The sequence below is a fragment of the Pseudomonas sp. 3HC3 genome (assembly GCF_044904505.1).
In the GTDB taxonomy this organism is placed as follows: Bacteria; Pseudomonadota; Gammaproteobacteria; order Pseudomonadales; family Pseudomonadaceae; genus Aquipseudomonas; species Aquipseudomonas putida_Y.
Genome location: NZ_JADDRH010000003.1, coordinates 167,957 through 224,785, shown reverse-complemented (window position 1 = coordinate 224,785; position 56,829 = coordinate 167,957). Strand labels below are relative to the sequence as shown.

53 protein-coding genes (2 of these 53 only partly in view) are annotated in these 56,829 nt (G+C 61.9%); 30 read left to right on the top strand and 23 right to left on the bottom strand.

Features of this window, described 5'->3' with window-relative positions:
- The 7 genes from INQ47_RS08175 to pdxJ all read left to right on the top strand — a co-directional run.
- Positions 1-224: the final stretch of a DegQ family serine endoprotease gene (locus tag INQ47_RS08175; protein WP_374755686.1), read on the top strand. The gene continues 1,180 nt to the left of window position 1, outside the view; the window shows 224 of its 1,404 coding nt (coding positions 1,181-1,404); its start codon lies beyond the left edge, outside the window; its stop codon occupies positions 222-224.
- Positions 225-404: 180 nt separating this feature from the next.
- A complete protein-coding gene (gene lepA / locus INQ47_RS08170; RefSeq protein ID WP_031322928.1) occupies positions 405-2,204 on the top strand; it encodes a translation elongation factor 4 in 1,800 nt (599 codons plus the stop codon).
- A gap of 5 nt (positions 2,205-2,209) precedes the next feature.
- Positions 2,210-3,064 (top strand): signal peptidase I, encoded by an 855-nt coding sequence (gene lepB / locus INQ47_RS08165; protein ID WP_252459711.1) that lies wholly within the window; start codon positions 2,210-2,212, stop codon positions 3,062-3,064.
- 163 nt (positions 3,065-3,227) lie between these two features.
- Positions 3,228-3,917 (top strand): ribonuclease III, encoded by a 690-nt coding sequence (rnc, locus tag INQ47_RS08160; protein WP_003252059.1) that lies wholly within the window; start codon positions 3,228-3,230, stop codon positions 3,915-3,917.
- Positions 3,910-4,812, top strand: a complete 903-nt coding sequence (gene era / locus INQ47_RS08155; RefSeq protein ID WP_003252061.1) for a GTPase Era — start codon at positions 3,910-3,912, stop codon at positions 4,810-4,812. The genes rnc and era overlap by 8 nt, the downstream gene beginning before the upstream one ends.
- A gap of 121 nt (positions 4,813-4,933) precedes the next feature.
- Positions 4,934-5,617, top strand: coding sequence for a DNA repair protein RecO (gene recO, locus INQ47_RS08150; protein ID WP_404701475.1), 684 nt, complete (start codon positions 4,934-4,936; stop codon positions 5,615-5,617).
- 61 nt (positions 5,618-5,678) lie between these two features.
- Positions 5,679-6,401 carry a pyridoxine 5'-phosphate synthase gene (gene pdxJ / locus INQ47_RS08145; RefSeq protein WP_265413591.1) on the top strand — a complete coding sequence of 241 codons (723 nt, stop codon included), beginning with the start codon at positions 5,679-5,681 and terminating at the stop codon, positions 6,399-6,401.
- Positions 6,402-6,527: 126 nt separating this feature from the next.
- Here pdxJ and INQ47_RS08140 read toward each other — a convergent pair whose 3' ends face one another.
- Both INQ47_RS08140 and INQ47_RS08135 read right to left on the bottom strand, forming a co-directional pair.
- A complete protein-coding gene (locus INQ47_RS08140; RefSeq protein ID WP_176682687.1) occupies positions 6,528-7,910 on the bottom strand; it encodes a heavy metal sensor histidine kinase in 1,383 nt (460 codons plus the stop codon).
- Positions 7,907-8,581, bottom strand: a complete 675-nt coding sequence (locus INQ47_RS08135; RefSeq protein ID WP_404701474.1) for a heavy metal response regulator transcription factor — start codon at positions 8,579-8,581, stop codon at positions 7,907-7,909. Before INQ47_RS08135 ends, INQ47_RS08140 begins: the two co-directional genes overlap by 4 nt.
- Positions 8,582-8,891: 310 nt before the next feature.
- On the opposite strand from INQ47_RS08135, the gene INQ47_RS08130 reads away from it, so the two are divergent.
- A complete protein-coding gene (locus INQ47_RS08130; protein WP_021785732.1) occupies positions 8,892-9,095 on the top strand; it encodes a hypothetical protein in 204 nt (67 codons plus the stop codon).
- 69 nt (positions 9,096-9,164) lie between these two features.
- Here INQ47_RS08130 and cmoB read toward each other — a convergent pair whose 3' ends face one another.
- The 7 genes from cmoB to INQ47_RS08095 all read right to left on the bottom strand — a co-directional run bounded on the left by cmoB (position 9,165) and on the right by INQ47_RS08095 (position 20,230).
- Positions 9,165-10,121 (bottom strand): tRNA 5-methoxyuridine(34)/uridine 5-oxyacetic acid(34) synthase CmoB, encoded by a 957-nt coding sequence (gene cmoB, locus INQ47_RS08125; protein WP_021785731.1) that lies wholly within the window; start codon positions 10,119-10,121, stop codon positions 9,165-9,167.
- Entirely contained in the window at positions 10,118-10,861 is a 744-nt protein-coding gene (gene cmoA, locus INQ47_RS08120) for a carboxy-S-adenosyl-L-methionine synthase CmoA (protein ID WP_021785730.1), read from the bottom strand. The genes cmoB and cmoA overlap by 4 nt, the downstream gene beginning before the upstream one ends.
- A gap of 89 nt (positions 10,862-10,950) precedes the next feature.
- Positions 10,951-11,343 carry a protease inhibitor I42 family protein gene (locus INQ47_RS08115; RefSeq protein ID WP_404701473.1) on the bottom strand — a complete coding sequence of 131 codons (393 nt, stop codon included), beginning with the start codon at positions 11,341-11,343 and terminating at the stop codon, positions 10,951-10,953.
- 151 nt (positions 11,344-11,494) lie between these two features.
- Positions 11,495-13,912 carry an endopeptidase La gene (lon, locus tag INQ47_RS08110; RefSeq protein ID WP_404701472.1) on the bottom strand — a complete coding sequence of 806 codons (2,418 nt, stop codon included), beginning with the start codon at positions 13,910-13,912 and terminating at the stop codon, positions 11,495-11,497.
- A 203-nt stretch (positions 13,913-14,115) separates the two neighbouring features.
- A complete protein-coding gene (locus INQ47_RS08105) occupies positions 14,116-16,527 on the bottom strand; it encodes a glucose/quinate/shikimate family membrane-bound PQQ-dependent dehydrogenase (protein ID WP_404701471.1) in 2,412 nt (803 codons plus the stop codon).
- Positions 16,528-16,557: 30 nt separating this feature from the next.
- A complete protein-coding gene (locus tag INQ47_RS08100; RefSeq protein ID WP_404701470.1) occupies positions 16,558-17,892 on the bottom strand; it encodes a carbohydrate porin in 1,335 nt (444 codons plus the stop codon).
- A 295-nt stretch (positions 17,893-18,187) separates the two neighbouring features.
- On the bottom strand, positions 18,188-20,230 hold the full coding sequence (locus INQ47_RS08095) for a TonB-dependent receptor (protein WP_404701469.1): 2,043 nt from the start codon (positions 20,228-20,230) through the stop codon (positions 18,188-18,190).
- A 163-nt stretch (positions 20,231-20,393) separates the two neighbouring features.
- On the opposite strand from INQ47_RS08095, the gene INQ47_RS08090 reads away from it, so the two are divergent.
- Together INQ47_RS08090 and INQ47_RS08085 are read left to right on the top strand one after the other, a co-directional pair.
- Positions 20,394-20,615: a VF530 family DNA-binding protein gene (locus tag INQ47_RS08090; protein WP_021785724.1), complete on the top strand. Its 222-nt coding sequence runs from the start codon at positions 20,394-20,396 to the stop codon at positions 20,613-20,615.
- A 1-nt stretch (position 20,616) separates the two neighbouring features.
- Positions 20,617-21,252, top strand: coding sequence for a Pr6Pr family membrane protein (locus INQ47_RS08085; RefSeq protein WP_021785723.1), 636 nt, complete (start codon positions 20,617-20,619; stop codon positions 21,250-21,252).
- A gap of 160 nt (positions 21,253-21,412) precedes the next feature.
- Here INQ47_RS08085 and INQ47_RS08080 read toward each other — a convergent pair whose 3' ends face one another.
- The 4 genes from INQ47_RS08080 to INQ47_RS08065 all read right to left on the bottom strand — a co-directional run bounded on the left by INQ47_RS08080 (position 21,413) and on the right by INQ47_RS08065 (position 28,938).
- Positions 21,413-25,939, bottom strand: a complete 4,527-nt coding sequence (locus tag INQ47_RS08080) for a hemagglutinin repeat-containing protein (protein WP_404701468.1) — start codon at positions 25,937-25,939, stop codon at positions 21,413-21,415.
- A gap of 27 nt (positions 25,940-25,966) precedes the next feature.
- Positions 25,967-27,649, bottom strand: coding sequence for a ShlB/FhaC/HecB family hemolysin secretion/activation protein (locus INQ47_RS08075; RefSeq protein WP_404701467.1), 1,683 nt, complete (start codon positions 27,647-27,649; stop codon positions 25,967-25,969).
- A gap of 160 nt (positions 27,650-27,809) precedes the next feature.
- Positions 27,810-28,364, bottom strand: coding sequence for a murein L,D-transpeptidase family protein (locus INQ47_RS08070; RefSeq protein WP_252459457.1), 555 nt, complete (start codon positions 28,362-28,364; stop codon positions 27,810-27,812).
- Between the two features lie 22 nt (positions 28,365-28,386).
- Entirely contained in the window at positions 28,387-28,938 is a 552-nt protein-coding gene (locus tag INQ47_RS08065; protein WP_021785719.1) for an NUDIX hydrolase, read from the bottom strand.
- Positions 28,939-29,061: 123 nt separating this feature from the next.
- On the opposite strand from INQ47_RS08065, the gene INQ47_RS08060 reads away from it, so the two are divergent.
- The 5 genes from INQ47_RS08060 (at position 29,062) to purT (ending at position 32,344) form a co-directional block, all read left to right on the top strand.
- Positions 29,062-29,661: a CoA pyrophosphatase gene (locus INQ47_RS08060; protein ID WP_021785718.1), complete on the top strand. Its 600-nt coding sequence runs from the start codon at positions 29,062-29,064 to the stop codon at positions 29,659-29,661.
- A 44-nt stretch (positions 29,662-29,705) separates the two neighbouring features.
- Positions 29,706-30,230 (top strand): gamma carbonic anhydrase family protein, encoded by a 525-nt coding sequence (locus INQ47_RS08055; RefSeq protein ID WP_404701466.1) that lies wholly within the window; start codon positions 29,706-29,708, stop codon positions 30,228-30,230.
- Entirely contained in the window at positions 30,220-30,423 is a 204-nt protein-coding gene (locus tag INQ47_RS08050; protein WP_404701465.1) for a DUF1289 domain-containing protein, read from the top strand. The genes INQ47_RS08055 and INQ47_RS08050 overlap by 11 nt, the downstream gene beginning before the upstream one ends.
- A 195-nt stretch (positions 30,424-30,618) precedes the next feature.
- Entirely contained in the window at positions 30,619-31,086 is a 468-nt protein-coding gene (locus INQ47_RS08045; protein WP_021785715.1) for a VUT family protein, read from the top strand.
- Positions 31,087-31,162: 76 nt separating this feature from the next.
- The gene (purT, locus tag INQ47_RS08040; RefSeq protein ID WP_176682701.1) at positions 31,163-32,344 is read left to right on the top strand and encodes a formate-dependent phosphoribosylglycinamide formyltransferase; all 1,182 of its coding nucleotides are present in this window, start codon (positions 31,163-31,165) and stop codon (positions 32,342-32,344) included.
- 37 nt (positions 32,345-32,381) lie between these two features.
- Here the strand turns inward: purT and INQ47_RS08035 are convergent, their stop codons facing one another.
- From INQ47_RS08035 to INQ47_RS08025, 3 genes are all read right to left on the bottom strand, one after another.
- Positions 32,382-33,680: an MFS transporter gene (locus INQ47_RS08035; RefSeq protein ID WP_021785713.1), complete on the bottom strand. Its 1,299-nt coding sequence runs from the start codon at positions 33,678-33,680 to the stop codon at positions 32,382-32,384.
- A 268-nt stretch (positions 33,681-33,948) separates the two neighbouring features.
- On the bottom strand, positions 33,949-35,154 hold the full coding sequence (locus INQ47_RS08030; protein ID WP_404701464.1) for a transporter associated domain-containing protein: 1,206 nt from the start codon (positions 35,152-35,154) through the stop codon (positions 33,949-33,951).
- Positions 35,155-35,163: 9 nt separating this feature from the next.
- Positions 35,164-35,973, bottom strand: coding sequence for an inner membrane protein YpjD (locus INQ47_RS08025; RefSeq protein ID WP_021785711.1), 810 nt, complete (start codon positions 35,971-35,973; stop codon positions 35,164-35,166).
- 311 nt (positions 35,974-36,284) lie between these two features.
- Here INQ47_RS08025 and ffh point away from each other — a divergent pair, with 311 nt between their 5' ends.
- The 6 genes from ffh to INQ47_RS07995 all read left to right on the top strand — a co-directional run bounded on the left by ffh (position 36,285) and on the right by INQ47_RS07995 (position 40,365).
- On the top strand, positions 36,285-37,661 hold the full coding sequence (ffh, locus tag INQ47_RS08020; RefSeq protein WP_003252139.1) for a signal recognition particle protein: 1,377 nt from the start codon (positions 36,285-36,287) through the stop codon (positions 37,659-37,661).
- Between the two features lie 259 nt (positions 37,662-37,920).
- Positions 37,921-38,172, top strand: coding sequence for a 30S ribosomal protein S16 (rpsP, locus tag INQ47_RS08015; protein ID WP_003252142.1), 252 nt, complete (start codon positions 37,921-37,923; stop codon positions 38,170-38,172).
- Positions 38,173-38,177: 5 nt separating this feature from the next.
- Positions 38,178-38,714: a ribosome maturation factor RimM gene (gene rimM / locus INQ47_RS08010; RefSeq protein WP_084850792.1), complete on the top strand. Its 537-nt coding sequence runs from the start codon at positions 38,178-38,180 to the stop codon at positions 38,712-38,714.
- 3 nt (positions 38,715-38,717) lie between these two features.
- Entirely contained in the window at positions 38,718-39,470 is a 753-nt protein-coding gene (gene trmD / locus INQ47_RS08005) for a tRNA (guanosine(37)-N1)-methyltransferase TrmD (protein ID WP_003252146.1), read from the top strand.
- Positions 39,471-39,512: 42 nt separating this feature from the next.
- A complete protein-coding gene (rplS, locus tag INQ47_RS08000) occupies positions 39,513-39,863 on the top strand; it encodes a 50S ribosomal protein L19 (RefSeq protein WP_003252148.1) in 351 nt (116 codons plus the stop codon).
- Between the two features lie 94 nt (positions 39,864-39,957).
- On the top strand, positions 39,958-40,365 hold the full coding sequence (locus INQ47_RS07995; protein WP_014592194.1) for an acyl-CoA thioesterase: 408 nt from the start codon (positions 39,958-39,960) through the stop codon (positions 40,363-40,365).
- 3 nt (positions 40,366-40,368) lie between these two features.
- Here INQ47_RS07995 and INQ47_RS07990 read toward each other — a convergent pair whose 3' ends face one another.
- Positions 40,369-42,174, bottom strand: coding sequence for a sodium:proton antiporter (locus tag INQ47_RS07990; protein WP_121162132.1), 1,806 nt, complete (start codon positions 42,172-42,174; stop codon positions 40,369-40,371).
- Between the two features lie 68 nt (positions 42,175-42,242).
- Here INQ47_RS07990 and xerD point away from each other — a divergent pair, with 68 nt between their 5' ends.
- From xerD to INQ47_RS07960, 6 genes are all read left to right on the top strand, one after another.
- On the top strand, positions 42,243-43,139 hold the full coding sequence (gene xerD, locus INQ47_RS07985; protein ID WP_003252154.1) for a site-specific tyrosine recombinase XerD: 897 nt from the start codon (positions 42,243-42,245) through the stop codon (positions 43,137-43,139).
- Between the two features lie 153 nt (positions 43,140-43,292).
- Complete coding sequence (locus tag INQ47_RS07980) at positions 43,293-44,036, top strand: thioredoxin fold domain-containing protein (RefSeq protein ID WP_104962463.1); 744 nt, start codon at positions 43,293-43,295, stop codon at positions 44,034-44,036.
- An 83-nt stretch (positions 44,037-44,119) separates the two neighbouring features.
- Positions 44,120-45,424, top strand: a complete 1,305-nt coding sequence (locus tag INQ47_RS07975; RefSeq protein ID WP_003252157.1) for a homoserine dehydrogenase — start codon at positions 44,120-44,122, stop codon at positions 45,422-45,424.
- Positions 45,425-45,484: 60 nt separating this feature from the next.
- Positions 45,485-46,894, top strand: coding sequence for a threonine synthase (gene thrC, locus INQ47_RS07970; protein WP_010952565.1), 1,410 nt, complete (start codon positions 45,485-45,487; stop codon positions 46,892-46,894).
- A 130-nt stretch (positions 46,895-47,024) separates the two neighbouring features.
- A complete protein-coding gene (locus INQ47_RS07965) occupies positions 47,025-47,444 on the top strand; it encodes a histidine kinase (RefSeq protein WP_209963843.1) in 420 nt (139 codons plus the stop codon).
- A gap of 79 nt (positions 47,445-47,523) precedes the next feature.
- A complete protein-coding gene (locus tag INQ47_RS07960) occupies positions 47,524-47,805 on the top strand; it encodes a DUF3509 domain-containing protein (protein WP_176682709.1) in 282 nt (93 codons plus the stop codon).
- 192 nt (positions 47,806-47,997) lie between these two features.
- Here the strand turns inward: INQ47_RS07960 and INQ47_RS07955 are convergent, their stop codons facing one another.
- Entirely contained in the window at positions 47,998-48,873 is an 876-nt protein-coding gene (locus tag INQ47_RS07955; protein ID WP_404701463.1) for a TIGR02285 family protein, read from the bottom strand.
- A gap of 19 nt (positions 48,874-48,892) precedes the next feature.
- A complete protein-coding gene (locus INQ47_RS07950; protein WP_209963849.1) occupies positions 48,893-50,092 on the bottom strand; it encodes a CaiB/BaiF CoA-transferase family protein in 1,200 nt (399 codons plus the stop codon).
- A 130-nt stretch (positions 50,093-50,222) separates the two neighbouring features.
- Here INQ47_RS07950 and INQ47_RS07945 point away from each other — a divergent pair, with 130 nt between their 5' ends.
- Both INQ47_RS07945 and recJ read left to right on the top strand, forming a co-directional pair.
- Positions 50,223-50,765 (top strand): YaeQ family protein, encoded by a 543-nt coding sequence (locus INQ47_RS07945; RefSeq protein WP_003252169.1) that lies wholly within the window; start codon positions 50,223-50,225, stop codon positions 50,763-50,765.
- Positions 50,766-50,773: 8 nt separating this feature from the next.
- On the top strand, positions 50,774-52,483 hold the full coding sequence (gene recJ, locus INQ47_RS07940) for a single-stranded-DNA-specific exonuclease RecJ (RefSeq protein WP_209963851.1): 1,710 nt from the start codon (positions 50,774-50,776) through the stop codon (positions 52,481-52,483).
- 92 nt (positions 52,484-52,575) lie between these two features.
- On the opposite strand, the gene INQ47_RS07935 is transcribed toward recJ, so the two are convergent.
- From INQ47_RS07935 to INQ47_RS07920, 4 genes are all read right to left on the bottom strand, one after another.
- Positions 52,576-53,118, bottom strand: a complete 543-nt coding sequence (locus tag INQ47_RS07935) for a hypothetical protein (protein WP_103469423.1) — start codon at positions 53,116-53,118, stop codon at positions 52,576-52,578.
- Between the two features lie 956 nt (positions 53,119-54,074).
- Positions 54,075-54,668, bottom strand: a complete 594-nt coding sequence (locus INQ47_RS07930; protein WP_404701462.1) for a 2OG-Fe(II) oxygenase — start codon at positions 54,666-54,668, stop codon at positions 54,075-54,077.
- A 296-nt stretch (positions 54,669-54,964) separates the two neighbouring features.
- Positions 54,965-55,243 carry a DUF3077 domain-containing protein gene (locus INQ47_RS07925; protein WP_404701461.1) on the bottom strand — a complete coding sequence of 93 codons (279 nt, stop codon included), beginning with the start codon at positions 55,241-55,243 and terminating at the stop codon, positions 54,965-54,967.
- A gap of 173 nt (positions 55,244-55,416) precedes the next feature.
- On the bottom strand, positions 55,417-55,695 hold the full coding sequence (locus INQ47_RS07920) for a hypothetical protein (RefSeq protein ID WP_209963856.1): 279 nt from the start codon (positions 55,693-55,695) through the stop codon (positions 55,417-55,419).
- 786 nt (positions 55,696-56,481) lie between these two features.
- Between INQ47_RS07920 and INQ47_RS07915 the strand changes: the two genes are divergently transcribed.
- Positions 56,482-56,829, top strand: the start of a protein-coding gene (locus INQ47_RS07915) for an NADH:flavin oxidoreductase/NADH oxidase (protein WP_392518916.1). Its footprint extends 759 nt past the window's final position; 348 of the gene's 1,107 nt are visible here — the first part of the coding sequence; its start codon is at positions 56,482-56,484; its stop codon lies beyond the right edge, outside the window.

Genomic DNA, 56,829 nt, shown 5'->3' with positions numbered 1-56,829 from the left:
TGGAGCTCAAAGGTGGCGTGGTCATCAAGGAAGTGCAGGATGGTCCGGCAGCCATGATCGGCTTGCGCCCGGGTGATGTCATCAGCCATCTGAACAACCAGGCCATCGGTTCGGCCAAGGAATTCACCGAAATCGCCAAGGAACTGCCGAAGAACCGTTCTGTGTCGATGCGCGTGCTGCGTCAGGGGCGTGCCAGCTTCATCACCTTCAAGCTTGCTGAATAAGCGGTTTCGCAAGGCGAAAGGGCAGCTTCGGCTGCCCTTTTTCATGAATCTTCACAATTGCGGGAATGATTGCTGTGTACAGTCGGACAGAGGAATCTCCCATAACCCAGCAGCTTAAGGTACAATTCCCGGCTATTTTTCGGCGGGCGTCCGGCTCGCAGCCTTTTCGAGTGTTGACCCGTGAGTGATTTGAGTCATATCCGCAATTTCTCCATCATCGCCCACATCGACCATGGCAAGTCGACGCTGGCTGACCGTTTCATCCAGATGTGCGGCGGCCTGACGGCGCGCGAGATGGAAGCCCAGGTGCTCGATTCCATGGACCTGGAGCGTGAGCGCGGTATCACCATCAAGGCCCACAGCGTCACGCTTCACTACAAGGCGCAGGACGGCAAGATCTACCAGCTGAACTTCATCGATACCCCCGGCCACGTCGACTTCACCTACGAAGTTTCGCGCTCGCTGGCGGCCTGTGAAGGTGCACTGCTGGTTGTCGACGCCGGCCAGGGCGTGGAAGCCCAGTCCGTGGCCAACTGCTACACCGCTATCGAGCAAGGTCTGGAGGTCATGCCGGTCCTGAACAAGATGGACCTGCCACAGGCCGACCCGGACCGCGTCAAGGACGAGATCGAGAAGATCATCGGTATCGACGCCACCGACGCCGTAGCCTGCAGCGCCAAGAGCGGCATGGGCGTGGACGAGGTGCTCGAGCGCCTGGTGCACACCATCCCCGCGCCAGAAGGTGAGATCGATGCACCGCTGCAAGCGCTGATCATCGACTCCTGGTTCGACAATTACCTGGGTGTAGTCTCGCTGGTGCGCGTGCGCCAGGGCCGCGTCAAGAAAGGCGACAAGATCCTGGTCAAGTCCACCGGCAAGGTGCACCTGGTCGACAGCGTCGGTGTCTTCACCCCGAAACACACCCAGACTGCTGATCTGAAAGCCGGCGAAGTAGGCTTCATCATCGCCAGCATCAAGGACATTCACGGCGCCCCGGTTGGCGACACCCTGACCCTGTCCTCGACCCCTGAGGTCGAAGTGCTGCCCGGCTTCAAGAAGATTCAGCCGCAGGTCTACGCCGGCCTGTTCCCGGTCAGCTCCGACGACTTCGAGGACTTCCGCGACGCTCTGCAGAAGCTGACCCTGAACGACTCCTCGCTGCAGTACATGCCGGAAAGCTCCGACGCGCTGGGCTTTGGCTTCCGTTGCGGTTTCCTGGGCATGTTGCACATGGAAATCATCCAGGAGCGCCTGGAGCGCGAGTACGACCTGGACCTGATCACCACCGCACCCAGCGTAATCTACGAGCTGGAGTTGAAAACCGGCGAAACCATCGTTGTCGACAACCCGTCCAAGCTGCCGGACGTCTCGGCTGTAGCGGACTTCCGCGAGCCGATCGTCACCGCGACCATCCTGGTTCCGCAGGAGCACCTGGGTAACGTCATCACCCTGTGCATCGAGAAGCGTGGCGTACAGCGCGACATGCAGTTCCTCGGTAGCCAGGTGCAGGTGCGTTACGACATGCCGATGAACGAAGTGGTGCTCGACTTCTTCGATCGCCTCAAATCCACCAGCCGCGGCTATGCTTCGCTGGACTATCATTTCGATCGCTACCAGTCGGCCAACCTGGTCAAGCTGGACGTACTGATCAACGGCGACAAGGTTGATGCCCTGGCATTGATCGTGCACCGCGACAACGCGGCCTACAAAGGCCGTGCGTTGACCGAGAAGATGAAGGAACTGATCCCTCGGCAGATGTTTGACGTAGCGATTCAGGCAGCCATTGGCGGCCAGATCATTGCGCGGACAACCGTCAAGGCGCTCAGAAAGAACGTACTGGCCAAGTGCTACGGCGGTGACGTCAGCCGTAAGAAGAAGCTGCTGGAGAAGCAGAAGGCCGGTAAGAAACGCATGAAACAGGTGGGCAACGTGGAAATTCCACAAGAAGCCTTCCTCGCCGTGCTCAGGTTGGATAGCTAGGTCCTATGTCGCTAAATTTCCCGCTGTTGCTAGTCATCGCCGTCTTCATCTGCGGTCTGCTGGGCTTGATCGACCTGCTGTTCCTGGCCCCGCGCCGGCGTGCGGCAATTGCCAACTATCAGGGCAGCGTCAGCCAGCCCGAGATGGCGGTGGTCGAACGGCTGAACAAGGAGCCGTTGCTGGTCGAGTATGGCAAGTCGTTCTTCCCGGTACTGTTCATCGTGCTGGTGCTGCGTTCGTTCCTGGTCGAGCCGTTCCAGATCCCCTCGGGATCGATGAAGCCGACCCTGGAAGTGGGCGACTTCATCCTGGTGAACAAGTTCTCGTACGGCATTCGTCTGCCGGTGATCGACAAGAAGGTCATCGCGATCGGTGACCCGCAACGCGGGGATGTGATGGTGTTCCGCTACCCGAGCGACCCGAATGTCAACTACATCAAACGTGTGGTTGGCCTCCCGGGCGACGTAGTTCGCTATACCAACGACAAACGGCTGTTCGTCAACGGCCAGCCCGTTGCCGAACAACTGGTGGGCAGCGAGCCGGGTACCCTGGGCAGCGCTCAGCTGTACAAGGAAAAACTCGGCGAGACCGAGCACCTGATCCGCAAGGAAATGAGCCGTTATCGCATGCCGCCGGACCAGCAGTGGACCGTGCCTGCGGGCCATTACTTCATGATGGGAGACAACCGCGACAACTCCAACGATAGCCGTTTCTGGGATGACCCGAACATTCCCAAGGAACTGCACGGCATGGTTCCGGACCGGAACATTGTCGGCAAGGCTTTCGCGGTGTGGATGAGCTGGCCAGAGCCCAAACTCAGCCACTTGCCCAACCTGTCGCGGGTTGGTCTGATCCATTGATACCCATCGGCGCTGTCCAGTAGACAGCGCCGAATGCATTTCTGACATAGGCTGTGTTCTCAGGGATCGGGAGATTCGCCGCAAATCGATCGGCGGACCACAGCCAAACAGTCTTTCAGGATGTTGATTTGAACAACGCGTTGAACAACGATCGGGTGGCCGCATGAGTGCTTCCCTTGCCGGTCTGGAGCGAAAGCTCGGTTACACCTTCAAGAACCAGGACCAGATGCTCCTGGCACTGACCCATCGCAGTTACGCCGGGCGCAACAATGAGCGCCTGGAGTTCCTCGGTGACGCCATTCTCAACTTCGTTGCCGGTGAAGCGCTGTTCGAGCGTTTTCCGCAGGCCCGCGAAGGCCAGTTGTCGCGGCTGCGTGCACGGTTGGTCAAGGGTGAGACCCTGGCCCGTCTGGCCCGTGGTTTTGACCTGGGCGATTACCTGCGCCTGGGCTCCGGAGAACTCAAGAGCGGCGGCTTTCGCCGCGAGTCGATCCTGGCTGACGCCCTGGAGGCACTGATTGGTGCCATCTACCTGGACGCTGACATGGACACCGCCCGGGAGCGCATCCTGGCCTGGCTGGCCGATGAGTTTGAAGGCCTGACACTGGTCGACACCAATAAAGATCCGAAAACCCGCCTGCAAGAGTTCCTGCAGTCGCGCAGCTGTGAGCTGCCGCGTTACGAAGTCGTGGATATCCAGGGTGAACCACACTGCCGAACCTTCTTCGTCGAATGCGAAGTGGTACTGCTGAACAACAAGAGCCGTGGTCAGGGCGTTAGCCGGCGTATTGCCGAGCAAGTCGCCGCCGCGTCTGCACTGATCGCCCTGGGCGTGGAGAATGGCAATGACTGATAGCAACCCGACCCGCTGCGGCTACGTAGCCATTGTCGGCCGCCCCAACGTCGGCAAGTCGACCCTGCTCAACCACATCCTCGGTCAGAAGCTGGCGATTACCTCGCGCAAGCCGCAGACCACCCGCCACAACATGCTCGGCATCAAGACCGAAGGTGATGTGCAGGCGATCTATGTCGATACCCCGGGGATGCACAAAGCCAACGACAAGGCACTGAACCGCTACATGAACCGCAACGCCTCGGCAGCCCTCAAGGACGTCGACGTGGTTATCTTCGTGGTCGACCGTACCAAGTGGACCGACGAGGACCAACTGGTTCTGGAGCGCGTGCAGTATGTGACCGGCCCGCTGATCATCGCGGTCAACAAGACCGACCGCATGGAAGAGAAAGCCGAGCTGATCCCGCACCTGCAGTGGCTCCAAGAGCAACTGCCGAACGCCGAGGTGATGCCGATTTCCGCGCAGCAGGGGCACAACCTTGAAGCGCTGGAAGCACAGATCGCCAAGCACCTGCCCGAGAACGATCATTTCTTCCCCGAAGACCAGATCACCGACCGTAGCAGCCGCTTCCTCGCCGCTGAACTGGTACGCGAGAAGATCATGCGCCAGTTGGGTGCGGAGCTGCCGTACCAGATCACCGTCGAAATCGAGGAATTCAAGCAGCAGGGCCATGTGCTGCACATTCACGCGCTGATCCTGGTCGAGCGCGACGGCCAGAAGAAAATCATCATTGGTGACAAGGGCGAGCGCATCAAGCGCATCGGTTCCGAGGCGCGCAAGGACATGGAAGTGCTGTTCGATTCCAAGGTCATGCTCAACCTGTGGGTCAAGGTCAAAGGCGGCTGGTCCGATGACGAGCGCGCCCTGCGTTCGCTGGGCTACGGTGACCTGTAATTACCTGACCGGTCGGTTATTCCTGTGGGAGCGGGCTGGCCCGCGAATGCGATAGTGGGTTCACTGACGCTTTCGCGGGCACGTCCGCTCCCACACGTACATCAGGCCCCAGAGATAGTGCATGGACCAACCCACCCCCCAGCCAGCCTACGTACTGCATAGCCGTGCCTATAAGGAAACCAGCGCGCTGGTAGACTTCTTCACCCCGCAGGGCTGCATGCGAGCCGTGTTGCGCCGCGCGCGGGGCAAGGGCGGCAGCCTGGTGCGACCATTCGTGTCGCTGGAGGTGGAGCTGCGTGGGCGCGGCGAGCTGAAGAATGTCGGCCGCATGGACGGCACCGGCATCGCCGCCTGGCTACACGGCGATGCCCTGTTCAGCGGGTTGTACCTCAATGAACTGCTGATGCGCCTGCTGCCTGCCGAAGCGCCGTTCCCGGCGCTGTTCGAGCACTACACCTTGACCTTGCAGGCACTGAGTGCCGGGCGCCCGCTGGAACCCCTGCTGCGCTCGTTCGAATGGCGGCTGCTGGACGAACTCGGTTATGCGTTTTCCTTGCACCATGACGTCAACGAGCAGCCCATTGCCGCCGATGGCCTGTACCGCTTGCGCGTTGACGCCGGCCTGGAGCGGGTAGAGCTGGCGCAGCCCGGCCTGTTCCGTGGCACCGAACTGCTGGCTATGGCCCAAACCGATTGGGACGCACCCGGCGCCTTGCTTGCCGCGAAGCGGCTGATGCGCCAGGCACTGGCAGTTCATCTGGGTGCAAAACCGCTGGTCAGCCGGGAACTGTTTCGCAAGCGCTGATCTGGACGTATGCTGTTGGGCTCAATCTTCAGGAGAGCCTTTCGTGACTCACAGCAACCGCATGCTTCTTGGCGTAAACATCGACCACGTGGCGACCCTGCGCCAGGCCCGTGGCACGCGCTACCCTGACCCGGTCAAGGCAGCCCTGGACGCCGAGGAAGCAGGCGCCGATGGCATCACCGTGCACCTGCGTGAAGACCGCCGGCACATCCAGGAGCGTGATGTCATGCTGCTCAAGGATGTGCTGCAAACCCGCATGAACTTCGAGATGGGCGTCACCGAAGAGATGATGGCCTTTGCCGAGAAGATTCGCCCGGCGCACATCTGCCTGGTTCCCGAAACCCGTCAGGAGCTGACCACCGAAGGTGGCCTGGATGTGGCAGGGCAGGAAGCGCGGATCAAGGCTGCAGTGGAACGGCTGGCGCGTACTGGTGCCGAGGTGTCGCTGTTCATCGACGCCGACGAGCGGCAGATCGAGGCCTCGCGTCGGGTTGGCGCACCGGCCATCGAGCTTCACACCGGCCGTTATGCCGATGCAGAAACCCCCACCGAAGTGGCTGAAGAGCTCAAGCGCATCGTCGACGGTGTGGCGTTTGGCGTGGGGCAGGGGCTGATCGTCAATGCGGGTCACGGGCTGCACTACCACAACGTCGAGGCGGTGGCGGCGATCAAAGGTATCAATGAGCTGAACATTGGCCATGCACTGGTGGCGCATGCCCTGTTTGTCGGCTTCAAGGCTGCTGTTGCCGAAATGAAGGCGCTGATCGTGGCGGCTTCGCGCTGATTGTTGGTCGCCTGTACCGGCCTTTTCGCGGGCTTGCCCGCTCCCACAGGTAGCCCACAGGCCTTGAGGCTGTGCAGCCCCTGCGGGAGCGGGCAAGCCCGCGAAGAGGCCGGTACAGGCGGCCGATCACTCGGCAGGAAACACCAAGGTAAACCGGGTAGGCCCCAGGGGGCAGCTGCTGACCTCGACCCGCCCGCCATGCAACTGCATGATCGACTTTACGATTGCCAACCCCAGCCCGGTCCCGCCCTCCAGCCGCGAGCGCCCCGAACCTACCCGGTAAAACCGCTCGAACAAGCGCGACTGTTGCTCTGCCGCAACACCGGGCCCCTGGTTCTCCACGGATAGCCGTACTTCGCTGCCCGAGCGTTCGATGCGCAGAGCTATGGGTTTACCCTCTGGACTGTGCCGTATGGCGTTGCTCAACAGGTTCGACAGTGCCCGCTGAAACATGAGCCGGTCTCCCTGCGCTGTTCCCCAGCCCTGAACACTTAGCTCAATCTCTTTCAGCTCGGCACTGTAGGCAAACAGCTCGACAACCCGCGCTGCCTCGTCGGCCAGCGCCAAGGGCTTCAATGCGACCTGCGTATGCGGCTGGCTGACTTGGGCAAGAAACAGCATGTCGTTGATGATGCGGTTGAGCCGGGTCAGCTCTTCGATACTGTCTTCCAGCACTTCCCGATAGTTGGCGTTGTCCCGCTCACGGGCCAGTGTCACCTGCGCCTTGCCCATCAGGTTGCCCAACGGTGTACGCAGTTCATGGGCCAGGTCGTCAGAGAACTGCGACAACTGCCTGACACCTTGGTCGAGGCGGTCGAGCATCACGTTGATACTGCCGGCCAGTTCCGCCAGTTCCTGTGGCAAGCAGGTAGCGGGCAGGCGATGCTGCAGGTCCTGGGCCGACACCTGCCCGGCAATGCGCCGGAAGTGCCGCAACGGTTTCAGGCCGCGCTGCATCAGCCACCATGCCCCCGCACCAATCAAAACCAGTAGCAGTGGCAATGCGAGCAACGTGGAGTGCAGGTAGGCTTGCAGCAGGGCGTTGTCGTCGGCGCGGTTGAGCGACATCATCACCTTGACGGGGGTGTTGTCGCGCAGGCGCATCAGCCGGGTAACGGTGAGGATCTGGTTACCGCCGCTGTCACGCCAGGCGTGAAAGGCCAGGCGCGCATCGGTGTGCAGTTCACCGACCCGCGATTCCAGGGCCGGGCCAAGGCTGAGCAGGTGGGGGTGGCGGCCGTCGAGGGCCAGTACACTGAGGCTCAGGTTGTCATGCCCCATCACCAGGTCCAGCAGTGGATGGGCGCGGCTGCCCAGGTCCTCGCTGCGCAGGTCGACACGCAGGTTGTGCTCGACCTGAAGCATCTTGCGCGCCAAATCCTTGCGCGCGCGGCTGTCCAGTTCGTGATCCAGGGCAAACACGGCCAGGCAGGCCAGCAGCAGCACCAATGCGGCGCCCATCAATGTCACGCTCAGGCCCAGGCGTAACGACAGGCTGGCGTTTTTCAAAGGCGAGCCTCAAGTACGTAGCCCACACCACGCAGGGTATGGATCAGCTTGTTGTCGAACGGGTCGTCGATCTTCGCCCGCAGGCGCCGGATCGAGACCTCGACCACGTTGGTGTCGCAGTCGAAGTTCATGTCCCACACCAGTGAGATGATCTGCGTGCGCGACAACACTTCGCCAGTCTGGCGCATTAGCAGGTGCAGCAGGGCGAACTCCTTGGCGGTCAGGTCGATGCGTTGCCCGGCGCGGTAGGCGCGGTGGCGGCCGGGGTCCAGCTCCAGGTCAGCGACGCGCAGGGTGCTGGGTTGCAGTTGCTGGTCGTTGCGGCGCAGCAGGCTGCGGATGCGCGCCAGTAGCTCAGGAAACTCAAAAGGTTTGAGCAGGTAGTCATCCGCGCCCAGGTCCAGGCCTCTTACCCGATCGGCCAAGCGACCGTGGGCGGTAAGCATCATGATGCGCGTGGCCGATTCGGCACGTAGCCGCTGCAGCACGGTCCAGCCATCGATTTCGGGCAAGTTGACGTCGAGGATGATCAGGTCGTAGGTCTGTTGGCGGGCCAGATGCAGGCCGTCGGTGCCTGTGCGGGCGCAGTCGACCACGTAACCGTTTTCGCGCAGGCCTTGTTGCAGGTAGTCGGCGGTACGCAGCTCGTCCTCGATGATCAGTAGGCGCATTGGGGGCTCGGTTTGTTGAAAGGGGGCGATTCTTGACCCTGTAGTGACATCAGGGTCAAGGGCCCCCATGTTACGGCATGAAAAAAGGCCTGCGATGCAGATAACGGATTTGTAATTCTGCTGTTATCTGGCGGTCTGTTCGGGCCTCTTCGCGGATAAACCCGTTCCTGTAGGAGCGGGTTTACCCGCGAAGAGGCCCGAACAGTCCACACAAGGCCACATTGCAGGACTGTAATCCCCGCCTCACCTTGCCGTTAGCCAGCCCTCGCTAGGATGGCCGTGTCCGATCGGTTATTACGAGGCAAACACGATGAACCTGACCAAATACCTGCTGTTGGCCACCCTTGCCCTGGGCAGCGCCAGTGTTTATGCCGAGGGCGGTGCGGAGCGCTCCAGGCAGTTCTGGCAAGCCTTCCGCGAAGACCAGCAGCGACTGCACGGCGACAAGCAACAGGCTGTTGCAGAGCGCGAGCGCAAAGCGCAAGAGAGGGCTCGTGAGGTGGCCAAGGATTGAGGTAACAACACCTGCGCCGCGACGGCTCCTCGCCGCAGGTGTATTCAGGCGCCCATGCGGGCGCCTTTTTTATTTGCGCGCCAGCAGGGTGGCGCGGCGTGGGGCTGGCAGGCCTTCGATGGTCTTGCTGTGGTCGTTCGGGTCGAGGAAGTCGCTCAGCGACTGGTAGCGCATCCACTCGGTGCTGCGCTGTTCCTCGACGCTGGTCACGCTAACGTCGACGCAGCGCACATCGCTGAAGCCGGCACGGCGCAGCCAGCGGGCCAGCGCCGGTACCGACGGCAGGTACCAGACATTGCGCATCTGTGCGTAGCGGTCCTCAGGCACCAGCACCTGGTTTTCGTCGCCCTCGATAACCAGCGTTTCCAGCACCAGCTCGCCACCTTTGACCAGGCAGTCCTTGAGCGCCAGCAAGTGCTCGATGGGCGAGCGGCGGTGATAGAACACGCCCATGGAGAACACGGTATCGAAACCTTCCAGGTTGGCGGGCAGGTCTTCCAGGGCGAACGGCAGGTGCCAGGCCGGCAACTCCGGCAGGTATTGCTGCACGGCCTGGAACTGGCAGAAGAACAGCCAGTTGGGGTCGACCCCGATCACCATGTCCGCGCCAGCGCCGAGCATGCGCCACTGGTAGTAGCCATTGCCACAGCCCACGTCGAGTACGCGTTTGCCCTTGAGGTCCAGGTGCGGGCCGACCCGCGACCACTTCCAGTCCGAACGCCATTCGGTGTCAACGTGCACGCCAAACAGGTCGAACGGCCCTTTGCGCCAGGGCGACAGGCCCATCAATGCCTGGCGCATCTGCGCGCGGGTGGCGTCGTCGCAGTCGCAATCCAGACGCAACCCGTTGACCAGGTCGATTTCACTGGGTTGCAGGGCGGGCAGGGCTTCCAGCGCCCCGCGCCAGCGGTCGAGGTCACCGTGGCCCTTTTCCAGCTTGGCGTCCAGTTGCGCTTGCAGGCCTTGCGACCAGGAAGCCAGAGGCGTGCCCGCCAGGCGGCGGACGAGGGGAGACAGATCGATCATGGCAGGGCTATCAACGAGGCGAAGTTAAGGCATTGGAACCAAGGCACCACTTTCGAGAAGCCGGCTGCGCGCAGGCGTTCCTGGTGGGCTTCGAGTGTATCGGGCTTCATCACGTTCTCGATGGCGCTGCGCTTCTGGGCGATCTCCAGTTCGCTGTAGCCATTGGCCCGTTTGAAATCCAGGTGCAGCTCATTGAGCAGGTCCTGCTCTTGCTCATCGGCGAAGCGCAGCTTCTCCGAGAGAATCAGCGCGCCGCCGGGCAGCAGCGCCTGGCGGATTCGCCCGAGCAGTTCAAGGCGCTGGTCAGGGGCGATGAACTGCAGGGTGAAGTTCATCGCCACTACCGAGGCGGGCTCGAAGGGCAGGGCAAGGATATCGGCCTCCAGCACGTGCACTGGCAGCAACTCCTGGAACATCGAATCTTGTGCAGTGAGGTACTGGCGGCAGCGCTCGACCATGGCGGCGGAGTTATCCACCGCGATTACCCTGCAGCCGTCGCTGCGTACATGACGACGCAGCGACTGGGTAACGGCACCCAGCGATGCGCCCAGGTCGTACAGCGCGGTGCCTGGCTGGGCGAACCGAGCGGCCAGTACGCCGAGGTTCTCGACGATGGTTGGGTAACCGGGCACCGAGCGCTTGATCATGTCCGGGAACACACGCACGACGTCTTCGTTGAAGACGAAGTCGGGCACCTGCTCCAGGGGTTGGGAGAAAAGGCGGTCGGGTTGTTTGCTCACGGCGAATCCAGGCGGCTGGTGATAGGCAGGGGGCGCATTCTAGCCAAACCGCAGCCTGGATGCATGGTTGGCTGACCAGCGCTTTGCGTTCAATTGACCCGAATGGCGCAATCGAAGGTCTGCACCGGGCGCACTTCCGGGGCCCAGGGTTGCTGGTAGACCAATACCAGGTTCCCTTCGCCAGTCGCGCGGGCCTGGAAGCGCCAGGTCGACATGCCCGAGCTGCCGACGATACCGGTGTCTTCAGGCGCGCTGTAAACCTCGGGACCAAGGCTTTGCAACACGTTGGGCGCCGGGTTCTGTACCAGCCAGCGGTAGCCGGTGGTGGGGTTGCTGGGCAGGGTAAGCGTGAGGATCTGGCCGATCTGCAGGCGCTTGGGGCATTCGCTTTCGGCGTCCAGGTCAACGGGCTGTGACGGTTGTTGCGCGCAAGCAGAAAGCAGGGCAAAGCTCAGGGGAACGAGCAGACGAGGAGAGGTCATGGTGGCTCCGAAGGCTGGCGATGGCCTGAGGATAACCGATGATCGAGGAAATTTGTGTTGCCTGTGCCGGCCCTTTCGCGGGCAAGCCCGCCCCTGCAAGGGTTCGCTATCCCTGTAGGAGCGGGCTTGCCCGCGAAGAGGCCGGTGCAGGCTAGAACAGCACTTTGGCCACGTCGGCAAAGCGTTTGGCGAAGTGAACTGTCAGGCCTTCGCGCAGGTACTCCGGCAGTTCTTCGAAGTCGCCGCGGTTAGGCTCAGGCAGGATCAGTTCGAAAATCTTCTGTCGCCGCGCCGCAATCACCTTCTCGCGCACGCCGCCAATCGGCAGTACCTGGCCGGTGAGGGTGAGCTCGCCAGTCATGGCGACACCTTTTTTGGCAGGCTGGTCGCGGGCCAGTGAAAGCAAAGCGCTGGCCATTGTGATGCCGGCACTCGGGCCGTCCTTGGGCGTGGCGCCTTCGGGTACGTGCAAGTGGATGAATGCTTCGTTGAAGAAACCTGTATCCCCGCCAAATTGCTTGAGGTTGGAGCTGATGTAGCTGTAGGCAATTTCGGCAGACTCCTTCATCACGTCACCCAGCTTGCCGGTCAGCTTGAAGCCGCGGTTGTGGGTGTGGATGCGGGTCGCCTCGATCGGCAGTGTGGCACCGCCCATGCTGGTCCAGGCCAGGCCGGTGATCACGCCTTTGCCAGCCAGAACCTGTTCGCTGCGGAACACCGGCATGCCGAGTGCTGTTTCCAGGTCTTTGGTACCGATCTTCAGCTTGGCTTCGGGGTTCTCCAGCAGCTTGACCACAGCCTTGCGCACCAGTTTGCCCAGTTGCTTCTCCAACTGGCGCACGCCGGCTTCGCGGGCATAGCCGTCGATCACCATGCGCAGTGCGCTGTCGCTGATGCTGAGGCTGGTCCTGGAAACGCCGGCCTTTTCCAGCTGCTTGGGCCACAGGTGGCGCTTGGCGATGGTCAGTTTTTCTTCGGTGATATAGCCGGACAGGCGGATCACTTCCATGCGGTCGAGCAACGGCCCGGGTATTGAATCAAGGGTGTTGGCAGTGCACACGAACAGCACCTTGGACAGGTCCAGGCGCAGGTCGAGGTAGTGGTCGAGGAAGTCGACGTTCTGCTCGGGGTCGAGGGTTTCCAGCAACGCTGATGCCGGGTCACCCTGGTAGCTCTGGCCCATCTTGTCAATTTCGTCGAGCATGATCACCGGGTTCATCACTTCGACGTCTTTCAAGGCCTGCACCAGCTTGCCGGGCTGGGCGCCGATGTAGGTGCGGCGGTGGCCCTTGATCTCGGCTTCGTCACGCATGCCGCCGACGCTGAAGCGGTAGAACGGCCGGCCGAGCGATTCGGCGATGGACTTGCCGATGCTGGTCTTGCCCACCCCGGGCGGGCCCACCAACAGCACGATCGAGCCGCTGATTTCGCCTTTCCAGGCGCCCACGGCGAGGAACTCGAGGATGCGCTCCTTGATGTCGTCGAGGCCGGAGTGATACTGGTCGAGGACTTTGCGCGCATGCTTGAGGTCGAGCTTGTCTTTGCCGTACACGCCCCAGGGCAGGGCGGTGGCCCATTCCAGATAGTTGCGGGTGACGGCGTATTCGGGCGAGCCGGTTTCCAGAATGGCCAGTTTGCCCATCTCTTCATCGATGCGCTTGCGTGCCTGCGGTGGCAGGGTCTTGCCTTCCAGGCGCTGTTCGAACTGTTCGAGGTCGGCGCTGCGGTCGTCCTTGGTCAGCCCCAGCTCCTGCTGGATGACCTTGAGTTGTTCCTTGAGGAAGAACTCGCGCTGGTGCTCGCCGATCTGCCGGTTGACCTCGGCCGAAATCTCGTTCTGCAAGCGTGCGACTTCCACCTCTTTGCGCAGCATTGGCAGTACTTTTTCCATGCGTTTGAGCATGGGGACGCAGTCGAGCACTTCCTGCAGCTGGTTGCCGGTGGCCGAGGTGAGCGCGGCGGCGAAGTCGGTGAGCGGCGAAGGGTCGTTGGGGCTGAAGCGGTTGAGGTAGTTCTTCAGCTCTTCGCTATACAGCGGGTTGAGCGGCAGCAGCTCTTTGATCGCGTTGATCAGTGCCATGCCGTAGGCTTTGACCTCGTCGGTCGGCTCGGCGGGCTGGCGCGGGTATTCGACTTCGACCAGGTAGGGCGGGCGGTGGTGCTTGAGCCAGTTGCGGATACGCACCCGGGACAGGCCCTGGGCGACGAACTGCAATTTGCCGTTTTCGCGGCTGGCATGGTGCACCTTGACCAGCGTGCCGTACTGCGGCAATGCCGAGGTGTCGAAGTGGCGGTGGTCTTCTGGCGGGGTGTCCATGAAGAACAGCGCCAGGCAGTGGTCCGGTGACTTGGCCACCAGGTCGAGCGTTTCGGCCCAGGGCTCTTCATTGACGATGACCGGCAGTACCTGGGCCGGGAAGAACGGGCGGTTGTGGATCGGGATGACGTAGACCTTGTCCGGCAGCTGCTGACCGGGCAGGGCGAGGGCGTGGCCGGCTTCGGCCTGGAGGGTGTGTTCGACTTCGCTGTGTTCGTCAGGGTGTTCGGGGAAATCCTGCTGGTCGCTCATGGGGCACCTGCGTGAATGACTATGGTGCTTAGATGGGGCGGGGAGGGATGGGTTTCAATGGTTCGGGCGCAGCCTTGTGTCGCGATTGGGCTGCACAGCAGCCCCAGAATCCATCCAGCATTCTAGATCGTTGGGGCAGCTGCGCGACCCAATCGCGACACAAGGCCGCTCCCACAGGGTTGAGCCTGCGGGAGCGGTGTAGCTTACTCAGCTAATTTGTAAGCGATGATGTAATCGCCCATCTTGGTGCCCAGCGAGCCATGGCCGCCGGCAGTCACCAGCACGTACTGCTTGCCGTCCTTGCCGGTGTAGCTCATCGGCGTGGCCTGGCCACCCGCTGGCAGGCGCGCTTTCCACAACTCCTTGCCGTTGTTCACGTCATAGGCGCGCAGGTACTGGTCGAGCGTGCCGCTGAGGAAGCCGACGCCACCGGCGGTGACGATCGAGCCACCCATGCTCGGCACGCCAACCGGCAGGCCGATCGGTAGCGGGGTGCTGTCGCGGGTGGTGCCGTTCTTGTGTTTCCACACCACCTTGTTGGTGAACAGGTCGATGGCGGCGACGTAGCCCCAGGCGGGTGCCTGGCACGGTACGCCGAGCGGCGACATGAACGGGTGCATGATCACTGCATACGGTGCGCCGGTGTTCGGCTGCACGCCGCTGGTCTCGCTTTCGCGCTTGCTGCCTTCGGCAACCTGCTCACGCGGGACCATCTTCGACACGAAGGCCATGTAGTTGGGCGAGGTGAACAGCAGCTGGCGCACCGGGTCTACCGACACGCTGCCCCAGTTGAATACACCGACGTTGCCGGGGTAGACCAACGAGCCTTGCTCGGATGGCGGGGTGTACTGGCCTTCGTAGCGCAGCTCGCGGAACTGGATGCGGCACAGCATCTGGTCGAAAGGCGTGGCGCCCCACATGGCCTGTTCGGTCAGCTCTGGGCCGAGCAGGTTGAGGTCGGAGCGGGCCTGGGTTGGCGAGGTGTGATCGCCTTCCACTGCACCTTGTGGGGTGGGGATCTCGCGGATCGGCACGATTGGCGTGCCGTCGCGGCGGTCGAGCACGTACAGGCTGCCTTGCTTGGTCGGTACGATGATCGCCGGTTTCACACCATCGTCGGTTTTCAGGTGTACCAGGGTCGGCTGGCTGCCGACGTCCATGTCCCACAGGTCGTGATGGGTGAACTGGTAGTTCCAGCGTGCCTTGCCGGTGGCCAGGTCAAGGGCGACCACGCCGGCGCTGTACTTCTCGGCGCCTGGAGTGCGGTCGGCGCCCCACTGGTCCGGGGTCTGGTTGCCCAGCGGCAGGTAGATCATGCCAAGGTCTTCGTCGACGCTGGCGATCGACCACATGTTGGCCGAGTTGCGGCTGTACATTTTGCCGGCAGCCAATGGCTTGGTGTCGTCCGGGTTGTTGCTGTCCCAGTTCCACACCAGGTGGCCGTCGTGCACATCGTAGGCGCGGATCACCCCGGACGGCTCATTGGTCGACTCGTTGTCGGTGACGTGGCCACCGATGATCACCAGGTCACGGGTAATCGCAGCAGGCGAGGTGGAGTAATAGCCGCCGGCAGTGAACGGGCCAATGCCGGTGGTGAGGTCGATCACGCCCTGGTTGGCGAAGCCTTCGCAGACCTTGCCGTTGTCGGCGTTGATGGCGATCAGGCGGGCATCTGCGGTAGGCAGGTAGAGGCGACGTGGGCAGGCTTGGGCCACGGCCTGGCCTGCGTCGGTAATTTTCGGCGCCGGGCTGCCGTCGCGGCTGACGTAGCGGTTTTCGTCATAGTACGAGACGCCACGGCACGTCATGTGGGCAAAGCCCTTGAAGGTGCCGGTCGGGCTCTTGACCTGCGGGTCGTAGCGCCAGATTTCCGCGCCAGTGTCCGGGTCCAGCGCCAGCAGGCGGCTGTGCGCGGTGCAGGCGTACAGCATGCCGTTGACCTTCAGCGGGGTGTTCTGGTTGGTCAACTCCACCGGGTCGTTTTCGGTTGGCAGATCACCGGTGCGAATGCGCCAGGCTTCTTCCAGGCGGTAGGCGTTCTGCGGGGTGATCTGGCGCAGCGGCGAGTAGCGGTCGCCATGCTCGGTACGGCCGTAGGCCTGCCATTCGCCGTCGGGCATGGCCGGGGCGGCGCTGGCCATTTCGCTGCTGTCGCGGCCCAGTTCGCCGAACACTTCACCGGGGTGGGTAAACTGGCTGCCCAGCGCGCAAGCGCCCGAAGCGACCACTGCCACGCCGAGCAGTGCAGTATTGGCTTTGCTGGCCGGGCCGATCAGCGGGCGACGCGCCCACGGTAGCAGCAGCACTACGCCGATGGCGAACCAGATGGCCAGCCGCGGCACTAGTTGCCACCAGTCCAGGCCTACTTCGAGCAGGGCCCAAACGGTGCTGCCGAGCAGCACCAGGCCATACAGGCCCAGGGCGATCCGGCGTTGGGCCAGCAGCAGGATGCCCGAAAGGGCAAAGCCGATACCGGCGATCAGGTAGTACAGCGATCCGCCTAGCTGGCTCAGCTTGATACCGCCGGCCAGCAGGGCCAGGCCCATCAGCAACAGCAGCGCGCCAACCAGGCGCGGTAGCCAGCGGCTTCCTTGGTTCGCACCATCAGTGCTCATCGTAGGTTCTCCGTCAGGTCAAAAAAGGGGTTAGAAACTGCTCTGGATCTTCAGGCCGCCGATCAGGGCGCCATCGACCTGCGACACCCCGCCCGGGTGGCGGATGTATTGCAGGTTGGGGCGTACCGTGAGCCAGTCGGCCAAATGGATGCCGTAGTACAGCTCGGCGCTGTACTCGGTGTCCTGCACTGGCAGGAAACCTGGGTTGTCGTAGTCGTAGAGGCCGGCGGCCTGGTTGGCCAGGCGGGCGTTCTTGCGATAGGCAGGGTTGACGTGCACGCGGGCCAGGGCGAAACCGATGTCGTCCTTGGCGCGGGCATCGAAGGGCCCTTTGTATACCAGTCCTGCCTGCACATAGTTGTCGATGGCATTGGTCTTCTTGTCATGCATCGTGGCGTTGGCGAACACGCTCAAGCCGCGCGACTGGTCGGACGCCAGCGAGGTGACCTGCTGCTGGGCGCCGATCCACAAGCCGTGCTTGCTCGAGCTGCTGCGGTAGGCGGCGCCGCTGATGGCGGCCGGCTGACCGTTGCTGTCCTTGAGAACATCTTGTGCCTTGGCATTACTGTAGTAGTAGCCGGCACGATATTCCCCTTTCAAACCTTGGATACGTGGGGTCCATACCAGTTCGAACGGCATTACCGCACCTTGGGTGCCGCTGCCGCTGAGCTTGAAACCATTGCCAGATTCGAGGTTGGAAGGGTTCTGCTCGAAGACGCCGACCTGTGCGTACAGCTCAGGGGACAGGTTGTAGCGCACGCGCAGGGCCCACTGGCTGACTGGCCAGTTGTACCAGATGCCACCCACCCAGTTGCCCACCTGCGAGCCGCAGAAGGCCAGGTTCTGGAAGTCGCAAGGGAAGCTGTTGAAGTCTTCGCCTTCACCGAAGCGGCCGAATTTCACATCCAGCGCACCATCGAAGTACTTCTGCTTGATCCACATCTGCGTCAGCCGCCAGGTTTCGCCTCGGCCCCAGACTTCCTGGGCGGAGGTGAAGCCGCCGACACGCGGGTCGTTGATGCGGTCGTTGCTGATGTTGTCGCCGTGGCGCTCGGTGATGGTCAGCTGGAGTTCGGTGTCGTGCCAGCCGAGGATCTTGTCCAGGTCCAGGTGGCTGCCAAAGGTGAACTGGTCGCTGTAGCGCGCGGTGCGGTCGTGGTCGTAGCCGCCGTGCAGGTTGCTGCCCATCTCGCCGGTATAGCCAAGGGTGAAGTCGTAGCCTTTTTCCAGCAGTTCGCTGCGGGTTCCACCCCAGTCGCCGAGCATCCACGGAGAGTCGCTGGCGAACATTTCGCTGGCGCTGGCGGGGGTTGCCAAGGCACTGAGGGCGAGGCCGATGTAACAGGTTTTAGGCAGTTGGAGCATGAGATAGCGCTATCTTTTGATTATTGAAAAAACGGCAAGCGCATCGAAGGGCGGGCCCCTCAATGGATATGGCGACAAGATTGTTCGATGAAGCGTTTCAGCTTGCGGCGGGGAGGATATAGGGGAAGCTATAAGAAAAAAAGACAAATTGTCGCAGATGATTGTTGTTGAACGGGCAACAGTCGTCATTAATCGAGGCAGGTGTAGGAGCGGGTTCACCCGCGAATGCGCCGGTTGCCCTACCATCGTATTCGCGGGTGAACCCGTTCCTACACCGATCTTCGTCGCTTGTGGTTCAGAAGGTGGTACGCAACCCGACTTCCACACTGCGCCCCGGCGCCGGTGCGATATCGCGCAGGATCGAACTGGCGTAGCGCACGGTCTGGTCGGTCAGGTTTTCGCCGCGCACAAACGCCAACCACTGGCTTTGACCAATGTCAAAGCGGTAGCCAACGCTCGCGCCCAAGGTGGTGTAGCCATCGGTGCTGGTTTCGTTGGCGGGTTTGCGGTGCTGCGACGCAGCGTGCTGTACGTCTACTCGCGCCTGCCAGCGGTCCAGCTCCCAGACCAGGCCGCTGTTCAGGCGCAGCGGGGCGATGCGGGGCAGTGGCTCGCCACTGTCGAGGTTCTTGGCCCGGGTATAGTCACCGGACAACTCCAGTGCGAAGCTGCCGTAACGGTTTTCGGCCAGCTGCCAGCGGTCCTGGGCCTCGATGCCGTAGAAGCGCGCCCGCACGCCTTGGTACTGGTATTCCGGGAAGCCTTCATGGTCGTGATCGTGCTCATCCTCGTCATGGTCGTGATCATGCCCGCCCTCACGCAGGTTGCCGGTGCCGATCAGGCCGATGTAGTTGCGAAAGTGGCTGTAGAACACCCCGACACTGCCCTTGTGGGTGCCGTTGTCGAAGCGCAGCGCCAGGTCGGCGGAAATGGCCTTTTCCTTGTTCAGGCTGGCATCACCGACTTCAAAGGCGCCGGTGGCCACGTGGGCGCCGTTGGCATACAACTCGTAGAAGGTCGGGGCGCGCTCGGTGTAGCCGAGGTTGGCCGCCAGCGACCAGACCGGGTCGAGCTGGTACACCGCGCCTGAAGACAGGCTAAAGGCGTTGAAGCTGCTGGCGCTGTCGGCGTCAACGAAGTTCTCGTTGCCTTTGGCGTCCGGGTCTACGCGGGTATGCTCCATGCGCGCGCCCAGGTTGAGGTTCAGGCGCTCGTTGGCTTGCCACTGCTCGAGCATGAACAGTGCCACGCTGTCGGTATCGGTATGCGGGACGAAGGCTTCCTCGCCGAGGGCCGAAAACTCGTTACGGCTGACCTGGGCTCCAATGACCCCTTCCACTGGTCCGAGCGGTTGGTGGCGGGCTTCGATACGTGCTTCGTAGCCTTTGTTCTTGAAGGTGGTATGGACCTCGCCTTCTTCGATTTCTTTGTGCTCGTAGTCGGTGTAGCCGGCATCTACCTTGACCGAGCTGAATGGGCCGTCCAGATCGCGCAGTTCGGAGGCGAAGGCGTAGTGATCCTGTTTCATGTCCAGGCGCACGCCGGACTCGGCCACCGAGCCATAGTTGCTGTCGTAGCCGCTGTACGACAGGCCGGCGTAGCCGTGGTCCCAGTGGTAGGCACCACCGATTGCGCCGCCGTCCTGGCGACCGTCGCTGTTTTCCAGGCGGTGTTTGCTGCCGGGCTCGTCGGCATCGCGCACCTTGGCGCTGCGGGCGTAGCCTGGGATGCGCAGATCGTTGAACTGGCGGCTGTTGGCGTCCAGGTGCAGGGCGAAGGCACCGTTACCGGCCTCCAGCTTGCCAGCGCTGCTGCGAGTGGTGTCGGCACCGCCGTAACGCAGTTCGCCGGCACCGTGGATGCCCTCGATCGGAGCATCCGGAATGCGGTTGTCGAAGGTGTTGACCACCCCGCCAATGGCGTTGCCACCGTAAAGCAGGGCGGCTGGGCCACGGACGATTTCGACGCGATCGACCGTCACCGGGTCCAGGGGCACGGCGTGGTCATAGGACAGCGACGAGGCATCCAGGGCGCCGACGCCGTTGCGCAGAATGCGGATGCGGTCGCCGTCCAGTCCGCGAATGACCGGTCGGCTCGCGCCAGGGCCAAACCAGGTAGAAGCGACACCGGGCTGCTTGTTCAGGGTTTCACCCAGGCTGCCGTGCTGTTGTTGCAGCAGGTTTTCGCCTTCGAGCACGGTGCTGGGGGCGGCCAGTTGGCGGTTACCCAACGGGTTGGCGGTGATGACCTGTGGTTCGAGTTCTACGGCCTGGCTGGGGGATGCAGCCAGCCAGAGTGCGACGGCAAGGGGGGAGAGGCGAAGCGGTGTGTGCAGCATGGGGATGGGGCGTTCCTTGGCAGATGCTTTTTAGTGTTACAACATAACATAACTATTCCATCACAGAGGTTTTGCCGCTGACCAGCGATTTTTCTGTCGACTCGACGGATCCCGCCCACCACTACACTCGTGTAAGGTGCGCATCTTTCCTACGGAGCACAGCATGAGCACGGCCCAACACAACGCGCTGCACGGCAAGACCCTTGAACAGATCCTCACCGAGCTGGTGGCGCATTACCAATGGCCTGGCCTGGCCGAGCGTATCGATGTGCGCTGCTTCAAGAGCAACCCGACCATCAAGTCGAGCCTGACGTTCCTGCGCAAAACACCGTGGGCGCGGGAAAAGGTCGAGCAGTTGTACGTGAAGCTGCAGCGCCAGGCCTGACATGTCGCGTCGCCCTTGGCTGACCGGTATGGCTGTGCTGGGCTGGTTCGGCCTGGCCGTGCAGGTGAACCTGGTGCTGCTGGCGCGTTGGCAGGAACAGGCCAGCCTGATTGGCGGCCTGATCAATGTGTTCGGCTACTTCACCGTGCTGACCAATACCCTGGTGGCGACGGTGCTCAGCTATGCCGCGTTCGGTCGGGAAGGTCGTGGCAAACGCTTTTTCCTGTCGCCTTCAGTCAGCACTGCTGTGGCCGCCAGTATCGTACTGGTGGCGCTGGCCTACAGCGTGCTGCTGCGTCATTTGTGGCAACCACAGGGTTGGCAATGGCTGGCGGACGAGTTGCTGCACGACGTGATGCCGGTGCTGTATGCCTTGTACTGGTGGTGCGAGGTGCCCAAGGGCAGTTTGCGGCTATGGCATTTGCTGGTGTGGGCGGTGTACCCGGCGGTCTACTTTGGTTATGCGCTGTGGCGGGGGAGCGAGATTGGCGTGTATGCCTACCCGTTCATCGATGTGGCGAGCCTGGGGTATGGGCAGGTGATGCTCAATGCCCTCGGGGTGCTGGCGGGTTTCTGGGGGATAGGGCTGGTGTTGCTTGGGCTGGATCGGTGGCGGGGGCTGCACAGACTGGCTTGACCTGTACCGGCCTCTTCGCGGGCAAGCCCGCTCCCGCAGAGAAATCACAAGCCCAGGGGCTGTGGTATTCGCTGTGGAAGCGGGAGACAGGCGGCCGGGGTGTCAGCAGCGGGGCACAAGATTTCTGCAATCCCCAAATTGCCTGGGCCGCGATGGCGTCTTAGTGCTTCTTCCCTTGCATGCTCGAAACCCATTGCTCGCTGCGACTATGCCCACTGGTCCTCAACACGCCCAGGTCCAGCGCATTTTCGCCATCCGCCGCCATTTTGCTTTTGGCTATCTCGGCGATTGCCGTGCCCAGATCCACCGGTGAGTTGGACGCATCCAGCGACAGGTCACGGCGATAGTCATTACCGCTCAGCGTTTCCTGGGTGACCGAGTTGGCGTCGAGCCTTACGTCGCCCTTGGCCGACTGCAAGCGTGCCCCCACCAGATGAGCGTTGCCACCGACCTGCAGGTCTATGCCGTCGCTGCTTTTAAGCGTGGTCTGACGCGCCACGTTGTCGCGCTGTGCATGCGACACGTCGAGGCTGACGGTTGGCGAGAACCCTGGGTCTGCCTTGCTCAGGGCCGAACCGGCCGTTTTCTCGACCTTGCCTCCCAGCGGGCCAGCCACCGATTTGGCCGCGTTGACATAGCCCTGCGGGTTTTTCTCCTGGCTCAGCCTGACATCGCCCTTCACGCTCAGGGTGTCGACGCTGTCCTTGAGGCTGGCGATGCGCAGGTCACCGTCGATTGTGCCGCCAATATGCCCTGCATCCAGGGTGGCACTCTCGATGCGGGTATCGCCACGGCTTTGCAGGTCGATGCGCTCGGCGCGCAGGTCACTGGTATTCCAGGTGAGGTTGTCGCGCTTGTCGAGTTCAACTTTGAGCCGGCCATGCAAGCCGCGGGTGTCCAACGCGCCCTTGGCCATGTTGAAACCGGCGCCGGCCGAGATGTCGAGGTTGTCGCGTCGCTCCTGGCTGGAAGAGGCTTCAACCAGCATGCCGCCATTCGAGGCGTCGAGGGTTATCTGTTCGGCTGAGGCCTGCAGGCCTTGCAGGTGCAGGGCGATGTCCTCGCGGGCGCTGCTGTTCAGGGTCAGTGTGCCGTTGCTGGCAAACTGGGCATCGACCGCCTGCCGTGCATGTTCGTCTTGCTTGCCGTGGCTGAAGTGGCCGCCGATGGCTCCCCCCTTGGTCTGGCCAGCCTTGGCCGCCAGCTCCATGCCGCCACCCAGGTTGCTGCCTGCGGCTTGCTGGGTATTGCTGGCCGCCTTGACCTGCAACTGGCCGCCACTTTGCACTTGTATGTTGCCGGCCTTGGCCTCGCGGCTACCAATGCGGGTGCCTTCGAGCAACAGGTCGCCGGCGCTGGTCAGTTGAACTTCGCCCTTGGCGTCGATTTGTGCCACTTGTGCCTTGCCCTGCGTGCTCAGCTTTTGGCCATGGTCCAGATACCCCCGGCCATCGACACCGGTGCTGCCCGGGCGGTTGCCGACTTTGGCCCAGGCATTGCCATCGAGCTGGCGTGACTGTTGTTCGGCCTGGTCGGTCGCCTGGGGTAAGGCCAGCGACCCGGCACTGTGCATGACCACGCTGCCTTCACCGCCATCGATGCGGGCCCCTTCGTAGCGGCCATCGCTGCCCAGCTGTACCTGGATTCCCTGTTGACCGTAAAGGCTGCCGGGTACGGCGGTACTGGCAATATCCTTTTTATCCAGCGAACCCCCTTTGCCGGCGGCGCGTACATTCAAGTCCTCGCCGGTGCTGGTGTCCAGGCGCGCGTCGCCACCATAGGCCAGGCGTTGAACGGTGGTTTCCTGGGTATTTCCGGCGGCGCTCACCTGGTGCTGCTGCGCCTCGATCTTCAGCGAGCCGGCATTGGCCCGCCAGGCTGTGCCCTGGTCGGCCAGTGTGTCAGCCTTGACCTCGACCTTTGCTGCGGAGAACTCGCTTACCTGAGCGATTCCACGGCGCTGGTTTTCCAAGCGCTTGAGGTGTTCGACCGTCATGTCGGCCCCCACGCTGGGCGGCGCCATGGCGTCTTCGGGCGAAGCTTGCTGGAAGCGCGGGGCTTCCTCACCCAGCACCAGGCGTTCGATAGGGCGGGTCAGGTCGCGGTATTCGATGCTGGCGCCCAGGCTACCCGACCAGTCGTCACGGGTTTGTTCAAGTTCATGGGTATCCTGAGCTGCACGGTTGTCGATGCGTTCGGCGGTCACCTGCAGGGTGTTGCCGGCCTCGACGTGCGCGGCCTCGGTGAGCAGTGCATCACTGCGCAATTTCAGATCGCCGCTGGCCTGCAACTCGCTGCGCTGCACCTTGCTTTCGCGTTCGGCTTGCACCCCGCGGTTGTGATGGCCTTCGAACAAACTGCCCAGGCGGTCGATGCCACCGGTTACCGTCAGCCCGCCACCACTTTCGGTGGTGCTGGTGGCTGTGTCACGGTCATTGCGGGTCGCCACTAGTGTCACTTCCCGCGCCTGCACATCGAGGTCGCCGGCAGTGGCCTGGGCCTTGCTGCCGTTGACCTGCAGGTGCGCGCCGCTGCTCATGCCCACCGAGGCGCCCTTGAGCTCACTGGCAACCTGGGTGGTCGCGCGCTGCTTACCGGTGGTGGTAACGACCTCATAGGCCACGCCAGCCGCGTACTGGCGGGACTCGGGCTTGCCATCCTCGGCATCCTGGGTCTGTCTGGCGCTGGCCGTGAAACCGCGTTGTTGTTCGCGGGTTTCGCGTTCATCGACCGATTGCGCACTGCCAATCAGCAGGTCGCCTTTGGCTTCGACTTGCAGATGCTTGCCTGCTTCGACCTTGGCGCCCTGGATGCGCATCTCTTCGGCGCTGGCCAGGCGCAGGTTGCTGGTCGAGCTGACGTCGCTGACCAGTACCTGCTGTTTGCGGTCCGTGCTTTCGTGCTTGCTGCCGATCAGGCCGAACAGCTTACTATCGCTGGTGCGCTGGGTGGAGGTCGTGCTGCCATGGTCTGCCTCGATGGCCAGCGAACCGTTATCGCTGTAGAGCACCGCGTCCTGTTTGCCGAACACGGTGCTGCCTTTGATGGCAACCTGGTCGGCTCTCACGGTGAGCTCGCCATCGCTGGTTACCGTGCTGCCCGCGACGACCTGGCCCTCGGTGTCGTTACCTTTTCGATCGCCAAAGAATGTACCGGATACCAGGTCGCCTCGGTAGTCGCGTTGGGTACCGTGTTCCTGCAAGGTGGTGGTGCCGATGTCTGCCTGTTTTGCCTGGATAGCCAGATCGCCGCGGCTGTGCAGGCTGCTGCCCTGCACGTTGAGGTTGTCGCTTGCCTTTATCGACATGTGCCCGGCGCTCAGGGTACTGCCCTTTGCGGTTTCCTTGAGCTGGTTGCTATCGCTGTCACCGCGCCATAAGTCCTTGCGATGACGCACCTGCTGTTCGATGCGCTTGCTGTCGATGCCGGCGATGATGTCCAGGCCGGCACCGCTGTCGACCGTCAGCTCGTTACCGGCGTCCAGCTTCGCTGCGGTCATGCGCATATCGTCGCCGGACTGCAACAGCACGCTGTCAGTACCCAGCAATTGACTGCCCTGTTGCTGTTGGTGGGTGGTGGTGGTTTTGCTGTTGTAGGTTTCGCGGGTGACGAACCAGAACTTCTTGTTCCAGCTGTCACTGTCGTGCTTGATGTGCTCGATTGTCTTGGCGTCCAGTGTGAGCTTCTTGCCGGCCCTTGCTTCGATTCGCGGGGCCTGGCCGTCGACCGTTTCAAGCACCAGGTCATCGGCAGCGGTGAGTTTCAGTACGCCGCGCTCGCTGCGCAGCTCGGTCGGTCGGTCGGCTCTGCCACTGACATGCAGGTCCCCGGCCGAGCTGATGTCGACCCCCTCGGCGCCCAGAATCTGCGAGGCCCCCACACGCACACCCGCCCCTTCGGCAGTACTTACCACACGGATACGCCCGGCACGCATGGCGCCGAACAGGCTGGCATCAATGCTCGAAGAGGGGCTGGGCAGGTGTTCGACCACCTCGCCGTTTCGGCTGTCGATACGGTTGCGACCGACGGTGATGTCGAGCGTTTCGCTGGCCATGAGCAGGCCTTTGCTGTCTACGCGCGGTGCGATCAGTTCGAGCGCGCCACCGGCATTGTCCTGACCACGCTCCAGTACCTGCAGGGTGCCACTGGCAGTGAGCGTATCGAGGTACCTGAGCTGCTGCTCCTCGAATTGCGGTGTGCCCACCACGAAGCCCGCGCGGGTGGTATTGATGAAACTGCCGCCATTGAGGGTGATGCCATTGGGGTTGGCCAGTATGTAGTCGGCCGGGCGCCCGAAGATTTCCTGTGGCCCCTCGATCAGCGAGGCGTTGCGGCTGACCACTTCGTTAAGAATGGTCGAGGCGGCCTGGCCCTGAAACTGCGGGTTGGCCGCCAGGGCACCGGCCAGTTGCGATTGCCCGGCTGCGGTGGCGTTGTTCAGCACCAGGCCTGGGGTGCCAACGTTGTAGTCGATGAACTGGTTATGTGACAGCCCCCTGGCGTTGGGCGGCACGATGTCGATGACCGGCACCCCGTGGCCGTTGTGGATGACCGGGGTACCCCCGGGGCCGCTGGCTGCTTCCAGCCCGGTCTGAGCCAGTGCGGCGCCGGGCCCGAACACAGCGAAGAAGATTGCCCAGCGCAAGGTATCCGGGCGAACAGGCGGTAACTGCGAGAGTGTTTGCATTTTCTCGTTCTCTTTGTTGTGGGTGAATCAGATGTTCAGGGTCCAGTCCAGCACCCAGAAGCCGGGCTCCAGCCGCGGGCGGGGCAGGTCGCTGGTGTACAAGGCGCGTTGGTAGTCCAGGCGCAAGCGGCTGCCGGGCAGGCTCAGTTCCAACCCTGCGGCGGCCCCGGCCAGGCGCTGTGACGGTTTGCCTTCGGCGGTACGAACCCAGCCCTGGTCCAGGCCGATGTAGGGGCGTATCTCGAAGGGGTGGGCCCAGGTCAGTGGCAGCGCTTGGCTGAACGTATTGCGCCAGACGGCGCTGCTGGCACCGGAGTAAGTGTGCAGACGAAAGCCACGGACAGCCGAATCGTCGCTGACCAGCAGTTGTTCGACGGCAGGTAACGGGTCGCTGCTGTACTGCATGGCCAGCTCGCTCTGCCAGCGCCAAGGGCTGGGTGCCGGACCTTGACGCAGGTGCAGCAGGTTGGCGCGGTACTTGCGAAAGTCCGGGCGCAGGCGTTGAGCACCTAGTGGCGAACGGTCGGCACCCAATGCGTCAATGCCTTGGGCAACGCCGAAGTAGCCGTTCCACAAGCCACTCTCGAGCCACAGCAGGTTGATGCCGGCCTCTACCGTGGTCAGCGTCGGGCTCTGCTGGACGATAACCGCGCCTGCGCTGCGGTTGACCAGTTGCTTGCGGTCCATCCGGGCGCTGGCGCTGAGCATGCCTTGCTGGTTGCGCCACAATACCCGCTCGATACTCAGGCCCTGATAGCTGCTGCTGCCGTCGGCAGCCTTGTCGCTGTAGGGGAGGGGGGCTTGATAACTTAGCTGGCTGGCGCTGAGGGCAAAGGTCCAGGCGCCATAGGGGATGCTGTAGTACAGCGATATGCCTTGGCTTTGGCCGGGCGTATCGAGCACCGTGCGGGTCAACGACAGGCGCAGCTCATCATTGAGGCCAAGCGGGCTGTCCAGGCCAATGCCGAGGTTGATGCGGTGGCGGCCGGTCAGCTCGCTGCCACGGTTGTCGAAGCGGCTGTCCAGGTGCCAGCGTGAACCAACCTTGCCTGGCTGCACGACCACGCGGGTGCCGCCCTGCAGTTCGCCGGGCAGCAAGGTGGCGCCCAGTTCATAGGCGCGTAGGCGGTTGAGCTGGTCCAGGCCTTGCTCAAGGTCGGGCAGGTACAGTGGCTGCCCAAGCAGGCCTGGGAAGGCATTGGAGAGAGACAGGGGCAGGTCGGAGCCTGCCAGTTCGATGGTTTCGACAAAGCCTTCGACAATGACGATGTCCAACGGCATGCCCTCTGCTGGGGGCTGCCGCAGGTAGGGGCGGCTGGTTGGGTAGCCGGCTTGAACATAACGTTGAGTGATGGCTTTGAGGAGCCGGTTGATGTCGGCGATGCCCATGCAGGCAGGCGTGAAAGCACGAAGGGTCGGCGCCAGTGCCGAGTTCGAAAGCCGGTGCATGCCCGCCACGCGCACGCCGTCGACTGCCCAGCAGCGATCGCCGTGCGGGCGGCGGGAAGTGGTGTTGGTCGGTTCAGTCGGGGCGGGTATACGCTGCCAGCGTTCCAGCCGCTGCTGTTGCTCCAGCTGCCGCAGCCCCTGTTGTTGATCGCGCAGCTGCTGGCTGGCAGGGTCGTCGGCCAGCACCAGGGGAATGGACAGCAAGCCTGACAGGCAACTGGCAAACAGCCAATGGGCGATGCGGTGAATCAGGCATGGCATTGAAGCACCCCGCAAATGATGTACGGTTTTCGTACTCGTCTGCGTGGATGCTAAAAATTAAGTTACTCGCCTGGATGCAGTACCCTGCCTAAGCACCTGTCAGGCAAGTTCGCGCTAAATGGTGGGAAGGTTCCTACAACCTTTACCGAAAGGCTCTATATCAAGGACGGATCTCGATCAGCGTTCCATCCCGTACCAAATTCCACACTTCCTGCATGTCGCGATTGCGCATGGCAATGCAACCATCCGTCCAGTCCAGGGTATGGAAGTACCATTCCGGGTACTCATCGTTGATCGGCGTGCCGTGAATCATGATCATGCTGCCGGCATTCACCCCTGCCCGGGTCGCGCGGGCGGCATCGCTGATGTTCGGATAGTTGATGTGCATGGCCAGGTTGAAGCGGTCGCTCTGCTTGCGCCAGTCCAGCCAGTACAAGCCCTCAGGGGTTTTTTTGTCGCCTTCGCGTTCCTTGGCACCCTTGGGTTGCTTGCCCAGCGAGATGCGGTAGGTTTTCAGCGGCTCGCCACGGCTGATCAGCTGCAGCCGGCGCTCGGACTTGATCACCAGCACCTTGTCGATCAACGGTTGCATGGCTTGCTGCGAAGGCGATGGGGATTGCACTGCCGGCACGGGCTTGCGGATGATGGTTTCGGTGAAGGCCGCCTGGGACACCGAGGTAACGCAAAGGCAGAAGAAGGCAAGCAACCAGCGCATGTAACAGTATCCCTGAAGGCTTTTAGGTGTGTGGCGAGACGTTCATCGGCGGCAGGTATTCATGGCCTATGGGGTAGTGCTGGCCGATGCGGTCGCGATAGTAGCATTCTAGTGTGCGAGTGACGGTGCGGAAAGCCAGCTCGTCCCACGGTATCTCATGTTCTTCGAACAGGCGCACCTCCAGGCTTTCGACCCCGACGGCAAAGTCCAGGTCTGCCAACTCTGCGCGGAAGAACACATGCACCTGGCTGATGTGCGGTAGATCGAACAGCTGGTACAGGGATGTCGGCCCGACCCGGGCGCAGGCTTCCTCGACGGTTTCGCGACGCGCGGCCTGGTCGAGGGTTTCGCCGTTCTCCATGAAACCGGCGGGCAGTGTCCAGAAGCCCCGGCGCGGTTCGATGGCGCGGCGGCACAGCAACACCTGGCTGCCCCAGGTCGGCAGCACACCGGCCACGATGTTGGGGTTCTGGTAGTGGATGGTCTGGCAAGAGCCGCAGACGTACCGCAGGCGGCTGTCGCCCTCGGGGATCTGCTGAGTGACCGGTTGGCCGCACGCGCTGCAGAATTTCATGTGTGGTTCCTTATGTTCAAGGCTATCTTGGCGCGGCCACCGTGCCGCCGCAAGCGCTGGGGCTTGGGTGCTTCACGGCTTTGGTGCATCATGCAACACAGGACCTGGATACGAGCGTGCGCAATGCTGGACGAGCTACTTCGCCGAATGAGCAACCACCAACCCGCGTCACTGGAAACCGACAGACGGTTCCCCGAAGCGGCGGTCCTCTTGCCCATTACCCGCAGCGAAGCGCCCGAGCTGGTCTTGACCCTGCGCGCCAAGGGCCTGTCTACCCACGGTGGTGAAGTCGCCTTTCCCGGTGGCCGCCGCGACCCGGAAGACCCGGACCTGGTATTTACTGCCCTGCGCGAGGCTGAAGAAGAAATTGGCCTGCCTCCTGGCCTGGTGGAGGTGATTGGCCCGCTCAGCCCGCTAATTTCGCTACATGGCCTGAAAGTGACGCCATTCGTCGGGCTTATTCCCGACTTCGTCGAATATCGCGCCAATGATGCCGAGATTGCGGCAGTGTTCACCGTGCCGCTGGAGTTCTTCCGCCAAGACCCGCGCGACCATACCCACCGTATCGATTACCAGGGCCGTAGCTGGTTCGTGCCAAGCTATCGTTATGGCGAATACAAGATCTGGGGGTTGTCGGCGATCATGATCGTCGAGCTGGTCAACCTCCTGTTCGATGCCGGTATCAGCCTGCATCAGCCGCCGGAGCGTTACATCGAAAATTGAGCGGGGCCTACCCCGCCGTCTGCGTCGCAGCCTGAGGAGCAAGCATGAAATATCGCCTGGGCGACCTGCGGGTCGAGAGCCACCCCACCAGTTGGGCCGCACCCAACGCCACGCTCATTGGCAGCGTGCGCCTGCAAGCCAATGCCAGTGTGTGGTTTGGCGCGGTGTTGCGCGGGGATAACGAGCTGATCGATATCGGCGAAGGCAGCAACGTGCAGGATGGCACGGTGATGCACACTGACATGGGCTCGCCACTGACGTTGGGCAAGGGCGTGACCGTTGGCCACAACGCCATGTTGCATGGCTGCACGGTGGGCGACTTCAGCCTGGTCGGTATCAACGCCGTAATCCTCAATGGTGCGCGCATCGGCAAACACTGCATCATCGGCGCCAACGCACTGATTGCCGAGGGCAAGGAAATCCCGGATGGTTCGCTGGTGATGGGCTCGCCGGGCAAGGTGGTACGCGAACTGACCGAGCAGCAGAAGCGCATGCTTGAAGCCAGTGCCGCACATTACGTGCACAATGCCCAGCGCTATGCGCGGGATCTGGTGGTTGATGATGAGTGAAGTGGTCGAGCGGCCGGTGGCTTCGCCGTGTGTGAGCATTTGTGCGCTGGACGAGCAGGATATCTGCACCGGCTGCCAGCGTACCGTGGCGGAGATTGGCCGCTGGGGGCAGATGGACAATGCTGAGCGCCGGGCGGTGCTCAAGCGTTGTCATGAACGGGCAGTAGAAGCCGGCCTCATCTTGCAGGCCTGACGCGAACCTGTGGCGGCGGGCGTGCCGGCGAACACCGGCGAAGCCGGTGCCATGCACCGCAGTGGCAGCTTCGCGGGCATGCCCGCTCCCACAGGTACAGCGTCAGCCTTTGGGGCCTCACAACATCTGTGGGAGCGGGTTTACCCGCGAACGGCCCAGCGGTAATCTGTGCGGCTTGCCCACAGACTGCCCGCCATGTTCTATCTGATTGCCTACATCAGCAGCGTAGTGCTGATCAACTACGCCTTCTCAAGTGCCCCGCACCTGGACATCATCTGGTCCGCCTGGGGCGGCCTGGTGTTTATCCTGCGCGACATGGTACAGACCCGTTTCGGTCATGGCGCCCTGTTCGCCATGCTGGTGGCACTGGTGCTGTCCTACGTCACTTCGGAGCCGGCGATCGCGCTGGCCAGCGCCAGCGCATTTTTCATTTCCGAACTGATTGACTGGCTGGTGTTCAGCATCACCCGTCGGCCGTTGCGCGACCGCCTGTGGCTCAGCTCGGCGCTGAGCATCCCGGTGGATACCTTCATTTTCTTCGGCATGATCGGCGCTCTGACCCCGGCAGTGATCGGCACCGCGATGGCCTCGAAGTTCGCCGGTGTAACGGCGGTGTGGCTGGCCATGGCATTTCGTGCCCGGCGGGCCGCCGTCGCCGGTTGATGGTGTAGAATAGTGGTCCTTTTTCAGCGGGTGGCGCCTAGCCTGGTGCGGCCCCGGATGCCTTCGAGGACCTGAAATGACCCGTATCGGAACCCCATTGTCGCCTACCGCGACCCGTGTACTGCTCTGCGGCTGTGGCGAGCTGGGCAAGGAAGTGGTAATCGAACTGCAGCGCCTGGGCGTCGAAGTAATCGCCGTCGACCGGTACGCCAATGCTCCGGCAATGCAGGTGGCGCACCGCAGCCATGTGATCAATATGCTCGATGGCGTTGCCCTGCGCGCGGTGATCGAAGCCGAGAAGCCGCATTACATCGTTCCGGAAATCGAAGCCATCGCCACCGCCACCCTGGTCGAGCTGGAAAACGAAGGTTTCACCGTGGTGCCGACCGCCCGCGCCACCCAGTTGACCATGAACCGCGAAGGCATCCGCCGCCTGGCTGCCGAAGAGCTGGACCTGCCAACCTCGCCGTACCACTTCGCCGACACCTATGAAGACTACGCCAAGGCCGTAGCCGACCTGGGTTACCCGTGCGTGGTCAAACCGGTGATGAGCTCGTCGGGCAAGGGCCAGAGCCTGCTGCGCAGCGATGCTGACCTGCAGACGTCGTGGGACTATGCCCAGGAAGGCGGTCGCGCTGGCAAGGGCCGGGTGATCGTCGAGGGTTTCATCGACTTCGAATATGAAATCACCCTGCTGACCGTACGTCACGTGGGCGGCACCACCTTCCTCGAGCCCGTCGGCCACCGTCAGGAGAAGGGCGATTACCAGGAGTCCTGGCAGCCACAGGCCATGAGCCCGAAGGCGTTGGCCGAATCGCAGCGCGTGGCCAAGGCGGTCACCGATGCCCTCGGCGGTCGCGGCCTGTTTGGTGTAGAACTGTTCGTGAAGGGCGACCAGGTGTGGTTCAGCGAAGTGTCGCCGCGCCCGCATGACACCGGTCTGGTCACCCTGATTTCCCAGGACCTGTCGCAATTTGCCCTGCATGCCCGCGCCATTCTCGGCCTGCCGATTCCGGTGGTGCGTCAGTTCGGCCCGTCGGCCTCGGCAGTGATCTTGCCCGAAGGCCAGTCCCAACAGACCAGCTTCGCCAACCTGGGCGCAGCGCTGAGCGAGCCGGATACCGCCATTCGCCTGTTCGGCAAGCCGGAAATCAACGGTACCCGCCGCATGGGTGTGTGCCTGGCGCGTGACGAGTCGGTTGAACTGGCGCGGGCCAAGGCGACCCGTGCTTCGCAGGCGGTCAAGGTCGAGTTCTGATCCGAGAGTACTGGGGCCGCAAAGCGGCCCCAGTCGCTTACAGCGCGGTATTGCGCGTCTCTTTCAGGCACAGCACGGCAATCAGGCTGATCACCGCCGCCACCGACACATAACCCCCCACCCAGCTCAACCCGCCCATGCTCACCAGCTTCTGGGCAAAGAACGGAGCCGCCGAGGCGCCGACGATACCGCCCAGGTTATACGCCGCCGAGGCACCGGTATAACGTACGTGAGTCGGGAATAGCTCTGGCAGCAGTGCCCCCATCGGCGCAAAGGTCACGCCCATCAGGAACAGCTCAATGGCCAGGAACAGCGCCACGCCCGTGGTCGATCCCGAGGTCAGCAGTGGCTCCATGGTAAAGCCCGAAGCTATCGCCAGCAGGCCGCCGACGATCAGTACCGGCTTACGCCCGTAACGGTCACTGAGCCAGGCTGACAACGGTGTGGCCAGGGCCATGAACACGACCGCGAAGCACAGCAGGCCAAGGAACGTTTCGCGGCTGTAGCCCAGTGTGGTTACGCCGTAGCTCAGCGAGAACACCGTGGAAATGTAGAACAGCGCATAGCACACCACCATGGCCGCAGCGCCCAGCAGGGTTGGCAGCCAGTATTTGGAGAACAGGTCGACCACCGGCATTTTCACTCGCTCATGGCGGGCAACGGCCTTCGCAAACACCGGGCTCTCTTCGAGCTTCAGGCGCACATACAGGCCAACCAGTACCAGGGCGGCGCTGAGCAGGAACGGAATACGCCAGCCCCACTCGCGGAACTGCTCGTCGCTGAGCACCAGCGCCAGGGTCAGGAACAGGCCGTTGGCAGCCAGGAAGCCGATTGAAGGGCCCAACTGCGGGAACATGCCGAACCAGGCACGCTTGCCTTCCGGGGCGTTCTCGGTGGCCAGCAGGGCCGCGCCACCCCATTCGCCACCCAGGCCCAGGCCTTGGCCAAAACGCAGCAGGCAGAGAATGATCGGCGCCCACACGCCAATGCTGTCATAGCCCGGCAGCACGCCAATGGCGGTGGTGGATACGCCCATCAGCAGCAGCGAGGCGACCAGCGTCGACTTGCGGCCGATGCGGTCGCCAAAATGGCCGAACAACGCCGAGCCCAGCGGGCGGGCGAGGAAGGCGATACCGAAGGTGAGGAAGGCGGCCAGCATTTGCGCGGTGCCCGACCCGGACGGGAAGAACACCGGGCCGATTACCAAGGCGGCGGCGGTGGCGTAGACGTAGAAATCATAGAACTCGATGGCCGTGCCGATGAAGCTGGCGGTGGCTACCCGCGCAGGCGAGTTGACTGGCGCGGCGGGCGCTTGGGCGTAAGTGCTGCTTGTCATTGAATAGGTCCCTGACAGTCTGGTCCGGCTCCATGGGCTTGGCCCGCGGTGGCATGCCATGTAAATGGCACGGTTACGCGGACGCCGGAGCGTATTGTTGTGTGCGCCCGACTGACGATAGCCCAAGGGGGGTAGGGGCGGGGCGGGTACTGTTCGGGGGTGTTGACGCAGGACCGCGAGGCATATCAGTGGAGCGGACTGGCCGTGGAGCGCCGGGTGCGGGTAGCAGGCGTGACGGCGGGGCTGGGTAAGCGTGACCCGAGTATAGCTATCGGGTCACGGTCCACACCAGTACCTTGCTGGCGCAATTGTCCTCTGTTTCAAGGATTTCCAGGCGATAACGGCCTATTTTCAGGCAAACAGCGCTTTCCGGGATGCTTTCCAGCGCTTCGGTAACCAGCCCGTTGAGGGTTTTCGGCCCGCCGTCACAGGGCAGGTGCCAGCCCAGGGTGCGGTTGATTTCGCGTAACGAAGCGGTGCCATCGATTACGAAGGTGCCATCGGGCTGCGGGTGCACATGCGGGTTGTCCAGGCTTTGTTCGTCCTCGAACTCACCGACGATCTCTTCGAGAATGTCTTCCAGAGTGACGATACCCAGTACTTCGCCGTACTCGTCCACTACCACGCCCAAGCGGCGTTGCTGCTTGTGGAAGTTCAACAACTGCATTTGCAGGGGCGTGCTTTCCGGTACGAAATAGGGTTCGTAGCAGGCGCCGTGCAGCGCTTCGAGGGTCAGCTCGGCCTTGGGCAGCAGGTGGCTGATCAGCTTGGTGTTGAGAATCGCTTCGACCTGGTTGATGTCGTTGTGGTAGACCGGCAGGCGGGTGTGGCGGCTGACGATCAGTTGCTCGATGATGCGTTCGATCGGCTCGTCGAGGTTGATACCATCCACTTCGTTGCGCGGCACCAGGATGTCGTTGACGGTGATCTTGTCCAGCGACTGCAGGCCGTCGAGCATGCCATGGCGAGGCGCTTCGTGCTGTTCATCCTCATCGAAGTCGTCGGCATCCTGCGCGTGCAGGGCCACCGCTGTGGGCTGTGCACGGAACGGGCGCAGAATCAGCTTGGCGGCGCCGTCCAGCAGGCAGGCCAGTGGCTGCAGCAGGGCGAGGGGCACTTTCAGCAGGCTGGCACCAAGGCTCACGAACGCCTGCGGGTTACGCCGGGCCAGGCGTCGCGGCAGGTATTCGGCAAACACCAGCAAGGCGAGGGTGGCGGCCATGCCTGCCAGCCAGAAGCCGTGCTCGCCACTCTGGCGCTGGCCGACCAGGCAGGCCAGCCCCAGTACCAGCAGCTTGCCCAGGCTGGCGCACAGCACCAAGGCCTGGGCTGGCAGCACGGGCTGGTTGTCTTCGCCGGCGCGCAGTGCGCCATTGAGCTGCAGGCGGGCAGCATCCACAGCGGTGAACAGCGCTGACCACAAAAGGGCCAGTGCCAGAGTGCCGAATAGCGGTGCGTACGGCAGGGTGTTCATGGGCGGCCGTCAGATATGCAAGATGAATTCGCGAACCAGCTTGCTGCCAAAATAGGCCAGCATCAGCAGGCAGAAACCGGCCAGCGTCCAGCGGATGGCCATGTGGCCCCGCCAACCCAGGCGGGTGCGGCCCCACAGCAGCACGCTGAACACCACCCAGGCGACACAGGCCAGCAAGGTCTTGTGCACCAGGTGCTGGGCGAACAGGTTGTCGAGGAACAGCCAGCCGGAGATCAGCGACAGCGACAGCAGACACCAGCCGGCCCAGAGGAAGCCGAACAGCAGGCTTTCCATGGTTTGCAGCGGCGGGAAGTTGCGGATCAGCCCGGACGGGTGCTTGTTCTTCAACTGGTGGTCCTGCAGCAGCAGCAGTAGCGACTGGAACACCGCGATGGTGAACAGCCCGTAGGCCAGGATCGACAGCAGGATATGTGCAAGGATGCCCGGTTCTTCGTTGATCAGCGGTACCGTACCGGGTGGTGCGAACTGGGCCATCAGCGCGGTCACCGCACCCAGTGGGAACAGTAGCACCAGCAGGTTTTCCACGGGTATGCGCAGGCAGGCCAGCAGGGTCAGGGAGATGACGGCCACGGCGATCAGGCTGGCGGCGCTGAAGAAGTCCAGGCTCAGGCCCAGCGGGGTGATCAGCTGGAAGAACAGCGCACCGGCCTGGGCCAGGACCGCGATGACACCCAGCAGGCCAAGCAGGCGCTTGTCGGCCTTGCGGCCCTGAGACAGGTATGAGCCCTGGTAGATGGCCGCCGCTATATATAAGCCGGCAGCGATCAGGTTGGGGATGAGGCTTGGAGAGGAGACCATAAGTCCTGGGTGGCGAGCCTTAAAGAGACGGAGTTTGGCATAGATTCTGCCGCTCTAGGAAGACTGAAGGGTTGTGTCAGGGCATTCGCGGGCACGCCCGCTCCCACAGGTATGGCGCAGGCCTGCAAGCAGTGAGGATCCTGTGGGAGCGGGCACGCCCGCGAAGAGGCCAGCACAGCCACCGAATATCTACCAAGGTGTGCGTCGCCGCTGCACTTCGCTATAATCGCCGCCTTGCTGTGCCCGGCGGGTGTGTATTTCCCCCCTGGCACCTGACAAACCTCGGCTTTACTGGGCCTGAAAGGATCACCATGTTCGAAAACCTGACCGACCGCCTGTCACAGACGCTGCGCCATGTCACCGGCAAGGCCAAGCTGACCGAAGACAACATCAAGGACACGCTGCGCGAAGTGCGCATGGCCCTGCTCGAGGCCGACGTTGCCCTGCCGGTAGTCAAGGATTTCGTCAACAGCGTCAAGGATCGTGCAGTCGGTACCGAGGTGTCGCGCAGTCTGACCCCGGGCCAGGCCTTCGTGAAGATCGTCCAGGCCGAGCTGGAAAGCCTGATGGGCGCGGCCAACGAAGACCTCGCACTGAACGCCGCCCCACCTGCTGTCGTGCTGATGGCGGGCCTGCAGGGCGCCGGTAAGACCACCACCGCCGGCAAGCTGGCGCGCTTCCTTAAAGAGCGCAAGAAAAAGAGTGTGATGGTGGTGTCTGCCGACGTCTATCGCCCGGCGGCGATCAAACAGTTGGAAACACTGGCCAACGATATTGGCGTCACCTTCTTCCCGTCCGATATCAGCCAGAAACCGGTGGCTATCGCCGAAGCCGCCATCCGTGAAGCCAAGCTGAAGTTCATCGACGTGGTCATCGTCGACACCGCCGGCCGTCTGCACATCGACGCCGACATGATGGACGAGATCAAGGCGCTGCACGCTGCCGTCAAACCGATCGAGACGCTGTTCGTGGTCGACGCCATGACCGGCCAGGACGCTGCCAACACCGCCAAGGCGTTTGGCGAGGCGCTGCCGCTGACCGGTGTGGTACTGACCAAGGTCGACGGTGATGCCCGTGGCGGTGCCGCGCTGTCGGTACGTGCAATCACCGGCAAGCCGATCAAGTTCATCGGTATGGGTGAGAAGACCGAGGCCCTCGAGCCGTTCCACCCCGACCGCGTCGCTTCGCGCATCCTCGGCATGGGCGACGTGCTCAGTCTGATCGAGCAGGCCGAGCAGACCATCGACAAGGCCAAGGCCGACAAGCTGGCCAAGAAGCTGAAGAAGGGCAAGGGCTTCGATCTCGAAGACTTCCGCGACCAGCTGCAGCAAATGAAGAACATGGGCGGCCTCGGCGGCCTGATGGACAAGCTGCCAAGCATCGGTGGGGTCAACCTGTCGCAAATGGGCAACGCCCAGGGCGCGGCCGAAAAGCAGTTCAAGCAGATGGAAGCGATCATCAACTCCATGACCCCGGCCGAGCGCCGCGACCCTGACCTGATCAGCGGTTCGCGCAAGCGCCGTATTGCGTTGGGTTCCGGTACCCAGGTGCAGGATATCGGCCGGCTGATCAAGCAGCACAAGCAGATGCAGAAGATGATGAAGAAGTTTTCTGCCAAAGGCGGCATGGCCAAGATGATGCGCGGCCTCGGTGGGATGCTGCCAGGTGGCGGCATGCCAAAGCTGTAACCCCTGATTCGGGTGCCTGCCTTTTATCGGGCAAGCGCCCAGAACCCCCGCTGTAGCGGGGCAACGGCCGCGTATTTCGCGGCGCAACCGGCAAATCTGGACGGCAGGGCGAGGCCTTGCCGAAAAAGTCATTTGCAAATGTCCGTGTATTCCCCGAGAATATGCGGCCTTTTGGGCACCCGTGTGCCTATTTGGCATTCAGATTTGCAGTACCAGCTGCTGTATCAACTGCAGCACCGACTATAGGAACGATGTTCACATGGTAACCATTCGTCTGGCCCGTGGCGGCTCGAAAAAGCGCCCATTCTACCACCTGACCGTGACCAACTCGCGTAACGCCCGTGACGGCCGTTTCGTTGAGCGCGTAGGTTTCTTCAACCCGATCGCTGCTGGCGCCGAAGTCAAGCTGTCGGTCAACCAAGAGCGCGTCACCTACTGGCTGAGCCAGGGTGCACAGCCGTCTGAGCGTGTTGCTCAGCTGCTGAAGGAAGCTGCCAAGGCCGCTGCCTGAATAGTATGAACGCGACGCCAGAAAAGGCTGACGACCTCATCGTCGTTGGCAAGATTTTTTCGGTTCACGGCGTTCGCGGCGAGGTGAAGGTGTATTCCTTTACCGATCCGATTGAAAACCTGTTGGATTATCCACGCTGGACGCTTCGGCACGAAGGCAAGGTAAAGCAGGTCGAGCTGGTCAGCGGTCGTGGCTCCCAAAAGGGCCTGGTCGTGAAACTGAAAGGTCTCGAGGATCGCGATGAAGCCCGTCTTCTGAGCGGTTACGAAATCTGCATCCCGCGGAGCCTTTTGCCCAACCTGGCTGCCGACGAGTACTACTGGTACCAGTTGGTGGGTCTGAAGGTCATCAACCAGGACGAACAACTGTTCGGCAAGGTCGATCACCTGTTGGAGACCGGTGCGAACGATGTAATGGTGGTCAAGCCCTGCGCAGGCAGCCTGGATGATCGCGAGCGTCTGTTGCCCTATACAGAGCAATGTGTGCTGGCAATCGACCTGGAAGCAGGCGTGATGCGGGTCGAATGGGACGCGGACTTCTAAACGATGGGTAACCTTCGCGTAGACGTCATCACGTTGTTCCCCGAGATGTTCTCGGCCATCACGGAGTACGGCATTACCAGCCGCGCGGTGAAACAAGGGTTGCTTCAGGTGACTTGCTGGAACCCGCGGGACTACACCACAGATCGTCACCACACGGTAGATGATCGGCCGTTTGGCGGTGGTCCGGGCATGGTGATGAAAATCAAGCCTCTGGAAGACGCCTTGGTTAGCGCCAGGCAAGCGACCGGAGCAGCGGCGAAGGTGATCTACCTTTCGCCACAAGGCCGCAAGCTGACTCAGCAGGCGGTCAAAGGCCTGGCCGAACAGGAATCGTTGATCCTGATCGCCGGTCGTTATGAAGGCATCGACGAGCGCTTTATCGAGGCTCATGTCGATGAGGAGTGGTCGATTGGCGACTATGTGCTTTCCGGTGGCGAGCTGCCGGCCATGGTACTGATCGATGCGGTTACGCGGCTGCTGCCCGGAGCTTTAGGGCATGTGGACTCGGCGGAAGAAGATTCTTTCACCGACGGTCTGCTCGATTGCCCGCACTACACCCGGCCTGAGGTGTATGCGGATCAGCGTGTTCCCGACGTGTTGCTAAGTGGCAACCATGCACACATCCGGCGTTGGAGGATGAAGCAGTCCCTTGGTAGGACCTTCGAACGACGCGCCGATCTTCTGGAAAGTCGCTCGCTTTCTGGAGAAGAGAAGAAGCTGCTCGAGGAATATCTCCGCGAGCGGGACGATAGTTAAACGTATCGATGGTGGATCGCGTATCCATCTTAGGAGCACAGCATGACCAACAAGATCATCCAGCAGCTCGAAGCCGAGCAGATGAGCAAGGAAATCCCGACCTTCGCACCAGGCGACACCGTTGTCGTTCAGGTTAAAGTGAAGGAAGGTGAGCGTTCCCGTCTGCAGGCGTTCGAAGGCGTCGTTATCGCCAAGCGTAACCGCGGTCTGAACAGCGCCTTCACCGTGCGCAAGATCTCCAGCGGCGTTGGCGTAGAGCGTACCTTCCAGACCTACAGCCCGCAAATCGACAGCCTGGCCGTGAAACGTCGTGGTGACGTGCGTAAAGCCAAGCTGTACTACCTGCGCGACCTGTCCGGCAAAGCCGCTCGCATCAAGGAAAAACTGTCCTGAGTACAGTTTGCCCGGCGGCCGAGGCCGCCTAGCGAGAAAGAAGCAGCCTTCGGGCTGCTTTTTTGCGTTTTGAACCCCCGAAAATGTGATTGCCATGACGACCCGAGACCAGGAAATCCAGCGCCGCACCGAACTGTCGGTTACCCGCGTGACCAAGGCGGTGTTCCCCAATACCACCAACCACCACAACACCCTGTTCGGCGGCACCGCCCTGGCCTGGATGGACGAAGTGTCGTTCATCGCTGCCACGCGCTTTTGTCGCCTGCCGCTGGTGACCGTGTCTACCGACCGCATCGATTTCAAGCACCCGATTCCGGCGGGCTCGATCGTCGAGCTGGTGGGTACGGTGATCAAGGTCGGCAATACCAGCTTGCAGGTGCAGGTGGATGTGTTTGTCGAGAACATGTACCTGGATGGCCGTGACCGTGCGATCCATGGGGTGTTCAGCTTCGTCGCCATCGACGAGGACAAGCGCCCGGTGCCCGTGCTGCCAGGCGCCTGAGTGTCACGGCTCCGGTGCTGGCTCGATCAATGCCACCAGGGTCCAGCCCGGTTGTGGCTGCAACGGGTTATCAGGGCTGGCTACATGAACCCAGCCATGGTCATCGCGTGCGAACAGCAAGTGTGCACGCTCGCCATGCAGCGCCTGGTAGGCGTCCCAGCCAAAGCCTTCGGTCAGGGTGGTGCTATACAACTCGGCGCCCTGATGCATGCGGTTGGCCAGTTGCAAATAGGTCATCGGCTTGGCCCCCAATAGATGCCCGCGGTGCTCTTCGGCCGCCCGATGTTTGTCGCTGCGTTGTTTCTCCAGGCCACTGGCTAGCACGAACAGCCGGCTGTGCCCAAAATCGTGACGGAACCTGGCGCAGGCCAATGCATTGATTTCGCCGGCAGGAGAGAGGCCCAGCAAGTGCCCGAGGCCGACCAGGTCCAGATGGGCGTCGGCATGCTGCGAGGCCGGGTTGCCAAAATAGGTCGTGAGCCCGTCCATGCGCGCGGCGCGGATGTTTTCCCAGCTGGAGTCCGTCAGCAAAACCCGGCAGCCCAATTGCTGAAGGGTTTTGGCGATGGCCCGGGCCGGCTCGTTGGCGCCGACGATGAGAAACCCGCTGGGGGCCGGTTCAGCGACCTTGAGCAAGCGTGCCAGCGGCCTGGCCGTAGCGCTTTGCAGTACCACCGTGCCGATGATTACCGCGAAGGTCAACGGTACCAGCAGCAAGGCATCCTGGTGGCCGGCCTGGTCCAGGCGGATGGCAAAAATAGCTGAAACGGCTGCGGCAACGATACCGCGTGGAGCAATCCAGGCCAGCAGCGCGCGCTCCCGCCATTTGAGTGTCGAGCCCAGTGTGGCCAGCCAGACGCTGAGAGGGCGTGCCAGCAGTTGGATCACCAGCAACAGCGCCAGGACGGCAGGGCCAAGGCCTAGCAGGGCATGCAGGTCAAGGCGTGCAGCCAGCAGGATGAACAGGCCGGAAATCAGCAGCACGCTGAGGTTTTCCTTGAAGTGCAGGATCTGTCGCACATCAACCCCGCGCATGTTGGCCAGCCACATTCCCATCACGGTGACCGCCAGCAGCCCCGACTCGTGCACGATCTGGTTGGCGGCGATGAAAATACCCAGTACCGCCGCCAGTGACGCGAGGTTGTGCAGGTACTCTGGTAGCCACTGTTCGCGCATGATTTGCCCCAGCAGCCAGCCCCCCGCCGCGCCCAGGGCGGTACCGCAGAAGATCACGCCGGCGAAGGTAACAAGGCTCTGGCTCAGGCCGTTACCCTCGGCGCTGGCGATGATGAAGCTGTATACCACCACGGCGAGCAGCGCGCCGATCGGGTCGATCATGATCCCTTCCCAGCGCAGGATGTTCGCGATCGCTGCCTTTGGTCGCACCACGCGAAGCATGGGCACGATCACTGTTGGGCCGGTCACCAGGGTCAGGGTGCCGAAGAGAATCGCCAGCGGCCAGTCGAACCCGAGCAGCCAGTGGGTTGCCAGTGCAATCACCAGCCAGGTGACCAGTGCGCCCACCGTGACCAGGCGATGCACCACGCTGCCGATCTCGCGCCACTGCGACAGGTGCAGGGTCAGGCTGCCTTCGAACAGAATCAGCGCTACCGCCAGCGACACCAGCGGCATCAGCAATGGGCCGAACAGCGCCTCGGGATCGAGCCACCCCAGCGCTGGGCCGGCAATGATCCCGGCCAACAACAGAAACAGAATTGCCGGCAGCTTCAGGCGCCAGGCCAGCCATTGGCAGGCGAGCGCTGCTGCGCCGATGCCGCCCACACTCAGAAGGATCTGCTGTTCGTTCATGCGGGCTCCCTATGCCGGCGTTGTTATGAAAGACTAAGCGCCATTTCATCGTTTGCCACCGAGATTTCATGCCCGCCCTCGACCACCCCTTGATCGACCAGTTCCTTGACGCCTTATGGTTGGAAAAAGGCCTGTCCGACAACACCCGCGTGTCCTACCGTAGCGACCTGGCCCTGTTCAATGGCTGGTTGCAGGAGCACTCGGTATCGTTGCCAGACGCCGGCCGCGACCTGATCCTCGATCACCTGGCCTGGCGCCTGGATCAGGGCTACAAGCCACGTTCCACGGCGCGTTTCCTGTCCGGGCTGCGCGGTTTCTTCCGTTATCTGCTGCGGGAAAAGCTGGTGGCCATTGACCCGACCCTGCAGGTCGATATGCCGCAATTGGGCAAGCCGCTACCCAAGTCGCTGTCCGAAGCCGACGTCGAAGCCTTGCTGCAGGCTCCGGACCTGGGCGAAGCCATTGGCCAGCGCGACCGTGCCATGCTCGAAGTGCTCTACGCTTGCGGCCTTCGGGTCACCGAACTGGTCAGCCTGACCCTCGATCAGGTCAACCTGCGCCAAGGTGTGCTGCGGGTAATGGGCAAGGGCAGCAAGGAACGCCTGGTGCCCATGGGCGAAGAGGCGGTGGTGTGGCTGGAGCGCTACCAGCGCGATGGCCGCGCCGAACTGCTCAATGGCCGGCCCAGCGACGTGCTGTTCCCCAGCCAGCGCGGCGAGCAGATGACACGCCAGACCTTCTGGCACCGTATCAAGCACCACGCACGGGTTGCCGGCATCGACAAGCCGCTGTCGCCGCACACCCTGCGGCATGCCTTCGCCACCCACCTGCTCAACCACGGCGCCGACTTGCGTGTGGTGCAGATGCTGCTGGGCCATAGTGACCTGTCGACCACGCAGATCTATACCCACGTTGCCAAGGCCCGTCTGCAGCAGTTGCACGCCCAGCATCACCCACGTGGATGAATGTTTTTCATGTTCCGCCGACCGGTCTTTGCGACCTCCTTCACGGGCAGCGTGATGTGGTAGGCTTGGGCGGTTTGCACCAAGGGCCGCACGGTCACCGCGTATTTTCCGCAGGTGGCGCCCTCCGGCCCCTGTCCGCCTTCAGGAGTTCCCATGCGCGTGACCCAGTTTTTCGCCGCCGCCGCGTTGGCGCTGGCCAGTACCTTTGCCGTTGCTGCGGCAACCGATAGCAACGCCGGTGCCGAGCAGGCTATCCGTAAATCGTTGCAGAACCTCGAGCTGGAAGTGCCCGTGGAAAGCGTGGCCAGCAGCCCGCTCAACGGCCTGTATGAAGTCAAGCTGCAGGGCGGCCGCGTCCTGTATGCCAGCGCCGACGGCCAGTTCGTGATGCAGGGCTACCTGTTCCAGATCCAGGACGGCAAGCCGGTCAACCTCACCGAAAAAGCCGAACGCCAAGGTATTGCCAAGCTCATCAACGGCATTCCAGCCGCCGAGATGGTGGTTTATCCTGCCAAGGGCGAGACCAAGTCGCACATCACCGTGTTCACCGACACCACCTGCCCGTACTGCCACAAGCTGCACGCCGAAGTGCCCGAGTTGAACCGTCGCGGTATCGAAGTGCGCTATGTCGCCTTCCCGCGCCAGGGCCTCGGTTCGTCGGGTGACCAGCAGTTGCAGGCGGTGTGGTGCTCCAGCGACCGCCGTGGGGCGATGGATAAAATGGTCGAAGGTAAAGAAATCAAGGCCGCCAAGTGCACCAACCCGGTCAGCAAGCAGTTCCAGCTGGGTCAGTCGATCGGGGTCAATGGCACGCCGGCCATTGTTCTTGAAAGCGGCCAGGTCATTCCGGGCTACCAGCCTGCACCGCAGGTCGCCAAGCTGGCACTTGCCAAGTAATCCAGTTCAGTACGCCGTCGTCATGGGGTGACGGCAAGTTTCACGGTCGGCAAACGTGTCGGCCGTTCAATGGGGAGTTCACAGTGAAACCGGTCAAAGTAGGCATCTGTGGGTTGGGGACCGTCGGTGGCGGAACCTTCAATGTACTTCAGCGCAACGCCGAGGAGATTGCCCGCCGTGCCGGGCGCGGTATTGAAGTGGCACAGATCGCCATGCGCTCGCAGAACCCGAACTGCCAGATTACCGGTACCCCCATTACCGCTGACGTGTTCGAAGTTGCAAGCAACCCGGAGATCGACATTGTCATCGAGCTGATCGGTGGCTATACCATCGCCCGCGACCTGGTGCTGAAGGCCATCGAAAACGGCAAGCACGTGGTCACCGCCAACAAGGCGCTGATTGCCGTGCATGGCAACGAAATCTTCGCCAAAGCCCGCGAGAAGGGTGTGATTGTCGCGTTCGAGGCGGCCGTAGCCGGTGGCATCCCGGTGATCAAGGCCATCCGCGAAGGCCTGTCGGCCAACCGCATCAACTGGCTGGCTGGCATCATCAATGGCACCGGCAACTTCATCCTCACCGAAATGCGTGAGAAGGGCCGTGCCTTCCCGGACGTGCTGGCCGAAGCCCAGGCGCTGGGCTACGCAGAAGCCGACCCGACCTTTGACGTAGAAGGCATCGACGCTGCGCACAAGCTGACGATCCTGGCGTCCATCGCGTTCGGTATCCCGCTGCAGTTCGACAAGGCCTACACCGAAGGTATCACCCAGCTGACAACGGCAGACGTGAACTACGCCGAGGCCCTGGGCTACCGCATCAAGCACCTGGGTGTGGCGCGTCGCACTGCCGAAGGTATCGAGCTGCGCGTGCACCCGACGCTGATCCCGGCCGACCGCCTGATCGCCAACGTCAACGGCGTGATGAACGCTGTCATGGTCAACGGTGATGCTGCCGGCTCCACCCTGTACTACGGTGCCGGCGCGGGTATGGAGCCTACCGCTTCGTCAGTGGTCGGCGACCTGGTCGACGTGGTCCGTGCCATGACCTCCGACCCGGAAAACCGCGTGCCGCACCTGGCCTTCCAGCCAGACTCGCTGTCGGCCCACCCGATCCTGCCGATCGAAGCCTGCGAAAGCGCGTACTACCTGCGCATCCAGGCCAAGGATCACCCGGGCGTACTGGCCCAGGTCGCCAGCATCCTCTCGGAGCGTGGCATCAACATCGAGTCGATCATGCAGAAGGAAGCCGAGGAGCAGGACGGCCTGGTACCAATGATCCTGGTGACCCATGGCGTGGTCGAGCAGCGTATCAACGACGCCATCGTCGCCCTGGAAGCCCTGCAGGACGTGGTCGGCAAGGTTGTGCGCATTCGCGTCGAGCAGCTCAACTAACACATATTTGCCGACGGGCCGCCCGCGCGGCCCCGGCCCCAGCATCGAAGGTTTGCACCCATGCGCTATATCAGTACCCGCGGCCAGGCACCGGCCCTCAATTTCGAAGACGTGCTGCTGGCTGGCCTGGCCAGCGACGGCGGCCTCTACGTGCCGGAAAACCTGCCACGCTTCACCCAGGAAGAAATCGCCTCGTGGGCCGGCTTGCCCTATCACGAGCTGGCCTTCCGCGTGATGCGCCCGTTCGTCGAAGGCAGCATCGCCGACGCTGACTTCAAGAAGATCCTCGAAGAAACCTACGGCGAGTTCGCCCACGCTGCGGTCGCCCCGTTGCGTCAGCTGAACAGCAACGAGTGGGTGCTGGAGCTGTTCCACGGCCCGACCCTGGCGTTCAAGGACTTTGCCCTGCAGTTGCTCGGCCGTCTGCTTGACCATGTGCTGGCCAAGCGCAACGAGCGCGTGGTCATCATCGGTGCCACCAGCGGTGATACCGGTTCCGCTGCGATCGAAGGCTGCCGCCGTTGCGACAACGTCGACATCTTCATCCTGCACCCGCACCAGCGAGTGTCGGAAGTGCAACGCCGCCAGATGACTACTATCTTTGGCGACAACATCCACAACATCGCCATTGAAGGCAACTTCGACGACTGCCAGGAAATGGTCAAGGCCAGTTTCGCCGACCAGTCGTTCCTCAAGGGCACCCGCCTGGTAGCCGTCAACTCGATCAACTGGGCGCGGATCATGGCCCAGATCGTCTACTACTTCCATGCAGCCCTGCAGCTGGGTGGCCCGGCGCGCTCGGTGGCGTTCTCGGTACCGACCGGCAACTTCGGCGACATCTTCGCCGGCTACCTGGCGCGCAACATGGGCCTGCCGGTCAGCCAATTGATCGTCGCCACCAACCGCAACGACATCCTGCACCGCTTCATGAGCGGCAACCAGTACGTCAAGGAAACCCTGCACGCCACCCTGTCGCCGTCGATGGACATCATGGTCTCGTCCAACTTCGAGCGCCTGCTGTTCGACCTGCATGGCCGCAACGGCGGTGCGATTGCCGAGCTGATGGCCAACTTCAAGCAAGGTGGCGGCTTCAGCGTCGAGCAAGACCGCTGGACCGAAGCCCGCAAACTGTTCGACTCGCTGGCTGTCAGCGACGAGCAAACCTGCGAGACCATCGCAGAAGTGTTCGCCGCCACCGGTGAAGTGCTCGACCCGCATACTGCCATTGGCGTCAAGGCTGCCCGCGAGTGCCGCCGCAGCCTGGACACGCCAATGGTGGTGTTGGGTACCGCGCACCCGGTCAAGTTCCCGGAAGCGGTGGAGAAGGCCGGTGTGGGCAAGGCGCTGGAGCTACCCGCACACCTCAGCGACCTGTTCAGCCGTGAAGAGCGTTGCACGGTACTGGCCAATGACCTGAAGGCTGTACAGGGCTTTGTCAGCCAGCACGGCAACCGCGGCAAGCCGCTGTAATAGCATTGCGTTTGGGGCTGCAGAGCGGCCCCGACGTCTCAGCCTTTTCCCTCAGGCCTATCAGAAACATCCTATTCGGCCCGCCGGGCTTCAAGCATAAATTAGCCGGTCCTCCCACCAGGAGCGGCTCATGCACCAGCCCTATGTGTTGATCCACCAGGCTCGCCCATCCCACCAGATCCTCTTGCATCAGGCCCTCAACGGCCAAGGCGTCTTCAACGTACGCATCAGCGAGAGCATCGCTGACCTCGACGCCTGCCTCTGCGCTGAGCGTCGCCCCGACCTGCTGATCCTCGACCACGCCATGCCAGCCCGGGCCGGCCTTGCCCTGTTCGCCCAGCGGCAGCGAGCGCGCGCATTGCTGTTCGTCGGCCAGCCTGCCCCAACGCGTCAAAACCTTGCCCAAGAGGCCAGGAAGCGCGGCATGTGGGTGCTCGACGAGTTGCCCTGGCCGCTGTCGATGCCACGCCTGCAGCATGCCTTGCAAACACTGCAGGTGCGCCCAGGGTCGCGTATTCAAACTGTCACGCCAGCCCCGCATGCTCACTGAAGCGGGCGCGGTTTGACGAACTTTATGCGGCGCCTGCTGGTCAGTCACTTTAGGTCCCACCACGCAGCGAGTGATCCGGATGGAAAGAATCTGCAGCCTGCTCAACGAAGCCCTGACGCCCTATCAGACCCACCTCGGCATCGCCGATCCCGGCGGTAATCGCCAACTGACCGTTCACGATCCCCTCTCAGGTATTACCTTGCGGCGCACGGTCAGCGAGCGCCAATTGCAAGAGCAACGCCTGCTGATCGACCTCGTGGACGGCTTGCACCGAGACCTGCAGATAGCTGAGGGGCGGTTGCAGCCTTGTGTGATCGCGGCATTGCAGCATCGTCAGCAACCGCAGGGAACCTTTGCCTGAGTGGCTTATCAGACAGTGTAGGGGCAGCCAGCCAGTGCTTTGCTCCAGCGCTGGCAAGGCTGTCACGGGAAGTCCTCAAGGGCTTTCGCTTGGCCCCGGGCGTCTTCCCCAGCGCCCGGGGTTTCTTTTTCCGGGCAGGCCCACACTTACCCCCAAGGCTGCTCCTGCAACGACGGTGCGTGCCGGGTGGGCTTATCTGTCCTCAAAGAAAAGACTGCTGTCCTTCAGGTAGTCTTCCCGCAATGCCATGTCCAGCCAGCGGGCATACAACCCTGGCAACACATCCCGGCGCAGGGCAGGCAGCAACTGGTCGATGTGTGCAACTGCCGCACGCCCCAGTTCGTTATCTGAACATCCCACATGCAGAAACTGGTAGCGCTTCACGCCCTGCACAGTATGAAACTGGTAGTCAGCCAGTGACCCGCCTTGTTGTTGGATCAGGTAGCGCACCTCAGGCCAGTAGCCGAGCACCAGGCGCAGGCGCCCCAGCTGCTGCATCTGCAGCAGGTTGGCGGTGGCTTCGTTGCCGTAGTGCCGGCTGAGCGCGCTGTCGGGCAACTGGCGCAGGATGCTGTCAATTTGCGTACCGTAGCTGCGCTCGGCGACAACCCCCAGCTTCAGCGGGGCCTTGCTCAGCAGGCCATGCAGGTCCACCTGCTGGCCGTCGAGGTAGGGTGCCACCAGCGCCTGGTTTTCCTTGCGCAACACCAGGCCACCGCTGAGCGCGCCCAGCGATGGAACGGAAAAGTGCACATACCCGGCCCGTTTCGGGGTCCACAGCACGGTTGGGTCGCAGGTGAAGGTGTCACGGTCTTGCAGCATCTGGAGGCTGCGGGCGCGGTTGACCCGCACGATGCTGTGTTCGTACTCGGGCATCTGCCTGATCAGCAGCGGTAACAACTGATCGATCACCCCCCGGCCTTCTTCCGGGCCATCAAAAATGGTGAACGGTGGCAGGTCACGCACCAGCCAGAAGAGGTGCTCCTTGGCGTTCGCTGGCTGCAACAGCAACGCAGGCAACAGCCCGCAGAGCAGGACCAGATGGCGTAGGCAGCGGGTCGCGTACATGGAACCGGTAGCGCCAGGGTCAGACCGTGCCCGCTGCGCGCAGGCTGGCGATGGCCGCTGCGTCGTAGCCCAGGCTGCCGAGGAGCGCATCGGTATGCTCGCCCAAGGCCGGGCCGACCCATTCGCTAGAGCCGGGCGTTTCCGACAGCTTGGGCACGATGCCGGGCATGTGGAATGGCTTGCCATCCGGCAGCTTGGCCTGCAGGAACATCTCGCGCGCCAGGTACTGGGGGTCGTTGAACATGTCTTCGGCCGAATAGATACGGCTGGCCGGCACTTCGGCGGTGGTCAGCACCTGCATCAGTTGCTCCAGTGGCAGGCTGTTGGCCCAGCGGTCGATTACCCCGTACAGCTCGTCACGACGCAGGTCGCGGCCGTCGTTGCTGGCCAGGGTCGGGTCATTGGCCAGGTCGTCACGACCGATGGCCTGCATGAAGCGCTTGAAGATCGCATCACCGTTGGCGCCGATCTGTACATGCTTGCCGTCGGCGCTTGTGTGGATGGAGGAAGGCGTGATGCCAGGCATGATGTTGCCGGTGCGTTCGCGGATAAAACCGAACACATCGAACTCCGGGACCATGCTCTCCATCATGGCAAAGATCGCCTCGTACAGGGCCACGTCCACCACCTGGCCCTGGCCGCCATTGACTTCCCGGTGGCGCAGCGCCATTAGCGCGCCGATCACCCCCCACAGGGCAGCAATCGAGTCACCGATGGAAATCCCCGTGCGCACCGGCGGGCGGTCATCGAAACCGGTGATGTAGCGCAGGCCGCCCATCGACTCGCCTACGGCACCGAAGCCTGGCTGGTCTTTCATCGGCCCGGTCTGGCCAAAGCCCGACAGGCGCACCATCACCAGGCGCGGGTTCAGCGCATGCAGTACATCCCACCCCAGGCCGAGTTTCTCCAGCACACCCGGGCGGAAGTTTTCGATCAGGATGTCGGCCTCGGCCAGCAGGCGCTTGAGGATATCGCGGCCCTCAGGGTGCTTGAGGTTGAGGGTGAGGGACTGTTTGTTGCGGGCCTGCACGAACCACCACAGCGAGGTGCCCTCGTACAGCTTGCGCCACTTGCGCAGCGGGTCGCCGCCGTCGGGCGATTCGACCTTGACCACTTCAGCGCCGAATTCGGCACAGATACGCGAGGCGAACGGCCCGGCGATCAGGGTACCGAGTTCGACAACTTTAAGGCCGGCGAGGGGTTTGCTGGGCGTCGACATGGGGTATCCGTGGCAGTTGGGCAGAGCCGTGGTTTTATCACACGTCGGTTTCGCCGGGTACTGCTGCGGGGCATGGAAGGTGCGGATGGGGTAGACTGTGCCACTTTCTTTTGCACGAAGCCCGTCGACCATGGCCCAGCCGTCCACCACCTACAAGTTCGAATTGAATCTCACCGACCTTGATCGCAACGTCTACGAAAGCGTCAAACAGACTATCGCTCGGCACCCTTCGGAAACCGAAGAGCGCATGGCCGTTCGTTTGTTGGCGTACGCGCTCTGGTACAACGAGAACTTGTCGTTTGGCCGCGGCCTGTCGGATGTCGATGAACCGGCGCTGTGGGAAAAGAGCCTGGACGATCGCGTGCTGCACTGGATTGAAGTTGGTCAGCCCGATGCCGATCGCCTGACCTGGTGCTCGCGTCGTACCGAACGCACCAGCTTGCTGGCTTACGGCAGCCTGCGAGTGTGGGAGGGGAAAGTGGTGAGCGCGGTAAAGAACCTGAAAAACCTGAGCATTGCCGCTGTGCCGCAGGAGGTGCTGGAAACCCTGGCGACCGACATGCCGCGTAGCATCAAGTGGGACGTGATGATCAGTGAAGGTACGGTATTCGTGACTGACGACCGTGGCCAGCATGAAGTCCAACTGCAGTGGCTGCTCGGCGAGCGTGGTTGAAGCAACCCATGCGTATCGAACCTCGCCCGCTGCCGCCGACCCTGCCATTTCTGGGTAACCTGCCACCCTTGCTGACCCGCCTTTACGCCGCGCGCGGCGTGCAGAGCGAGGCCGAGCTGGACAAAAGCCTGGCACGCCTGCTGCCGTACCAGCAGCTCAAGGGCATCGAGGCCGGTGTGGACCTGCTGGTCGAAGCCATCGACCAGCGCCAGCGCATCCTCATCGTCGGCGACTTCGATGCCGACGGTGCCACCGCCAGCACCGTCGGGGTGCTGGGCCTGCGCCTGCTGGGTGCGACCCATGTCGATTACCTGGTGCCCAACCGCTTCGAGTACGGCTACGGCCTGACCCCGGAAATCGTCGAGGTGGCGCTGCAGCGTCAGCCGCAGTTGCTGATTACCGTGGACAACGGCATTTCCAGTGTCGACGGGGTGGCGGCGGCCAAGGCCGCCGGGCTCAAGGTGCTGGTCACCGACCACCACCTGCCGGGCGAGCAGTTGCCCGACGCCGATGCCATCATCAACCCCAACCAGCCGGGCTGCAGCTTTCCAAGCAAGTCACTGGCCGGAGTAGGGGTGATCTTCTATGTGTTGATGGCCCTGCGCGCTCGCTTGCGCAGCCTTGGGCGCTACGAGGCGCAGCCACAGCCGAACATTGGCGAGCTGCTCGATCTGGTGGCGCTGGGCAGTGTTGCTGACGTGGTGCCGCTGGATGCCAACAACCGCATCCTGGTGCACCAAGGCCTCGAGCGCATCCGCGCCGGCCGCGCCCGGCCCGGCCTCAAGGCCATCCTTGAGGTGGCGCGGCGCGATCACCGGCGCATCACTTCGACTGACCTTGGTTTCATCCTCGGCCCACGGTTGAATGCCGCCGGGCGCCTGGACGACATGAGCCTGGGCATCGAATGCCTGCTGTGCGAGGACGCGGCGCTGGCCCAGGACATGGCCCAGCAGTTGGATGACCTGAACCAGGACCGCAAGTCCATCGAGCAGGGCATGCAGCGCGAAGCCCTGGCCCAACTCAAGGACCTGCCGGTCGAGTCGATGCCGTATGGGTTGTGCCTGTTCGATGCCGACTGGCACCAGGGCGTGATCGGTATTCTGGCTTCGCGCTTGAAGGAGCGTTACCACCGGCCGACCATCGCCTTCGCCGATGCTGGTGATGGCATGCTCAAAGGCTCGGCGCGTTCGGTGCCGGGCTTCCATATTCGCGATGCGCTGGATGCCGTGGCGGCGCGCCATCCGCAGTTGATCAGCAAGTTCGGCGGCCACGCCATGGCGGCAGGGTTATCGTTGCCCGAGGCCAATTTCCCGGCATTTGCCGAGGCGTTCGATGAAGAGGTGCGGCGTCAACTGCGCGAAGAAGACCTGACCGGCCGGCTGTTATCCGACGGTAGCCTGGCGGTCGAGGAATTCCACATCGACCTGGCCAAGGCCCTGCGCCACGCCGGGCCTTGGGGCCAGCACTTCCCGGAGCCGCTGTTCCATGGCGTGTTCCAGTTGGTGGAGCAGCGTGTGGTTGGCGAACGGCACCTGAAAGTGGTGCTCAAGAGCGAATGTGGCTCGGTGCGGCTGGATGGCATTGCCTTCGGCATTGACCGCGAAGTGTGGCCAAACCCGACGGTGCGCTGGGTGGAGTTGGCGTACAAGCTGGATGTGAACGAGTTTCGCGGTAATGAGAGTGTGCAGTTGATGATTGCGCATATGGAGCCGCGCTGAGTTTAGCGTCAGGTGCCTGCCTTGGATCTTGCGCTGGGGCACAAATCGAGCGCAGCCCGCGCGGCGCTCGATCTCCCAGGTGCTGCTCAGGTTCAGTTGCACTCCTTTCTGGGGCGGTAGTAGATCGCCGCTGCCGCAATCAAGATGCTGATGCCGCTAAATGAGAAAATGATAACTGCTAGTGTGGTCTCCCGGTTTCTTACATTGGTGACATGTGCCGCCATTGCAGAATCATAAAGAACCATTCCATTAGGAGCGATTAAGCGCTGAGCCGTTGCAGCGCTTTTAGAGGTTGCTATGTCAACAAAGAGTGGCGTATTTAGGTCCAGGCTCGCTGCATCATAGTATATTTTGTCTGCATAAAGATGAACGTTGTGGTGCTTTCCATTTGAGGTTTTAAACTTGATGCTGAACGTATAAAGAGATTTGTCGCTATCCCAGGTTTCAGGCTTGGAGGTGAGAAAGGCTGGAACTCGCGACCATAACTCTTCATTGGTGTTTTTGTGTTCGCGCCACATGAATGTGAAGCTGGTGCCTAGGGTGAGATTTATAAGTCCGCCTATTAATAGCGCTTTGGCTTGTTTGTGAGGCGGGAGTTCACGTATGAGTTTTAGCGATTGCTGCCAGATATTCATATCGGCTCGTTACGGCGTGGAGGGTTTTACAGGTTGGCTAGAAGTACTGATCCTGTTGCGCGCTGCTACAGCATATGTAGTTATCTTGATTGTCCTGGTTGTCGTCAATAGGTACGGTAATTGATGGTGCTTGGTCGGGTGACTTTATACCATCTATACTTTCTATGCTTATAGTCAGTGTTGCGTCAGGGGCAGGTATGTCAGGGGTAGATGTCACCGCTACTGAGTTGCTGCTGGAGTTTCCGCTAAGGGGAGGCGGTTGCGTTGAATTGAAAGCCTCGCTCCCTGTTGGGGCGGTGTGAGCCTGGCTGCTATCTGGAAAATTTAGTGGTTCGGTGCCTAGGGATATTTCTGAAGAGTCAGGGTTCCAGTTAACGGTTGTGATCATTCCCTGGTGGGTGGAAAGTATCTGGTCAGGTGAAGCGAGTGTGAAGTCAGGCGCAATCCGTGGCGCGGTAAAACCAGTAAGGTCACCTTGACTCAGCAGGCTGGTAAAGAGTGGAGCCATCTTGTCGTAAGCTGCTTTAGCCAGGTCAGAATTGAAGATGCTATAGAGTGTGGCGGTTACGCCCACGACTGTGGCCCCTCCAGCAATTAAAGGTGCTCCGGCCAGAATGGCGAACGAGGCCACGATGCCTGCGACGTTGCTTGCCAAACTTATGACATCTCCGCTCTTAATTTCCGCGCCCTCTTTGAGGTCTGCCGCGACTTTCAGGAAGGTCACGGTGCCAGAAAGGGTATTGGTAACAATGTTAATGAAGGGTACAGCACCTATCGGGAGGTGAGTGACGGAGACTACTGAGGCTATCGCCGTAGTTGTCTGTGCTGTTTGGATGACTAGTGAAAATCCGGTTTTATCTGTGTTGAATTGGTCGTGGATTGCTGCTGCTCCCCCAGTTTGATTGATGGGTTTGCCGTTTTATCTATTACTGCTACTATCAGTTCGGCGCGTGTGCTCATTGTTTAATATCCTTATTCATGGTCTTGAAAGCGATAGTGATTCGCAATTTGTCGCAGTCAACGGTGGGCGCTCTGGCTCTGTGCGGTATGTGTCCGTCGAAAATCGCTATGCGTCCTGGCTTTGGTTGTATGGCAGCGATGGTGTCATTCTTCTGCTGATCGAATAGATTCAGTTCGCCGCCCCATGTGGTTTCCCACTGGGCATTGCAGAAGAGGACTGCGGTTTTTCCTGGTTCAATTGATTTGTTATCTCTATGAATAGGACTGTCTTGGCCGAAAGTCTGGCCGTTTGCGTAAACACCCAGCAGCAAACAGTCACGCATGTGAGCAAGCTGCGTGCGCCTCCAAATATCAAGTAGAAAGCCCCAATGGCTGTCGCTGGCCAGTTCATGCTCGCAGCACTCCAGTGAGGTACGTTTGCTACCGGCTATGAAGATGTGCCAGCAAGGACGTGCGAGGGGAATTGTATTAATGGGCCAGCCATATCTCCATATTGCACCCGAAAATGAATTTGTGAGTAAATTTTGCTCGTGTTCAGTAATGAACTTATCTAATGCTTTCGGTTTTTCTGTAAAGGGGATGTCCGTCATTGACTCAACTCGCGAGCGTGGAGGTCGGGTTTGTGCGAACTGTGTGATTGGCTTCATTGGTCGCCGTGACGTGATGGACAATAGTATTTGAGAGGCAGAACAGCGATAGGAGGAGGGAGATGTTGCTTGAGAAGAATTTCCCAAGAGAACGTAGAACTTTAAGTAATAGGCTGTAGGATTTTTCTAAGATGCCCGGTAGGCCGGGTGGAAAGGGTTGTCGTGGGTGGTACTACCCTAGCGCTTAAAGGGCGGTCGACTTTTGCTGATTACAGTCAGACCGCGGAATGAAGGAGGTTTCAGTCACCCAACGGTTTATGCGTCATGCCCAGCTCGGCATCATCCATCAGTGCCTTGGCCATGGCACTCAGGTAATGGGATGCCCAGATCATCATCGATTTTTCATCCATCAGACCGATGATGGTCAGCTCTCTTACATAGCCCATCAACTCCGATGCCTGCTCGCGGGCATCCCGGCAGGGAATGCCTGGCTCGATGCGGAACAGGGGATGGGTCTGGTGTTCGCCTTGGAAGAAGGTGGTTTTGCCGACAGTGAATTGGGTGTCGTCTGTGGTCATCGATTCCTCTCCTGAAATTTCCTGATTGCCTGTTCTGGCCTCTTCGCGGCGGTTCGACGCCTCGATGAACCCGCTCCCACAGGTCAGGCGCAAGCCTTGGAGCCTGTGATGACCCTGTGGGAGCGGGTTCATCGAGGCGTCGAACCGCCGCGAAGAGGCCAGCAAATCTAACCTCAATGAAGGCTGGTACTCCGCTCCAAGGCGAGTGACAGCGCATCCGCCTGACCCCAGGCAATCTGCATGGCACGCAGCCCATTCACCAGCGATTCCCGGGTGCGGTCATCTTCGATGGCATCGAGGGTTCGGTGGCAATGGTTATAGGCGAGCATCAGGTAATGGGTGATCTTCACCACATGATCGATGGGCACGATGCCATCGCTGACGGCGTTGGTGAGGGTCTTGTCGGAGGGAAGGTCGAAATGATGGGGTGGGTCGGGGACGATCTTTTTCATAGCAATTCCTTGAAGATTTAAGGAGTTGCCACCGCCGTTTCCACACGAAGGGCGGCAACTGTACACGGGGTGGAAAACCGGTCTTCAAGGAACCCCGGTAGGCCATACGGCCTCCCGTGTACAGCTGCCATTACGACAGGCACTTGAAGATTGACCGGGTTTCCACACCCGCATCGCTGATGCTTTCAGCGACACGAAAAGCCTAAAGGGCGGTTTTTCCAGGAACAATCAGACGCGAGTCGACAGGGGTCTGTAGGATATTTTCCTCAGCTAGGCATCGCCAGCTCATATGTGTAGGAAACGTCTGATACATGCGTCGGACCATTCGGAAATCCCGGGGCCGTACTAAGGCCATTAAGTGCCTGCCTTGATTCTTGCAGGAGCGCCGCCCGCGCGGCGCATCGCGGATAAATCCGCTACTACAGTTTGTTTCGGGCCAGTCACTCCTGTGAGGCCACCGCTGTTCGCCTTGTTTGTTCCCTTCGATATCGAGGTGGGCACCACTGCTTTTCATCGGTCTTCAGCCATGCATCAAGGCGGTCCCTGTTGGCGGCACAGGAGTGATTGGCCCGAAACAGATGTAGGAGCGGATTTATCCGCGATGCGCCGCGCGGGCGGCGCTCGATCTCACAGGCGCTGCAAACCTTTCGGCGAACCCCTCGCCATCCCACAGAACCTTCCCCCCCACCAATCTGGTCTAGTCTCATTAATGACCGGCACCGGGCCAGGGATGTGCACTTGAGTGTCCAGGCCGGATCACCATTGGAGTCCTTGGGAGGTGCCCTCATGAGCCTGCTGCTCGAGCCTTACACCCTGCGTCAGCTGACCTTGCCCAACCGCATCGCCGTGTCACCAATGTGCCAGTATTCCGCCGTCGATGGCTTGGCCAACGACTGGCATCTCGTCCATTTAGGCAGCCGCGCCGTCGGTGGCGCCGGCCTGGTAATCACTGAAGCCGTGGCGGTGACCGCCGATGGCCGGATCACCGCCGAAGACCTGGGCCTGTGGGACGATGCCCAGATCGCGCCGTTGCAGCGCATCACCCGCTTCATCAGTGCCCAGGGCGCCGTGGCTGGTATTCAGCTGGCTCACGCCGGGCGCAAAGCCAGTACCTACCGCCCGTGGCTTGGCAAA

Coding starts and splice junctions, on each gene's coding strand:
- lepB (WP_252459711.1), top strand. CDS start 2,210: ATGTCGCTAAATTTCCCGCTGTTGCTAGTCATCGCCGTCTTCATCTGC.
- rnc (WP_003252059.1), top strand. CDS start 3,228: ATGAGTGCTTCCCTTGCCGGTCTGGAGCGAAAGCTCGGTTACACCTTC.
- era (WP_003252061.1), top strand. CDS start 3,910: ATGACTGATAGCAACCCGACCCGCTGCGGCTACGTAGCCATTGTCGGC.
- recO (WP_404701475.1), top strand. CDS start 4,934: ATGGACCAACCCACCCCCCAGCCAGCCTACGTACTGCATAGCCGTGCC.
- pdxJ (WP_265413591.1), top strand. CDS start 5,679: ATGCTTCTTGGCGTAAACATCGACCACGTGGCGACCCTGCGCCAGGCC.
- INQ47_RS08135 (WP_404701474.1), bottom strand. CDS start 8,581: ATGCGCCTACTGATCATCGAGGACGAGCTGCGTACCGCCGACTACCTG.
- INQ47_RS08130 (WP_021785732.1), top strand. CDS start 8,892: ATGAACCTGACCAAATACCTGCTGTTGGCCACCCTTGCCCTGGGCAGC.
- cmoB (WP_021785731.1), bottom strand. CDS start 10,121: ATGATCGATCTGTCTCCCCTCGTCCGCCGCCTGGCGGGCACGCCTCTG.
- INQ47_RS08115 (WP_404701473.1), bottom strand. CDS start 11,343: ATGACCTCTCCTCGTCTGCTCGTTCCCCTGAGCTTTGCCCTGCTTTCT.
- lon (WP_404701472.1), bottom strand. CDS start 13,912: ATGAGCGACCAGCAGGATTTCCCCGAACACCCTGACGAACACAGCGAA.
- INQ47_RS08105 (WP_404701471.1), bottom strand. CDS start 16,527: ATGAGCACTGATGGTGCGAACCAAGGAAGCCGCTGGCTACCGCGCCTG.
- INQ47_RS08100 (WP_404701470.1), bottom strand. CDS start 17,892: ATGCTCCAACTGCCTAAAACCTGTTACATCGGCCTCGCCCTCAGTGCC.
- INQ47_RS08095 (WP_404701469.1), bottom strand. CDS start 20,230: ATGCTGCACACACCGCTTCGCCTCTCCCCCCTTGCCGTCGCACTCTGG.
- INQ47_RS08090 (WP_021785724.1), top strand. CDS start 20,394: ATGAGCACGGCCCAACACAACGCGCTGCACGGCAAGACCCTTGAACAG.
- INQ47_RS08085 (WP_021785723.1), top strand. CDS start 20,617: ATGTCGCGTCGCCCTTGGCTGACCGGTATGGCTGTGCTGGGCTGGTTC.
- INQ47_RS08080 (WP_404701468.1), bottom strand. CDS start 25,939: ATGCAAACACTCTCGCAGTTACCGCCTGTTCGCCCGGATACCTTGCGC.
- INQ47_RS08075 (WP_404701467.1), bottom strand. CDS start 27,649: ATGCCATGCCTGATTCACCGCATCGCCCATTGGCTGTTTGCCAGTTGC.
- INQ47_RS08070 (WP_252459457.1), bottom strand. CDS start 28,364: ATGCGCTGGTTGCTTGCCTTCTTCTGCCTTTGCGTTACCTCGGTGTCC.
- INQ47_RS08065 (WP_021785719.1), bottom strand. CDS start 28,938: ATGAAATTCTGCAGCGCGTGCGGCCAACCGGTCACTCAGCAGATCCCC.
- INQ47_RS08060 (WP_021785718.1), top strand. CDS start 29,062: ATGCTGGACGAGCTACTTCGCCGAATGAGCAACCACCAACCCGCGTCA.
- INQ47_RS08055 (WP_404701466.1), top strand. CDS start 29,706: ATGAAATATCGCCTGGGCGACCTGCGGGTCGAGAGCCACCCCACCAGT.
- INQ47_RS08050 (WP_404701465.1), top strand. CDS start 30,220: ATGATGAGTGAAGTGGTCGAGCGGCCGGTGGCTTCGCCGTGTGTGAGC.
- INQ47_RS08045 (WP_021785715.1), top strand. CDS start 30,619: ATGTTCTATCTGATTGCCTACATCAGCAGCGTAGTGCTGATCAACTAC.
- purT (WP_176682701.1), top strand. CDS start 31,163: ATGACCCGTATCGGAACCCCATTGTCGCCTACCGCGACCCGTGTACTG.
- INQ47_RS08035 (WP_021785713.1), bottom strand. CDS start 33,680: ATGACAAGCAGCACTTACGCCCAAGCGCCCGCCGCGCCAGTCAACTCG.
- INQ47_RS08030 (WP_404701464.1), bottom strand. CDS start 35,154: ATGAACACCCTGCCGTACGCACCGCTATTCGGCACTCTGGCACTGGCC.
- INQ47_RS08025 (WP_021785711.1), bottom strand. CDS start 35,973: ATGGTCTCCTCTCCAAGCCTCATCCCCAACCTGATCGCTGCCGGCTTA.
- ffh (WP_003252139.1), top strand. CDS start 36,285: ATGTTCGAAAACCTGACCGACCGCCTGTCACAGACGCTGCGCCATGTC.
- rpsP (WP_003252142.1), top strand. CDS start 37,921: ATGGTAACCATTCGTCTGGCCCGTGGCGGCTCGAAAAAGCGCCCATTC.
- rimM (WP_084850792.1), top strand. CDS start 38,178: ATGAACGCGACGCCAGAAAAGGCTGACGACCTCATCGTCGTTGGCAAG.
- trmD (WP_003252146.1), top strand. CDS start 38,718: ATGGGTAACCTTCGCGTAGACGTCATCACGTTGTTCCCCGAGATGTTC.
- rplS (WP_003252148.1), top strand. CDS start 39,513: ATGACCAACAAGATCATCCAGCAGCTCGAAGCCGAGCAGATGAGCAAG.
- INQ47_RS07995 (WP_014592194.1), top strand. CDS start 39,958: ATGACGACCCGAGACCAGGAAATCCAGCGCCGCACCGAACTGTCGGTT.
- INQ47_RS07990 (WP_121162132.1), bottom strand. CDS start 42,174: ATGAACGAACAGCAGATCCTTCTGAGTGTGGGCGGCATCGGCGCAGCA.
- xerD (WP_003252154.1), top strand. CDS start 42,243: ATGCCCGCCCTCGACCACCCCTTGATCGACCAGTTCCTTGACGCCTTA.
- INQ47_RS07980 (WP_104962463.1), top strand. CDS start 43,293: ATGCGCGTGACCCAGTTTTTCGCCGCCGCCGCGTTGGCGCTGGCCAGT.
- thrC (WP_010952565.1), top strand. CDS start 45,485: ATGCGCTATATCAGTACCCGCGGCCAGGCACCGGCCCTCAATTTCGAA.
- INQ47_RS07965 (WP_209963843.1), top strand. CDS start 47,025: ATGCACCAGCCCTATGTGTTGATCCACCAGGCTCGCCCATCCCACCAG.
- INQ47_RS07960 (WP_176682709.1), top strand. CDS start 47,524: ATGGAAAGAATCTGCAGCCTGCTCAACGAAGCCCTGACGCCCTATCAG.
- INQ47_RS07955 (WP_404701463.1), bottom strand. CDS start 48,873: ATGTACGCGACCCGCTGCCTACGCCATCTGGTCCTGCTCTGCGGGCTG.
- INQ47_RS07950 (WP_209963849.1), bottom strand. CDS start 50,092: ATGTCGACGCCCAGCAAACCCCTCGCCGGCCTTAAAGTTGTCGAACTC.
- INQ47_RS07945 (WP_003252169.1), top strand. CDS start 50,223: ATGGCCCAGCCGTCCACCACCTACAAGTTCGAATTGAATCTCACCGAC.
- recJ (WP_209963851.1), top strand. CDS start 50,774: ATGCGTATCGAACCTCGCCCGCTGCCGCCGACCCTGCCATTTCTGGGT.
- INQ47_RS07935 (WP_103469423.1), bottom strand. CDS start 53,118: ATGAATATCTGGCAGCAATCGCTAAAACTCATACGTGAACTCCCGCCT.
- INQ47_RS07930 (WP_404701462.1), bottom strand. CDS start 54,668: ATGACGGACATCCCCTTTACAGAAAAACCGAAAGCATTAGATAAGTTC.
- INQ47_RS07925 (WP_404701461.1), bottom strand. CDS start 55,243: ATGACCACAGACGACACCCAATTCACTGTCGGCAAAACCACCTTCTTC.
- INQ47_RS07920 (WP_209963856.1), bottom strand. CDS start 55,695: ATGAAAAAGATCGTCCCCGACCCACCCCATCATTTCGACCTTCCCTCC.